General features: G+C 68.8%; 52 protein-coding genes and 1 tRNA gene (2 of these 53 running past the window's edge). 30 read left to right on the top strand and 23 right to left on the bottom strand.

The features are described from left to right. A protein-coding gene (locus ACFVH2_RS01990) for a CaiB/BaiF CoA transferase family protein (protein ID WP_378475683.1) crosses the window boundary here: on the top strand, positions 1-765 show its 3' portion. The gene continues 333 nt to the left of window position 1, outside the view; the window shows 765 of its 1,098 coding nt (coding positions 334-1,098); its start codon lies off the left edge, out of view; the stop codon is at positions 763-765. A 64-nt stretch (positions 766-829) separates the two neighbouring features. Here ACFVH2_RS01990 and ACFVH2_RS01985 read toward each other — a convergent pair whose 3' ends face one another. Together ACFVH2_RS01985 and ACFVH2_RS01980 are read right to left on the bottom strand one after the other, a co-directional pair. After that, positions 830-1,900: an aldo/keto reductase gene (locus tag ACFVH2_RS01985; protein ID WP_378421037.1), complete on the bottom strand. Its 1,071-nt coding sequence runs from the start codon at positions 1,898-1,900 to the stop codon at positions 830-832. Then, positions 1,846-2,067, bottom strand: coding sequence for a hypothetical protein (locus ACFVH2_RS01980; protein WP_378421034.1), 222 nt, complete (start codon positions 2,065-2,067; stop codon positions 1,846-1,848). Before ACFVH2_RS01980 ends, ACFVH2_RS01985 begins: the two co-directional genes overlap by 55 nt. 138 nt (positions 2,068-2,205) lie before the next feature. On the opposite strand from ACFVH2_RS01980, the gene ACFVH2_RS01975 reads away from it, so the two are divergent. Together ACFVH2_RS01975 and ACFVH2_RS01970 are read left to right on the top strand one after the other, a co-directional pair. After that, entirely contained in the window at positions 2,206-2,997 is a 792-nt protein-coding gene (locus tag ACFVH2_RS01975; protein ID WP_378421032.1) for a helix-turn-helix transcriptional regulator, read from the top strand. An 898-nt stretch (positions 2,998-3,895) separates the two neighbouring features. Then, entirely contained in the window at positions 3,896-4,543 is a 648-nt protein-coding gene (locus tag ACFVH2_RS01970; RefSeq protein ID WP_378421030.1) for a flavin reductase family protein, read from the top strand. Positions 4,544-5,526: 983 nt separating this feature from the next. On the opposite strand, the gene ACFVH2_RS01965 is transcribed toward ACFVH2_RS01970, so the two are convergent. The 3 genes from ACFVH2_RS01965 to ACFVH2_RS01955 form a co-directional block, all read right to left on the bottom strand. Next, a tRNA-Ser gene (locus tag ACFVH2_RS01965) sits at positions 5,527-5,611 on the bottom strand. Between the two features lie 51 nt (positions 5,612-5,662). Next, a complete protein-coding gene (locus ACFVH2_RS01960) occupies positions 5,663-6,097 on the bottom strand; it encodes a MarR family winged helix-turn-helix transcriptional regulator (RefSeq protein ID WP_378421391.1) in 435 nt (144 codons plus the stop codon). Between the two features lie 158 nt (positions 6,098-6,255). Beyond that, a complete protein-coding gene (locus tag ACFVH2_RS01955; protein WP_378421028.1) occupies positions 6,256-7,437 on the bottom strand; it encodes an alpha-hydroxy-acid oxidizing protein in 1,182 nt (393 codons plus the stop codon). 64 nt (positions 7,438-7,501) lie between these two features. On the opposite strand from ACFVH2_RS01955, the gene ACFVH2_RS01950 reads away from it, so the two are divergent. Then, positions 7,502-8,488: an NAD(P)H-quinone oxidoreductase gene (locus ACFVH2_RS01950; RefSeq protein WP_378421026.1), complete on the top strand. Its 987-nt coding sequence runs from the start codon at positions 7,502-7,504 to the stop codon at positions 8,486-8,488. A gap of 93 nt (positions 8,489-8,581) precedes the next feature. Here the strand turns inward: ACFVH2_RS01950 and ACFVH2_RS01945 are convergent, their stop codons facing one another. Further along, positions 8,582-9,781, bottom strand: coding sequence for a cysteine desulfurase-like protein (locus ACFVH2_RS01945; protein ID WP_378421024.1), 1,200 nt, complete (start codon positions 9,779-9,781; stop codon positions 8,582-8,584). 247 nt (positions 9,782-10,028) lie between these two features. Here ACFVH2_RS01945 and ACFVH2_RS01940 point away from each other — a divergent pair, with 247 nt between their 5' ends. The 5 genes from ACFVH2_RS01940 to ACFVH2_RS01920 all read left to right on the top strand — a co-directional run bounded on the left by ACFVH2_RS01940 (position 10,029) and on the right by ACFVH2_RS01920 (position 14,457). Then, positions 10,029-10,613 carry a bacterial proteasome activator family protein gene (locus ACFVH2_RS01940; RefSeq protein WP_378421022.1) on the top strand — a complete coding sequence of 195 codons (585 nt, stop codon included), beginning with the start codon at positions 10,029-10,031 and terminating at the stop codon, positions 10,611-10,613. Positions 10,614-10,661: 48 nt separating this feature from the next. Further along, positions 10,662-11,537 carry an ABC transporter permease gene (locus tag ACFVH2_RS01935; protein WP_378421019.1) on the top strand — a complete coding sequence of 292 codons (876 nt, stop codon included), beginning with the start codon at positions 10,662-10,664 and terminating at the stop codon, positions 11,535-11,537. A 9-nt stretch (positions 11,538-11,546) separates the two neighbouring features. Continuing rightward, complete coding sequence (locus ACFVH2_RS01930; RefSeq protein WP_378421017.1) at positions 11,547-12,353, top strand: ABC transporter ATP-binding protein; 807 nt, start codon at positions 11,547-11,549, stop codon at positions 12,351-12,353. After that, positions 12,350-13,237 carry a glycosyltransferase gene (locus ACFVH2_RS01925; RefSeq protein WP_378421015.1) on the top strand — a complete coding sequence of 296 codons (888 nt, stop codon included), beginning with the start codon at positions 12,350-12,352 and terminating at the stop codon, positions 13,235-13,237. The genes ACFVH2_RS01930 and ACFVH2_RS01925 overlap by 4 nt, the downstream gene beginning before the upstream one ends. Positions 13,238-13,596: 359 nt before the next feature. Further along, positions 13,597-14,457, top strand: coding sequence for a class I SAM-dependent methyltransferase (locus ACFVH2_RS01920; protein ID WP_378421013.1), 861 nt, complete (start codon positions 13,597-13,599; stop codon positions 14,455-14,457). A gap of 7 nt (positions 14,458-14,464) precedes the next feature. On the opposite strand, the gene ACFVH2_RS01915 is transcribed toward ACFVH2_RS01920, so the two are convergent. The 7 genes from ACFVH2_RS01915 to rfbB form a co-directional block, all read right to left on the bottom strand. Further along, entirely contained in the window at positions 14,465-15,988 is a 1,524-nt protein-coding gene (locus ACFVH2_RS01915; RefSeq protein WP_378421011.1) for a mannosyltransferase, read from the bottom strand. Positions 15,989-15,991: 3 nt separating this feature from the next. Further along, entirely contained in the window at positions 15,992-17,881 is a 1,890-nt protein-coding gene (locus ACFVH2_RS01910; protein ID WP_378421009.1) for a glycosyltransferase, read from the bottom strand. Positions 17,882-17,950: 69 nt separating this feature from the next. Next, on the bottom strand, positions 17,951-20,203 hold the full coding sequence (locus tag ACFVH2_RS01905) for a hypothetical protein (RefSeq protein ID WP_378421007.1): 2,253 nt from the start codon (positions 20,201-20,203) through the stop codon (positions 17,951-17,953). A 74-nt stretch (positions 20,204-20,277) separates the two neighbouring features. Beyond that, positions 20,278-20,682 (bottom strand): GtrA family protein, encoded by a 405-nt coding sequence (locus ACFVH2_RS01900; protein WP_378421005.1) that lies wholly within the window; start codon positions 20,680-20,682, stop codon positions 20,278-20,280. Continuing rightward, positions 20,679-21,623 carry a glycosyltransferase family 2 protein gene (locus ACFVH2_RS01895; RefSeq protein WP_378421002.1) on the bottom strand — a complete coding sequence of 315 codons (945 nt, stop codon included), beginning with the start codon at positions 21,621-21,623 and terminating at the stop codon, positions 20,679-20,681. Before ACFVH2_RS01895 ends, ACFVH2_RS01900 begins: the two co-directional genes overlap by 4 nt. A 142-nt stretch (positions 21,624-21,765) precedes the next feature. Continuing rightward, the gene (locus ACFVH2_RS01890; RefSeq protein WP_378421000.1) at positions 21,766-22,446 is read right to left on the bottom strand and encodes a hypothetical protein; all 681 of its coding nucleotides are present in this window, start codon (positions 22,444-22,446) and stop codon (positions 21,766-21,768) included. 211 nt (positions 22,447-22,657) lie between these two features. After that, positions 22,658-23,665 (bottom strand): dTDP-glucose 4,6-dehydratase, encoded by a 1,008-nt coding sequence (gene rfbB / locus ACFVH2_RS01885; protein ID WP_378420998.1) that lies wholly within the window; start codon positions 23,663-23,665, stop codon positions 22,658-22,660. 51 nt (positions 23,666-23,716) lie between these two features. Here rfbB and rfbA point away from each other — a divergent pair, with 51 nt between their 5' ends. Both rfbA and ACFVH2_RS01875 read left to right on the top strand, forming a co-directional pair. Continuing rightward, positions 23,717-24,592: a glucose-1-phosphate thymidylyltransferase RfbA gene (gene rfbA / locus ACFVH2_RS01880; RefSeq protein ID WP_378420996.1), complete on the top strand. Its 876-nt coding sequence runs from the start codon at positions 23,717-23,719 to the stop codon at positions 24,590-24,592. Position 24,593: 1 nt separating this feature from the next. After that, a complete protein-coding gene (locus tag ACFVH2_RS01875; protein ID WP_378420994.1) occupies positions 24,594-25,175 on the top strand; it encodes a dTDP-4-dehydrorhamnose 3,5-epimerase family protein in 582 nt (193 codons plus the stop codon). A 1-nt stretch (position 25,176) separates the two neighbouring features. Here the strand turns inward: ACFVH2_RS01875 and ACFVH2_RS01870 are convergent, their stop codons facing one another. Both ACFVH2_RS01870 and ACFVH2_RS01865 read right to left on the bottom strand, forming a co-directional pair. Then, a complete protein-coding gene (locus ACFVH2_RS01870; protein ID WP_378420992.1) occupies positions 25,177-25,782 on the bottom strand; it encodes a DUF4203 domain-containing protein in 606 nt (201 codons plus the stop codon). A gap of 39 nt (positions 25,783-25,821) precedes the next feature. Then, on the bottom strand, positions 25,822-27,717 hold the full coding sequence (locus tag ACFVH2_RS01865; protein WP_378420990.1) for an alkyl/aryl-sulfatase: 1,896 nt from the start codon (positions 27,715-27,717) through the stop codon (positions 25,822-25,824). Between the two features lie 460 nt (positions 27,718-28,177). On the opposite strand from ACFVH2_RS01865, the gene ACFVH2_RS01860 reads away from it, so the two are divergent. Continuing rightward, positions 28,178-29,308 carry a S1C family serine protease gene (locus ACFVH2_RS01860; RefSeq protein WP_378420988.1) on the top strand — a complete coding sequence of 377 codons (1,131 nt, stop codon included), beginning with the start codon at positions 28,178-28,180 and terminating at the stop codon, positions 29,306-29,308. Positions 29,309-29,317: 9 nt separating this feature from the next. Here ACFVH2_RS01860 and ACFVH2_RS01855 read toward each other — a convergent pair whose 3' ends face one another. Further along, positions 29,318-29,785, bottom strand: coding sequence for a GtrA family protein (locus ACFVH2_RS01855; protein WP_378420986.1), 468 nt, complete (start codon positions 29,783-29,785; stop codon positions 29,318-29,320). 58 nt (positions 29,786-29,843) lie between these two features. On the opposite strand from ACFVH2_RS01855, the gene ACFVH2_RS01850 reads away from it, so the two are divergent. The 3 genes from ACFVH2_RS01850 (at position 29,844) to ACFVH2_RS01840 (ending at position 34,002) form a co-directional block, all read left to right on the top strand. Next, a complete protein-coding gene (locus tag ACFVH2_RS01850) occupies positions 29,844-31,295 on the top strand; it encodes an FAD-binding protein (RefSeq protein WP_378420983.1) in 1,452 nt (483 codons plus the stop codon). After that, on the top strand, positions 31,295-32,056 hold the full coding sequence (locus ACFVH2_RS01845; protein WP_378420981.1) for a decaprenylphospho-beta-D-erythro-pentofuranosid-2-ulose 2-reductase: 762 nt from the start codon (positions 31,295-31,297) through the stop codon (positions 32,054-32,056). The genes ACFVH2_RS01850 and ACFVH2_RS01845 overlap by 1 nt, the downstream gene beginning before the upstream one ends. Before the next feature lie 107 nt (positions 32,057-32,163). After that, a complete protein-coding gene (locus tag ACFVH2_RS01840) occupies positions 32,164-34,002 on the top strand; it encodes a galactan 5-O-arabinofuranosyltransferase (RefSeq protein WP_378421389.1) in 1,839 nt (612 codons plus the stop codon). Between the two features lie 51 nt (positions 34,003-34,053). Here ACFVH2_RS01840 and ACFVH2_RS01835 read toward each other — a convergent pair whose 3' ends face one another. Next, on the bottom strand, positions 34,054-34,488 hold the full coding sequence (locus ACFVH2_RS01835) for a DoxX family protein (protein ID WP_378420979.1): 435 nt from the start codon (positions 34,486-34,488) through the stop codon (positions 34,054-34,056). 95 nt (positions 34,489-34,583) lie between these two features. Further along, complete coding sequence (locus ACFVH2_RS01830; protein WP_378420977.1) at positions 34,584-35,054, bottom strand: MarR family winged helix-turn-helix transcriptional regulator; 471 nt, start codon at positions 35,052-35,054, stop codon at positions 34,584-34,586. Positions 35,055-35,135: 81 nt separating this feature from the next. Here ACFVH2_RS01830 and ACFVH2_RS01825 point away from each other — a divergent pair, with 81 nt between their 5' ends. Further along, positions 35,136-35,687: a carboxymuconolactone decarboxylase family protein gene (locus ACFVH2_RS01825; protein ID WP_378420975.1), complete on the top strand. Its 552-nt coding sequence runs from the start codon at positions 35,136-35,138 to the stop codon at positions 35,685-35,687. Between the two features lie 131 nt (positions 35,688-35,818). After that, complete coding sequence (locus tag ACFVH2_RS01820) at positions 35,819-37,048, top strand: serine hydrolase domain-containing protein (RefSeq protein WP_378420973.1); 1,230 nt, start codon at positions 35,819-35,821, stop codon at positions 37,046-37,048. A 61-nt stretch (positions 37,049-37,109) separates the two neighbouring features. On the opposite strand, the gene ACFVH2_RS01815 is transcribed toward ACFVH2_RS01820, so the two are convergent. Beyond that, positions 37,110-38,363 carry a KasA/KasB family beta-ketoacyl-ACP synthase gene (locus ACFVH2_RS01815; RefSeq protein ID WP_378420971.1) on the bottom strand — a complete coding sequence of 418 codons (1,254 nt, stop codon included), beginning with the start codon at positions 38,361-38,363 and terminating at the stop codon, positions 37,110-37,112. A 40-nt stretch (positions 38,364-38,403) separates the two neighbouring features. Here ACFVH2_RS01815 and ACFVH2_RS01810 point away from each other — a divergent pair, with 40 nt between their 5' ends. The 10 genes from ACFVH2_RS01810 to ACFVH2_RS01765 all read left to right on the top strand — a co-directional run bounded on the left by ACFVH2_RS01810 (position 38,404) and on the right by ACFVH2_RS01765 (position 50,098). Next, the gene (locus ACFVH2_RS01810; RefSeq protein ID WP_378420969.1) at positions 38,404-38,964 is read left to right on the top strand and encodes a TetR family transcriptional regulator; all 561 of its coding nucleotides are present in this window, start codon (positions 38,404-38,406) and stop codon (positions 38,962-38,964) included. 501 nt (positions 38,965-39,465) lie between these two features. Beyond that, on the top strand, positions 39,466-41,007 hold the full coding sequence (locus ACFVH2_RS01805) for a trypsin-like peptidase domain-containing protein (protein WP_378420967.1): 1,542 nt from the start codon (positions 39,466-39,468) through the stop codon (positions 41,005-41,007). Positions 41,008-41,061: 54 nt separating this feature from the next. Further along, on the top strand, positions 41,062-41,694 hold the full coding sequence (locus ACFVH2_RS01800) for a TetR family transcriptional regulator (protein ID WP_378420965.1): 633 nt from the start codon (positions 41,062-41,064) through the stop codon (positions 41,692-41,694). After that, a complete protein-coding gene (locus ACFVH2_RS01795) occupies positions 41,691-42,653 on the top strand; it encodes a TauD/TfdA dioxygenase family protein (protein WP_378420963.1) in 963 nt (320 codons plus the stop codon). Before ACFVH2_RS01800 ends, ACFVH2_RS01795 begins: the two co-directional genes overlap by 4 nt. Positions 42,654-42,678: 25 nt before the next feature. Continuing rightward, positions 42,679-44,154, top strand: coding sequence for an MFS transporter (locus ACFVH2_RS01790; RefSeq protein WP_378420961.1), 1,476 nt, complete (start codon positions 42,679-42,681; stop codon positions 44,152-44,154). Between the two features lie 109 nt (positions 44,155-44,263). After that, complete coding sequence (locus ACFVH2_RS01785; RefSeq protein WP_378420959.1) at positions 44,264-45,877, top strand: acyl-CoA synthetase; 1,614 nt, start codon at positions 44,264-44,266, stop codon at positions 45,875-45,877. Positions 45,878-45,927: 50 nt separating this feature from the next. Further along, positions 45,928-48,114 (top strand): acyl-CoA dehydrogenase, encoded by a 2,187-nt coding sequence (locus ACFVH2_RS01780; protein ID WP_378420957.1) that lies wholly within the window; start codon positions 45,928-45,930, stop codon positions 48,112-48,114. A gap of 114 nt (positions 48,115-48,228) precedes the next feature. After that, the gene (locus ACFVH2_RS01775; RefSeq protein ID WP_378420954.1) at positions 48,229-49,377 is read left to right on the top strand and encodes a steroid 3-ketoacyl-CoA thiolase; all 1,149 of its coding nucleotides are present in this window, start codon (positions 48,229-48,231) and stop codon (positions 49,375-49,377) included. Between the two features lie 50 nt (positions 49,378-49,427). Continuing rightward, positions 49,428-49,781 carry a YidH family protein gene (locus tag ACFVH2_RS01770; RefSeq protein ID WP_378420952.1) on the top strand — a complete coding sequence of 118 codons (354 nt, stop codon included), beginning with the start codon at positions 49,428-49,430 and terminating at the stop codon, positions 49,779-49,781. After that, the gene (locus tag ACFVH2_RS01765) at positions 49,778-50,098 is read left to right on the top strand and encodes a DUF202 domain-containing protein (protein ID WP_378420950.1); all 321 of its coding nucleotides are present in this window, start codon (positions 49,778-49,780) and stop codon (positions 50,096-50,098) included. Before ACFVH2_RS01770 ends, ACFVH2_RS01765 begins: the two co-directional genes overlap by 4 nt. Before the next feature lie 15 nt (positions 50,099-50,113). Here the strand turns inward: ACFVH2_RS01765 and ACFVH2_RS01760 are convergent, their stop codons facing one another. Further along, positions 50,114-50,710, bottom strand: a complete 597-nt coding sequence (locus ACFVH2_RS01760; protein ID WP_378420948.1) for a TIGR03086 family metal-binding protein — start codon at positions 50,708-50,710, stop codon at positions 50,114-50,116. Further along, positions 50,707-51,708, bottom strand: a complete 1,002-nt coding sequence (locus ACFVH2_RS01755; protein ID WP_378420946.1) for a sigma-70 family RNA polymerase sigma factor — start codon at positions 51,706-51,708, stop codon at positions 50,707-50,709. Before ACFVH2_RS01755 ends, ACFVH2_RS01760 begins: the two co-directional genes overlap by 4 nt. 234 nt (positions 51,709-51,942) lie before the next feature. Between ACFVH2_RS01755 and ACFVH2_RS01750 the strand changes: the two genes are divergently transcribed. After that, positions 51,943-52,533 carry a hypothetical protein gene (locus ACFVH2_RS01750; protein ID WP_378420944.1) on the top strand — a complete coding sequence of 197 codons (591 nt, stop codon included), beginning with the start codon at positions 51,943-51,945 and terminating at the stop codon, positions 52,531-52,533. A 61-nt stretch (positions 52,534-52,594) separates the two neighbouring features. On the opposite strand, the gene ACFVH2_RS01745 is transcribed toward ACFVH2_RS01750, so the two are convergent. Both ACFVH2_RS01745 and map read right to left on the bottom strand, forming a co-directional pair. Beyond that, positions 52,595-54,025, bottom strand: coding sequence for a hypothetical protein (locus ACFVH2_RS01745; RefSeq protein ID WP_378420942.1), 1,431 nt, complete (start codon positions 54,023-54,025; stop codon positions 52,595-52,597). A 267-nt stretch (positions 54,026-54,292) separates the two neighbouring features. After that, positions 54,293-55,060, bottom strand: coding sequence for a type I methionyl aminopeptidase (map, locus tag ACFVH2_RS01740; RefSeq protein ID WP_378420940.1), 768 nt, complete (start codon positions 55,058-55,060; stop codon positions 54,293-54,295). Positions 55,061-55,111: 51 nt separating this feature from the next. On the opposite strand from map, the gene ACFVH2_RS01735 reads away from it, so the two are divergent. Continuing rightward, the gene (locus tag ACFVH2_RS01735; RefSeq protein ID WP_378420938.1) at positions 55,112-55,381 is read left to right on the top strand and encodes a helix-turn-helix domain-containing protein; all 270 of its coding nucleotides are present in this window, start codon (positions 55,112-55,114) and stop codon (positions 55,379-55,381) included. Positions 55,382-55,646: 265 nt separating this feature from the next. Further along, a protein-coding gene (locus tag ACFVH2_RS01730) for a glycosyl transferase (RefSeq protein ID WP_378420936.1) crosses the window boundary here: on the top strand, positions 55,647-56,926 show its 5' portion. Its footprint extends 517 nt past the window's final position; only the first 1,280 of its 1,797 coding nucleotides appear in the window; the start codon lies at positions 55,647-55,649; the stop codon falls past the right edge of the window.

The raw sequence follows: 56,926 nt of genomic DNA, 5'->3' as shown, positions 1-56,926 counted from the left end.
GTCTACGGCCGGATCACCGGGTGGGGCCAGGACGGGCCGCTCGCGCACGAACCCGGCCACGACATCAACTACATCGCCCTGACCGGCGCGCTCGGCGCGATGGGAATCCCCGGCGAGGTGCCGCCGGTCCCGCTGAACCTGGTCGCAGACATGGGCGGAGGCGGCATGCTCCTCGCTCTGGGCATCACCACCGCGCTGCTGCACGCGCAGCGCACGGGGCTCGGTCAGGTGGTCGACGCCGCGATGATCGACGGCACCGCGGCGCAACTCGCGATGGTCCACGGCCTGATGGCCAACGGCAACTGGTCCGACCGGCGCGGGGTGAACCCGTTCGACGGCGCGGCGCCGTTCTACCGCACCTATCGCTGCGCGGACGGCGGGTTCGTCGCGGTCGGCTGCGCGGAGCCTCAGTTCTATGCAGCCACCCTGCGCGTGCTGGGCCTGACCGAGGACCCGCTCTTCGCCGCCCAGATGGATCGGGAGGCGTGGCCGGCGATGTCCGATCGACTGGAAGCCATCTTCGTCACGCGCACCCGCGACGACTGGGTAGCCGCATTCGACGGCCAGGGAGCCTGCGTGTCACCGGTTCTGAGTCTGACGGAGGCCGCCGCACATCCCCACAACGACGCCCGCGGCACGTTCAGCACCGCGGACGGAATCGTGCAGTCCGCCCCCACCCCTCGCCTCCTGGGAACCCCCGCCGGAGCGCCGCGACCGGCGCCGCTGATCGGCGCGCACACCCGCGAGGTGCTCGCCGAGCTCTAACCATCCATCCATCTCCGGCAAGTCTCCCCCTACCTCCCTCACCACTTCACAACGGTCCCCAAACCTATTGGTAACCCTCGGGGCTCCGCGGCGTGTAGGAGGCCTCGAGGCGATCGATATCGTCGGGCTCGAGCGTCAGGTCGAGCGACGCCAACGCGTCGTCGAGATGCTCGAGCTTGGTAACCCCGACGATCGGCGCCGTGACCGGGCCCCGCTGGCGAACCCAGGCCAAGCCGACCTGCGCCCGCGACACCCCGTGACGTTCGGCGACGACGCCGACGGCATCGACGATCGCTCGGTTGGAGTCGATGGTCTGGCGGTAGTAGGACCTCAGCACGGTGTCAGTGCCGGCGCGGACACTGGTTGCGCCCGGCGGCCTCGTCAGTTGTCCCCGCGCGAGGGGACTCCACGCGAGTACACCCACCCCCATGTCCTGGCACATCGGGTGCATTTCGCGTTCTTCCTCGCGCTGGAGCAGGTTGTACTGGTCCTGCATCGACACGAAGCGGGTCCACCCGCCGAGATCTGCAGTATGTTGCGCCTTCGCGAAGTGCCAGGCGTGCATCGAGGAAGCCCCGATGTAGCGCGCCTTGCCGGCGCGGACGACGTCATGGAGGGCCTCCATCGTCTCCTCGATCGGTGTGTCGGGATCCCACCGATGGACCTGGTAGAGATCGACGTAGTCGGTGCCCAGGCGGCGCAGGCTCTCGTCGATCTGCCACAGGATGTGCTTGCGCGAGAGTCCCGCTCCGTGCGGGCCGGGCCGCATCGGGAAGAACACCTTGGTCGCGAGCACGAGTTCATCGCGGCGGGCCATCCCGCCGAGAACCCGACCGGTAATCTCCTCGCTCGTGCCGTCGGAGTACATGTTCGCGGTGTCAAAGGTGTTCACGCCAGCTTCGACGGCCCTGCGGTAGAACGCCTTCGCCTCCGTGAGCGGCAGCGTCCACGCATGATTGCCCCGCCCGGGATCCCCGAAACTCATGCAACCCAATATCAGCTCCGAGACCTGCAGCCCACTGTTGCCAAGCCGGCGATACCCCATCGGCCTGCCCCTCACGACCGTCGTAGCCGCGGAGGTCACCGGCTCAACCATCCATGGAAACGCCGAGTGAGGAACGGCATGACGACCCACACCATGGAGGCCACCGCCACCGGCACGATCACTGCCAGCCGCGCCGGCAGCGGGCCACCACCCATCAGCGGGGTCAGCACGGTCACCATCACGGTCAGCACCGGATAGATCCCGCACACGGTCAGCAACCACACCTTCCATCGGCGGGGCACGAATGTCGTTGTCACTGAATCCTCCACGTTCGTCTGTTGTCCACTCGGTTCACACGAGTCTTGGACCGAGCCGGACAGAAGTGAAGGGCCGAACCGTTCCTGGCAGTGACACACCCAGGAACGGACGCACCCGGTGTTGGCAGAATCCGGCGTGTGAGCACATCCGGCCCGCTGGGCGAATTTCTGCGATCACGGCGGTCGACAGTCCGACCGTCCGATGTCGGCCTCCCCATCCGTCCCGGACTGCGCCGAATCCCCGGGCTACGCCGGGAGGAACTCGCGACGATCGCCGGAGTCAGTTTCGACTACTACACCCGGCTCGAACAGGGACGCGAACGCAGGCCGAGCCGCGCAGTCATCGAGAGCCTGGCCCGTGCCCTGCAGCTGAGTCCCGACGACAGGCACCACCTCGACCACCTCGCGGCCTTGACCGCGGACCCTCCCACGACCGCGACCCGGGCTCCCGCCGAGACGGTGCGAGCAAGTATCGAGCGCCTCCTGGCGCGGTTGAGCCCGTCGCCCGCATACGTGCTCAACCGGGTCAGCGACATGATCGCCGCCAACCCCGAGGGTCTCGAACTTTTCCACGGCATCGGGACCTGGCCACGTCGGCAGCGCAACACGATTCGATACATCTTCACGCACCCGGCCGCGCGCAGCCTCTTCGTCGACTGGGAGGCGACGGCACGGGCCAGCGTCGCCCAGTTGCGGACGATGAATGCGCACTGCCCCACAGATCGGTACCTGCTCGACTTGGTCGCCGAACTCGAGTCGGCCGACCCGGCCTTCCGCCACCTCTGGACGAGTCACGCTGTCGGGCCACGCCGTCACACCACGAAGGAGTTCGACCACCCCGATCTCGGCACCGTCGCCTACGACTTCGAGTCCCTGTACCTACCGGACGACGAATTGCGTATCTCCGTCTACACGAGCACCGCCACCTGAGACCGTTCCATCAGCGCGCAGGCTCGATCGTGATCCATTGGGTGAACACCCTGCGTCCACGCTCAGGTCCCATCCATCCACATCCATCAGCCGGGGCGGTTCGTCCTGCGATGCGCCTCATCTTTGGCCAAGCGTCTTTGAAACCCGTTGCCCGTGCCCCCTGTGATGTCGCCGGCCCGCCACTGCGGTTTCTCGATCGGCTGGTCGTGGCGAAGCCTCGCCCCTCGAACGCGACTACCGTGCATCGGAAGTCGCACTTGGCCTGAGTCCAATTGCGAGCTCCAGTTCGCTTCAATAACAGTATCTATTTCTCGGTGCGGGCGCTTGTCGATCTGAGTGACCGTCAGCGACTCCAAGTGGCCGCTCGAGACCCGCCTACCCACCGACGACCTGGTTGCGCGAGGCTCCGCCGCGCACACGCACCGAACGAGCTGCGATTGGCCGACCTCACTGGAAACCGCGCCGCGAAACGCGGGCTCTACCGCTGCGCCGTCGTCGACGCCAACCGGATCGTGTACTACTTCTGGCGACTCAATGATGCAGCCCCACTAGTTGTTTGAAGGGCTAGACTCCCCGCCGAAACGGCGGTGACGAACCCGGCAGATTCATCGCGCCGGGCCAGTGAGTTCATTCATCCATCCCGTCGGTCTTCTCATCAACACCTCAGCCATCGGGCGTTGGGACGACCGACTGCATTCATTCAGTTACGGTCGAGAACGTTCGTTCAGGCTCGGCCGTCGCCCTGTGATCGGATCCGATGGGTCGTGTGGGCGCCTGTGCCGAAGAGTCAGCTGTGCGCGCTTTGTCCAACATTGAACGATAAATGCCGCTACTCTGCTACAGGTAATGAAGTGATCTGGCGGGCACGCGTGCTGCCGGTTTCGGACAGGAGATGCAGATGTTCTACAGGCCGGAAGTCGAATCGAGCGGACTGCCGTACAACCCGTTCAAGGCGTCCTGTGTGCCGCGACCTATCGGCTGGATGTCGACGGTGGATGCGAACGGAGTTCCGAACCTAGCCCCTTACAGTCAATTTCAGAACGTGACGTGGGACCCGCCGACGATCTCGGTGGCGGTGAACTGCCAACCGGACGGTCGCCCGAAGGACACCGCCGCCAATGCGATGGCAACCGGCGAACTGGGTTGGAGCATGGCCACCGAGCGTCATTTCGACGAGATCGTCATGACCAATCATGACCTCCCTCCTTCGGTCAGTGAGTTCACCTACGCAGGGCTGGAGTCCGTCCCGTCGAAGCTAATCGAGGCTCCGCTCGTGGCCGGAGCCCCGGTGCAGTTCGAATGCAGGCTTCAGCAATCGATCTTCCTGCCTGGTGCGACACCTGAGTCGTCCACCTATCTGCTGATCGCGCAGGTAATCGGAATCCACATCGATGAGAACTTCCTCACCGACGGTATGCTCGACGTCGAGAAGATGCGTCCGCTTGCACGCCTCGGATACCTTGACTTCACGGTTGTCGAGAAGACAGTTCAACCCCCCACGGCGAGCATGAGAACGCCGGAGTCCATCGCCTTCATGTCCGAGTAGATGATCTGTGGGCCAGAGTGATGCTACTCATGGTCATCCATCACTCTGGCCCAGTCTTGCCGTTATCGCACCCATTCCCGTGAACCTGCAGCTCCAGCGGTTTCCGGCGCGCCACAAGGGAGCGACACAGCAGCACTGATGGACGATCCTGGAGGAAACGGCTGCGCATCGGCGTGGCCGACCGGAGGCGTCTACCCCCAGGCAGGGTGACACTCCGGTGGAATCCCCGCCGAAGCCGATCGAACCGAAATGCCTGCATAGGAGCGAATTTGGGGCTTCCCACACTTTAGTTGACTCGCGGGGGCGGGCCCTTTGCAACTCCCGACTCCTGCGAGGACTCCACCTTCCACTTCGGAGGCTCACGGCGTGGTCGGACGCTGGTCCCCCGAAAGGCATAGTCATCCTGCTGGGCTAGCTCCGTTCGAAGTCGACTGTCGCCGGCGGCGGCGCCTCGAAACCCGCCGCGCACCACCTGAGACTGACCCGGACTCAGCTCAGGCGAACAAATAATTGGAGCTGAGACGCGCCGATGACATGCGGCGACCTCGTCGCCGAGCACTCTTCGTCTCGCACACTTGCCACAAACCTGGAACTTATCCAGATATGTGTGATCTGGTGCGTCCCCTACGAGCTCTTCAGGAATCTGAAGTAAAAGGCCGTGAATACCAGGACGATTCCGACATTCGCTGCCAGCCGCGCCCCGAATCTGTCCCTGAAGAACAGGACGTCCACCGCAACCACCGTGGTTACCAGTGCGAGCACATAGAGCACTACGACCGCCTGCCGTCCCATCACACATTTCTACACGTCGACCCTTGAAGCTGGCGGCACCTCGAGGCAATTCGGTCGACGCGCGCTCTGCGCCACGGCCGGCATGGGACGCCACCTCTGGGCAAAGTAGTTGGCAACGGCAACCTGACGCGCCCCGCCAGACCGCACGAAGAAGGCCCCCCACCTGCCGGAACAAGTGGGGGGCCATGCTGCGGAAGCGGAGGGATTTGAACCCCCGTTGGTGTTACCCAAGCTCGCTTTCAAGGCGAGTGCATTCGGCCGCTCTGCCACGCTTCCGTGGCGAATCCTATCGTCACGACTCGCGGAGAGGTGAACGGCCCGCTGGGCTCAGGCGTCCGGTCTCGTGTCGAGGGCGGCGTCGACCTTGTCGAAGACCGTCGCGACCCCGACCAGTTCGTCGTCGTCGAGCAGGTCGATCAGGTACCGGCGCACCCCTCCCACGTGCGTGGGCGCCGCCTCCGCGAGTCGCCGCCTGCCGCCGTCGGTGATCACGGCCAGCACACCGCGGCCGTCCTCGACGCAGGTACTGCGCACCACCAGTCCGTCCGCCTCCATGCGCCGCACCTGGTGGGTCAGCTTGCTGCGGGAGGACAGCACCCCGTCGGCAAGATCGCTCATCCGGACGGCACCCTCCTTCGACTCGGAGAGCATCACCAGAATCCGGTAGTCGTCCAGTGAGATTCGATGTCGAGACTGGAGTTCCCGATTGAGAACCTCCATCAACCGCTGGCTGCCCTCGATGAAACCACGCCACGCACGCATTTCCGCGCTGTCGAGCCACTTGGGCGTCTCGCCCGGCTCGTCCCCCCTCGCTGCATTCACATATACGATTATGCCAGTCCTCGCCGGTAACATACCGATCGGTACTGAGCTCCCGGGCGGGCCCGACGGCCCCGCCGGAACCGTCCGAGCACCGCCGATCAACCCCCCACGGACCGCAGCGCCGAGGCGTCCACCTCCGCCACGCTCGCGAAGCCGGCGAGTCCGAGCGTGATGTCGAGATCGGCCAGCAGCATCCGCAACGCGTGCCGCACCCCGTCCTCGCCCGCGACCCCCAGCCCGTACACCCACGGCCTGCCGTACAGCACCGCATCGGCACCCAACGCCAGCGCCTTTATCACGTCGGCGCCACACCGGATCCCGGAGTCCAACAGCACGCTCGCCCGGTCCCCGACCGCGGCGGCAACCGCCGGCAGCGCGTCGAGGGCGGCGATCGCGCCGTCCACCTGCCGACCACCGTGGTTGCTCACCACCACACCCGACGCACCCGCGTCGACCACCGCGCGCGCGTCGTCGGGATGGACCACGCCCTTCACCGCGATCGGCAGGTCCGTCCACTCCCGCAGGCGGGCAACGTCGGCCGCGCGCACCGAGTGGTTACCGAACATGCCGACCCAGGTCAGCACGGCCATCTGCATGGCCTCGGGGCTCTCCTCCGGCGGCGCGGACAACCGCGACCGGAACACCGGATCGGACAGATAGTTCGCAATGCCCTTGCCCTGCAGGAACGGCAGGTGGCCGAGTTCGAGATCCCTCGGACGCCAACCCATTCCGGGCGTGTCCGCGGTCAACACGATCGCCTTGGCGCCGGCGGCCGTCGCCCGCCGTACCAGCGACTCCGCGACCTCGTCGTCGGCCGGCCAGTACAGCTGGTACCACCAGTTCTCCCCCGACACCGGCGCCACCTCCTCGATCGGCGTGGACGCCGCGGTGGAGAGCACCGAGCCGATGCCCAGCTCCGCGGCCACCGCGCCGACCGCCGGTTCCGCGGCGGGGTGCACCAGTTCGAGCACCCCCACCGGGGCGGTCAGCACCGGCGCCGCCAGCGCGGTCCCCATCACCTCCACGGACAGATCCCTGGCGTCCGCGGCCGCCGTGCCCCGCAGCATCCGCGGCACGATGGCGTGGCCGTCGAAGGCGGCCAGATTCGCCGCGGCCGTCCGCTCGCTCGACGCGCTGCCCGCGATGTAGCCGAACGCGGCCGGGGACAGTGTCGCGCGGGCGAGCTCCTCGAGACCGGCCGCGGTCATCGGGAGCTGCGGCACCGCGCCGCCCAGTCCGGAGAAATAGATCTCGTTCTGCAGGTTGCCGAAGTTGGTCACCGGCGTGACGGTAGCCGCTCCGCCCCTCCGGGGGAACGACATCGCCAGGGGCTAGCGTCGATACATGCACGCGATCACCGTCACCACGCCCGGCGGACCCGAGGTCCTCGAGTGGGCACAGGTCCCCGACCCGCGGCCCGGTCCGGGCGAGGTGCTCCTCGACGTCGCGGCCACCGCCGTGAACCGCGCCGACGTGCTGCAGCGCCGCGGCTTCTACCCGCCACCGCCCGGCGCGAGCGACATCCTCGGGCTCGAGTGTTCCGGCACCGTCGCCGAACTCGGCGAGGGGGTGCGCGACTGGCAGGTCGGTGACCGCGTCTGCGCACTGCTGGCCGGCGGCGGCTACGCCGAGAAGGTCGCGGTGCCGGCGAGCCAGTTGCTGCCCGTGCCCGCGGGTCTCGACCTGGCCACGGCCGCCGCGTTGCCGGAGGTCGCGTGCACGGTGTGGTCGAACCTGGTGATGATCGGCGGTATGCACGGCGGCCAGCTCGTCCTCATCCACGGCGGCGCGGGCGGCATCGGCACCCACGCCATCCAGGTGGCCGTCGCGCTCGGTGCCACCGTCGCCGTCACCGCCGGGTCCGAGCACAAGCTCGCCGCGTGCCGGGAACTCGGCGCGAGCATCGCCGTCAACTACCGCGAGGACGACTTCGTCGCCGCGGTGCGGGACACCCCGCAGGGCGGCGCCGACCTGATCCTCGACAACATGGGCGCGCAGTACCTCGACCGCAACATCGACGCCCTCGCCGCCGACGGGCAGCTGTGCGTGATCGGCATGCAGGGCGGCGCGACCGGCGAACTGAACCTCGGCAAGCTGCTCGCCAAGCGCGGCCGGGTGTTCGCGACCGGGCTGCGCGGGCGCCCCGAGACCGGTCGGTCGAGCAAGGCGGAGATCGTCGCCGAGGTGACCCGGCGACTGTGGCCGCTGATCGCGGACGGGACGGTGCGCCCGGTGGTGCACGCGGAACTGCCGATCGCCGAGGCCGGCGCCGCTCAGACGCTGCTCGACTCCCCCGAGACGGTCGGCAAGGTGGTCCTCACCATGCGTTGACCCCGGTTGCGCTCACCCCCCCGCCGCCTTCCCGAATGTCCCACCGGTTCACATCGACCGAACGAATGGGCCATTCGGGAGGACCGGGGAAGATCAGCCGAGGGCGGCGACGGCGCGCACGAGCTGGTCGATCTCGTAGCGCGTGGTGTACGGAGCCAGCCCGATCGTGACGGCGCCACCCTCCTCGTTGACCCCGAGCGAGTCCAGCAGCCGGCTACCGCGACCACCGACGACGGTGCCGATCCGGCGTTCGGCGAAATGCTCCGACACCTTCTCCGCCGGCACCCCGGTGACGGTGAAGCTGATCGTCGGGACCCGGCTGTGCGAGGTTCCGATCAGCGTCACCTGCGGCAGCCGACGCAGGTGCGCCATCAGGTAGTCGAAGATGCGGTCGTGGTAGTCCTGCAGCGAACTGATCGAGGTCTCCAGCCGTTCCCGGCGGGACCCGCGGGCGCTCTCGTCCAGGCCTGCCAGGTAGTCGATGGATGCGGTCAGCCCGGCCAGCAGCGAGTACTGGTGCCCGCCGATCTCGAGCCGTTCCGCGCCGCGAGCGTGCGGGTTCAGCGAGATCGCCGGAATCCGGTCGAGCAGCGCGGGGTCGCGGAAGACCAGCGCGCCCACCTGCGGGCCGCCCCAGCTCGGCGCGTTCACCGCGACCACGTCCGCACCCAACTCGTTGATGTCGACGTGCGCATAGGGCGCGGCCGCGACCGCGTCGGCGACCAGCAGGCCCCCCATTTCGTGGGTGCGGTCGGCCGCGACCCGGACGTCCGGGGCCGAGCCGACGATCGGCGAGGCCGCCGTCAGCGCGACCAGCCGGGTGGTGGGCCCGATCAGCTCGGCGAACTGCCAGCTCGGCAGGTCGCAGGTGTCGATCTCGACCTCGGCCCACCGCACCTGCGAGCCGTACCGGTTCGCCACCCGCAGCCACGGCGCGACGTTCGCCTCCTCGTCGAGCCGCGACAGCACCACACCGGTACCCAGACCGAGCCGCGAGCTCAACGCCTCGGCGAGCCACGCCAGCAGGGCCGCCCGATCGGGACCGAGGACCACACCCGCCGGGTCGCCGCCCACGAGATCGGCGACCGCCTCACGGGCCGCATCGAGGATCGCGGCGCTGCGTCGCGCACTCGCATGCCGGCCGGAATGCGATGCGGCAGTACCGCGGAACGCGGTCGACACCGCGGTCGACACCGAGTCGGGGTGCTGCATGCCGGCTTGCGGGTCGAGATGGATCCAACCGTCTCCGAGCGACGGGATCAGTCCCCGTACCCGGGCGACGTCGTATGCCATGACCGACAGCCTAGGTGCTGATTTCGGGACCGCGCGATGGGGTTGCACCGATTGTGAGATGTAACAACCAACGTGAGCTGGCACAACATACCGATCCAGTCGGGCCGGCCCCGAGTTTCGTCGCGTTCGGTCGACCGCGTCGTTCCGCAGGCTCCACTCCTGAAACGCCCCTGGTCGTTCCGCAGGCTCCACTCCTGAAACGCCCCGGGTCGTTCCGCAGGCTCCACTCCTGCGACATCATGGAGCCATGACTCAACCGGAGAATGAACACGTCCTCGTGATCGGACCCGACGGTCGGCCCGTGCTGGGCAACTCCTCCGGTACCCCGGCCGACCCGACGAGTGCCCCCGGCGGGGGCACCGGAAACGGCAACGGCAACGGCGAGCCGGACGAATCGCTCGCCGACATGGTCGAGCAGCCGGCGAAGGTGATGCGGATCGGCACCATGATCAAGCAGCTCCTCGAGGAGGTGCGCGCGGCACCGCTCGACGACGCTAGCCGGGCCCGGCTCAAGGAGATCCACAAGTCGTCGATCCGGGAACTCGAGCAGGGCCTCGCGCCCGAGCTGCGCGAGGAGCTCGAACGCCTCACCCTGCCCTTCACCGACGACTCGGTGCCCTCGGACGCCGAGCTGCGGATCGCGCAGGCCCAGCTGGTCGGCTGGCTGGAAGGCCTCTTCCACGGCATCCAGACCGCGCTGTTCGCCCAGCAGATGGCCGCTCGCGCGCAGCTCGAACAGATGCGTCAGGGTGCGCTGCCCCCCGGGCTCGGCGGGCAGGGTCACGGGCACCCGGGTCAGCAGTCCGCCCCGGGTACCGGTCAGTACCTGTAGGCCGCGGGCCGGTCGGGCCCGACGGCCCGACCGGTAGGCTCGGGCACCGTGTCAGCATCCGCCCTCGAATCCGAGGCCGCCGAGAGCGCTCCTCCGCCGGCCTCCGACTCGCAAACCTTCCGTCGCGCGTTCAAGGACCTCCGTGACGGCTTCGGCCAGCGCGAGCTGTGGTTGCACCTGGGCTGGCAGGACATCAAGCAGCGCTACCGCCGCTCGGTGATCGGCCCGTTCTGGATCACCATCGCCACCGGCGTCCAGGCCGCCGCCATGGGCCTGCTGTACTCGGCGCTGCTCGACATCCCGCTCGACGAGTTCCTCCCGTACGTGACGGTCGGCCTGATCGTGTGGAACCTCATCAGCGCCTCGATCCTCGAGGGCTCGGACGTCTTCGTGGCCAACGAGGGTCTGATCAAGCAGCTGCCGTCGGCCCTGAGCGTCCACGTGTACCGCCTGGTGTGGCGACAACTGCTGTTCTTCGCGCACAACCTGCTGATCTACGTGATCATGGTGTTCGCGTTCGGGGTGTGGCGGCACCTGACCTGGCCGGACCTCTCGGCGATCCCCGCGCTCGGGCTGATCGTGCTCAACGCGCTGTGGGTGTCGATCATGTTCGGCATCTTCTCCACCCGCTACCGCGACATCTCGCCGATCCTCGGCAGCCTGACCCTGCTGCTGTTCGTGCTGACGCCGATCATGTGGACCACCGAGAGCCTGAAGGACCAGGGCGGCCAGGCCGCAGAGCGCGTCAAGCTGGCCGAGCTGAACCCGCTCTACCACTACCTCGAGATCATCCGCGCACCCATGATCGGGAAGCCGCAGGAGGCGTACCACTGGTACATCGTGCTGGCGATCACCGTCGCCGGCTGGGCCTTCGCCCTGTTCGCGCTGCGCAAGTACCGGGCCCGAGTGCCCTACTGGGTTTAGGGGACACAGATGACCAGCAAAGTCAGCATCGACACCCACGACGCCTGCGTCGACTTCCCGATCTTCGACGCCAAGTCCCGGTCCCTGAAGAAGGCGTTCCTCGGCAAGGCCGGCGGCTCGATCGGTCGCAACGACTCCGACGTGGTCGTGGTCGAGGCCCTGCGCGACATCACCATGTCGCTCAAGGAGGGCGACCGGGTCGGACTGGTCGGGCACAACGGCGCCGGCAAGTCCACCCTGCTGCGGCTGCTGTCGGGCATCTACGAGCCCACCCGCGGCAGCTCCCGGATCCGCGGCCGGGTCGCGCCCGTCTTCGACCTCGGCGTCGGCATGGACCCGGAGATCTCCGGGTACGAGAACATCATCATCCGCGGCCTGTTCCTCGGGCAGACCCGCAAGCAGATGCTCGCGAAGATGGACGAGATCGCCGAGTTCACCGAGCTCGGCGAGTACCTGAACATGCCGCTGCGCACGTACTCGACGGGCATGCGGGTCCGGGTCGCGATGGGCGTCGTCACCTCGATCGACCCGGAGATCCTGCTGCTCGACGAGGGCATCGGCGCGGTTGACGCGGAGTTCATGAAGAAGGCCCGCGTCCGGCTGCAGGCCCTGGTGGAACGCTCCGGCATCCTGGTCTTCGCCAGCCACTCGAACGAGTTCCTCGCGCAGCTGTGCAACAGCGCCATGTGGATCGACCACGGGCAGATCCGCATGCAGGGCGACATCGAGGACGTCGTGCGCGCTTACGAGGGCGACGACGCGGCCGACCACGTCCGGCACGTCATCGCCGAGCTGGAACGCGAGCAGAGCGCGTGAGCGATTTCGTCGTCGGGGTCGTCGTCACCCACAAGCGGCGCGAGCTGCTGGCCGAGTCGCTGAAGGTGCTCGCCACCCAGTCCCGACCGCTCGACCACCTGGTGGTCGTGGACAACGCCGACGAGGACGCCGTCCGGGCGCTGGTCGAGGGCGCCGACGTCCCGACCACTTACCTGGGGTCCAAGCACAACCTCGGTGGTGCCGGCGGTTTCGCGCTCGGCATGCTCTACGCCCTCTCGCTGGGCGCGGACTGGCTCTGGCTCGCCGACGACGACGGCCGCCCCGACGGCCCCGAGGTGCTCGCCACCCTCCTCGACTGCGCCACCCGGCACGGCCTCGCCGAGGTCTCGCCGGTGGTGTGCGACATCGACGATCCGGACCGCCTGGCCTTCCCGCTGCGCCGCGGCCTCGAGTGGCGGCGGCACCGCAGTGAACTCGGCGACGACGACTTCCTGCCGGGCATCGCGTCGCTGTTCAACGGGTCGCTGTTCTCGGCGGCCGCCGTCGACGCGGTCGGCGTCCCGGACCTGCGACTGTTCGTGCGCGGCGACGAGGTCGAGGTCCATCGGCGGCTGGTGCGGTCGGGGCTGCCGTTCGGCACCTGCCTGCAGACCGCGTACGTGCACCCCAACGGCGCCGACGAGTTCAAGCCGATCCTCGGCGGCCGGATGCACACCCAGTTCCCGGACAACGAGACGAAGCGCTTCTTCACCTACCGCAACCGCGGCTACCTGATGTCGCAGCCCGGCATGCGCAAGCTGCTGCCACAGGAGTACGCCCGTTTCGGCTGGTTCTTCCTCGTCCAGCGCCGCGACGTCCGCGGCTTCCGCGAGTGGATGCGGTTGCGTGGGCTCGGGCGTCGGGAGAGGTTCGAACGCCCGTAGTTTCGAACGCCCGTGGTAACGCCTCGCCTCTCGGTGACTGCGCTGCTCGCCGTGACTGCGCTGCTCGCCCGGCCTTGTCTGCAGTAGTCGGCGCAGTCGTGGCTCGGCACCCCGACGGCAGGCACCTCCTGAAGGTCATGGGAGAACACTTCTCTCGGAACCTTTTTGGCGACCACGCACCCGCGTCCCGCGCCGCACTTGTCGTCGACTTGTCGCGGCCGGTCACCGTCACTTGCCGCCGGTCCCCGGGACGCACGGGTAGCGTTTGTCCCGGGGGCGTCCGGCGCGGCCCGGCGGACCCGCCCGACCCGACATCCGATCGACGGCAGTGGACGATCGACGAGGAGGCGGACAATCGGATGACCAGAAGCTTTCGCCACACGGCCCGGCTCAAGTTCAAACGTGCCGTCGCCGAGGTGGTTCACGACGCCAACGTCCAGACCCGGCTGGAACAAGAGGTCCGCCACGACCAGGTGCTGGCCGAACTGTCCGCCACCAACGGCGAACTGGCGCGGGTGCTCAGCGAACTCGCCCTGGCCCGGACTCAGATCGCGACCGTCGGAGAACGCCTCGCGGAGCTCGAGGAGCGGGAGCGCCGCGACATCACCCACGCCCTCGACGTGCGGGCCGCCGCCGACACTGCCGCGTTCGTGCTCGACCGGATGCCGACCGCCGAGGTGCGCTGGGATCCGCACGAGACGCTGCGCTACGCCCTCGACCTCGTGCGCGGCGACGGCCTCGCGCTCGAATTCGGCGTCGCGAGCGGCACCACCCTGACGATCGTCGCCGAGATGCTGCGACCGGCGGGCCACGACGTGTTCGGTTTCGACGTCTTCACCGGACTGCCGGAGGCCTGGCGCACCGGGTTCCCGGCCGGCGAGTTCGCCCGGGAGTCGGTGCCCGCGGTGCCCGGCGCCCAGATCGTCGAGGGCCTGTTCGAGGACACCCTGCCGGGCTTTCTCGCCTCGCATCCCGGGCCGATCGCGTTCGCACACCTGGACGCGGACCTGTATTCCTCCACCGCAACGGTGCTGGGGCTGATCGGCAACCGGCTCCGGCCGGGGACCGTGCTGGTGTTCGACGAGTTCTTCAACTACCCGGGCTGGCAGCAGCACGAGTACCGAGCATGGACGGAGTTCGTGGACCGCACCGGCGTGCGTTTCGAGTACCTGGCCTACACCGGCAACCACGAGCAGGTCGTCGTCCGGGTCACCGGCTGACGCGAATTCACCTTCGCAACAGCACGACCTGCGTCGTGTTGAACTCCCAGCGCTGCTCGAGCCGCAGCCCCGCACGGGTGAACTCGGCGAACTGGTCGGTGTCCTCGAGGTGGTACGGCGGCAGGGTCCACAGCTCGTTGGAGGTGTGCCGGACCGTGCGGGCCGCGGCGCGCTCCTGATCGGTGAAGTACCAGAGGGTGTCGCAGGACGTCAACGGTTCGATCGGGTCGGTCACCGCACGTTCCTCGTCCCACAGCCAGCCGGTGCCGGCCGCGGTGCGGCCGAGGCCGATGTCGCGGGTGCCCTCGAACGCGGCGGGGCGCACGTCCTCGACCAACCTCTGCGGCGCCGGGTTCCACGCCGCCGCACCGAACAGCACACAGTCCCCCGCCCGCAGGTGCTCGCCGGCGAACCGGTTGACCTCGGAGAAGTCCATGCCACTCGGCTTGGCGTACGGTCCGCGCTGGGCGAGGTAGCCCGGCACGGCGAGCGCAGTCAGCACCGCCAGGGTCAGCGTCGTCGTCCACCATCGCCGGGTGATCCTGGTCAGGGCCAGACCCCCGAGCAGTGCGACCGCGGGGGTGGTGAAGGTGAGATACCGGTCCAGGTAGACCGGAGACCGGGCCACCGAGTAGACCAGCAGCGCCGCGGTGGGCACCACCGTCCAGGGGACCGCCACCGCCAGGACCCGGCGCCACGTCCCGTCCCCGCCACGGAGCGCGGTGGCGACGCCCGCGACCACGAGCAGGACGGCGAAGGCGACGGCGAGCCAGGGCGCGCCGACGAACCACTGGTACTCGGCGAGGGCCCGGGGCAGGTGCGAATCCAGCGGCGGGATCCAGCCCACCTGCCCGGACTGCGCCCGCACCACGGCGAGAAACGGCGCCGCACCGGCGGTCCCCGCGGCGGCGGCGACGGTCCAGCCGCGCCAGGATCTCCGTAAGTCGTTGCGCGTCAACATCGTCAGCAAGTGCGCCGCGACGAGGGTCGCGAGGTAGGCGAACAGCACGATCGACGCCGCCAGGGCCACCGCGTACCCGGACCAGGCCGCGGCCCGCCGCCACCGGCCCCGAACAGCGGGCACCGCAACGAGAATCACCGTCAGCCACACGGCGGCCGCGGCGGTCAACGCGTAGCCGCGGGCCTCCACCGCCGCCCACCCCACCCGGGGCAGCGCCGCGAACACCACGCCGGCGACCACCCCCAGCCGGCGGGTGCCCAACCGGGCGCCGAGGACCACCACCCCAGCCGCCGAGGCACCGACCGCGAGCGCACTCGGAAGTCGGGCCGAGAACTCGGACGGTCCGAAGGCGTCCAGCCAGTAGTGCATTCCGGCGTAGTAGAGGCCGTGCACCGCGTCGATGTTGCCGAGCAGGCGCCACAGGTCGTCCGGCGAACGTCCGCTCGAGTGGATCGTCGCGACCTCGTCGTACCAGAACGAGGGCACCCAGCTCCCGGCCGCGCCGACCACGACGGCCAGGACGCCCACCACCAGGGCGTCCCACCGTCGGGTCCGGACGGACTCGGGCAAGGGCTACTTGCCGTACAGGCGCGCCCAGTTCTCCCGGCTGGTCAGCTGCGGAAGCGCCGCACGGAACTGCGCCTGCGTCGCCGGACCCTGCTCCCGGAAGCGCTTCATGAGCTTCGCGGTGCGGGCGGTCAGCTCGCGGGCGGTCTCCTTGTCGCGGCGGCGAACTCGGACCCCGGACTGCGAGGCATCGGTGACGACCGCGGTGTCGAACAGCGAGACGTGCCACCAGTGGGCCTCCCCCGCCGGGATGTTGGCCACCCCGTGCTGGGTCCGGCCCAGCCACTGGTAGGCCGCCCGCTTCGCGAGCACAGCGTCAAGCCGGGTCTTCTCGGGCTCGAAGCCGGCGCGACGGACCACCATGTCCGCCTGCCGCACGCCCGGGATGTCGTTGGCGGGGTGCTTGACGGTCTCCGGGAAGCGGCCGCGTTCCTTGCGGATCGAGGCGAGCACCGCCTGGCCGCCGTCCTCGAGCACCGACGGTCCGGTGAGGAAGTCCTCGATGCCGCGAATCATGGTGTACGCCAAGCCGTACTGCATCGAGACCAGGTACTGGCTGATCTCGCGGGTCATCAGCTTGCTGAGGTTTTTCACGTCGAAGTCGCTGTGCAGGGCGGCCGCGATCAGCGAGTTGCGGATGGAGAAGTACTTCGCCCAGTCGTCGCGGTCCTTCCAGTGGAAGTCCGCGTGCCACACGCCCGCGTTCGGCAGGGTGACGGTGACGAAGCCGGCACCGCGGGCCCGCAGGCCGTACTCGATGTCGTCCCACTGGAAGAACATCGGGATCGGCAGGCCGATCCGGGCGACCACCTCCGCCGGGATCAGGCACGACCACCACGCGTTGTAGCCCGCGTCGACCCGCTTGTTCTGCTTCTTCTTGAGCAGATTCGCATCGTGCAGCGAATTCGCCGCCCAGCGACCGGCTTTCAGCTTGGACAGGTCCGCTTCCTCGGCGCTGACGTGCAGGTTCTGCGGGTTCATCAGGTAGAGCATCTGGGCACCGACCAGCGTGGGCTCGGCGGTGACGTTGGCGAAGGCGTTCATCCGCAGCACCGACTCGGGCTCGCAGAGGATGTCGTCGTCCATCAGGATCACGTTGGCGTGCTCGTTGATCTCGGAGACCTCGTACATGCCGCGGGTGAACCCGCCCGCGCCACCGAGATTCGGCTGGCGCAGGTAGACGAGCTTGTCCCCGAGGGTGTCCGCGACCTCCGCGAACAGGGCCCGGTCGGACACGTGGTCGGAGCCCTGGTCGACGACGTAGACCGCGTCGATCCCCGCGGACATCTCGGCGTCACCGGCGATGGCCGCGACGGTCTGTGCGCAGTCGTCGGCGCGGTTGAAGGTGCAGATCGCGATCGCGGCCGGGCGGATCACCTCGGGGGCGGGCACGGTCCACGCGAGCGAGTGCACCGTGAGGCCGCCGTCGACCGCGGTGAACTCGAGCCACAGCGAACCGCCGTCGAGATAGGCGTCGAGAGTCGCGGTCAGGCTGACGGTGCCGGGGCCGCTGACCTCGCGGGTGCTCAGCGTCCGCGCATTGCCCGCCGAGTCGGACGCCCTCAGCAGCACCCGCGCGGAACCCTCGGTCTCGTGGGCGAAGGAGACCGTCACCTCGGTGACGGTGGTCCAGCGCTGGAAGTAGCTGGCCGGGAAGTCACCGAAGTAGGTGTCGGTGGAGACCGTCGCACCCTTCTCCAGGTGCATCGAGAACCGCTCGCGGTGCGCCTTGCCCGCCACGATCTTCGCGTAGAGCGCGTCCTTGACACGGGCCGTGGGGCCGGTGAACACGCCGCGGGCGAGCACGAGCCTGCCCTGGCCACGATGGTCGTGCAGAGCGCTGCGAACAGCGGCAGTGCTCCCGTCCACAGGCGCGACCGACGCAGACTCGTTCATAGTGCTCCTACCGCTTTCCACAACCGCATGTACGGATCGAACTCGGGGTTCTCCCTGGGTGGCAGGGTATCAATCGCCGCCGGGGGTGTTCAGCCGCGGCGAACGCTGCGGACGCCGCCAGCACCACACCGCCGTCTGCACCACCACGATCAGCACCGCCGCGAGCAGCGCCGCGAACCCCAACCGGAGCCCGGGCGTGGCGAACTCGACGGTCAGTGTGTGCTCGCCGGCCGGGACGTCGACCGCGAGCAGGCCGGCCGGGCCCTCCGCCGCCTCGACCGGGCGGCCGTCCACCGCGGCGGTGTATCCCGGCCAGGCGAGTCGGGCGAACGCGACCCGCCCCGGCTCGGCCGCGGCGTAGTGGACCTCCTCCCGCTGCGGGGCGTAGTCCACGGTGTGCGCGTCGACGCCCGGCGAGGCCCAGGTGAGCCGGCTGTCCGACGGCAGCACCTCGTCGCGGATCCACACCGCGCGCACCGGGGTGTCGTAGGCGCGGTGCCAGCCCGGCGGCGGGTCCGCGGCCGCGGCCTCGGGCAGCTGCGAGCGCTGCAGCACCAGCGTGGAGACGCCCATCACGTCGATCAGCGGCGCCGGTGTCGACGCGTCCGCCGGCCGCCAGACACGGTCGAACGCGTCACGGCAGGTGGCCCCGCGGTAGTCCATGCACAGCTGTTCGGCGAAGTCGACGAATCCCATGCCGGTGTAGCTGGCCACCGACTGGATCCCCGCGGCGCGGGGCAGGTTGCCGAACATGATCTCGCCGTCGCGCATCTGCTCGGTGGTGACCCCGTCGAGCGAGGCCAGCTGCAGCACGGTGCCGCGGTACTTCTCGGTGCCCGCGGCGATCCGGTTCAGGTCGTACGCCGGGTACACCCGGCCGGCGACGACGGGCTTGTTCTTGTCCTGCCAGGCGGCCGGGAACGACGAGCTCTGCAGGAACAACACGGCCGCGGTGCCCAGCACCGCCACCGCGCCGAGGCCGCGCAGTCCGACCCGGCGGTAGGCGACCAGCAGCGCCGCGACCAGGGCCGCCACGATCGCCAGGCCGAGCAGGTGCACGAGGATCTCGTCGGGGCGCACCGCCCACGCGAGATAGAAGCCGACCGCGACCAGCGCGGCGGTCGCGCCGGCCCGCCTGCGCACGTTGTCGGTGGCCAGCCCGGCCGAGAGCACCACCGCGAACAGCACGCCCCCGGCCAGGTAGAGGTACTCCACCAGCCGCACCGGCCAGCGGAACAGCCACAGGTTGGACGGCGCGAGGGTGGCGAGCAGGTAGAAACCACCGACCGCGAACAGGCTGGTCAGCGTCCCGGCGCGGGCGCGGGCGGTGCGCCAGCGCAGCCACGGCAGCAGCGGCGCCAGGAACCAGGCGAAGTAGGTGCTCGGGATCGACTCGAGCCGTCCCCCGGCCCAGGTCGACATCGACGGCAGATAGGTGGGCACGCTGCCCGCGACCAGGTCCCCGATGTCGGGCACCAGGAAGGTGTCGTTGGACAGCGCCGCCAGCGACTCCCGCGTGGTGACCTCGCTGGTGCCAAGCAACGGCAGGAAGACCAACAACGCGACCGCGCCGACGCAGGCACCCATCACGACCAGGTGGGCGAGCCGGACGTAGCGCCGTCGGACCAGCAACTCGACCGCGATCGCCGCCAGCACGACCACCAGGCCGAGGGGCGCGTACGGGTTGCCCGTCGTCATCGCGAGCGCACCGAACAGGAACGGGACGAAGGGGTTCGTCGCGCCGCGGGAGTGCCGGCGCGCGGACCACCAGAAGTGGGTGACCCAGGTGAAGGCCATCAGACCGGCCGGCCAGCCCGAGGCCTCGTACCAGAGCGTGAAGCCCGACACCGGCAGCGCGGTCGCGACGATCACCGCGGCGACGCGACGCGCCCCGTACTCGCGGGCGAGCAGGTACGCCCCGGCCGAGAGGATGGCGAGCATCTCCACCATCACCGTGAATGCGCCCAGCGAGAGGTTGTCGAAGTGGGAGATCAGCACGAAGTTCGCCAGGTTGACCGGGTTCCAGATGCCGGTCAGTGCCTCGGCGGCGTAGTTGCCGCCCATCCAGCCCGCCGGATCCATCGTCGGCCACTGCCCGGCCCGCAGGCTGTCGCCGAACACGTGCCAGAGCGGGGCGAACTGTTCGTGCTGGTCACCGACGTAGTAGAAGAAGTGCCCTCGCCACTGGGCGATCGTCGCGATCGCCGCGGTCACGAGCGCGACACCGAGTGCGACGAGCCAGTCCGGGAGGCCGCGTCCCCGCTTCCGGGGTGTCGCCGTCCGTTCGGACGTGTCCGTCTCCGTGCCCGCCTGTGCCGTCACCGCGTCGATCCCTCCCAAGGTCCCGGGTGAGCATAGGGCAGCCGACGGGTGCGACCGGAATCGCTAACGGCGGGCTACCGGGCCCCGGCAACCGGCTCGGGGACCTCGACCGCACGGTGTGGCCTGGTCAGGATCCGCCGGGACAGCAGGAAGGTGACGGGGATCGCGGCGACCGCCGCGATCAGCGGGGCGATCCGGTCGTCCACGTGGAAGGCGCTCACGAGCAGGATCATCCCGACCGTGGTGACGATGTAGTTGGTGGCGTTGGTCAACGGGAACAACGCGAACTTGCGCCACGTCGGCGGGGTCCGGAAGGTCCAGTAGCAGTTGAGGAAGAACGAGCCGACCATCGAGATCGCGATCGCGAGCAGGTGCGCGGCGAGGTAGGGCATCACGGTGTTGAACGCGAGGTACAGCCCGTAGTACACGCCGGTGTTGATCACGCCGACGACCGCGAAACGCAGGATGTGCCGCATCATCGGTTCACTCCCTCGCGCCCGCCCGGTTCGGTCTCGGCCACCAGGTAGTGCGGGCGCCGCTTCGCCTCGTAGTAGATCCGCCCGACGTACTCCCCGATCACCCCCAGGAACAGCAGCTGCAGGCCGCCCATCCCGGTGATCGCGGCGATCAGGGTGACGTAGCCGGGCGCGGTGACGCCGTGCATCAGGGCCGCGACGATCAGCCCGATGACGTAGACGAACGACAGCGCGGTCACCGTCGCGCCGAGGTAGATCGCCAGGCGCAGCGGCGCGTTGTTGAACGACATGATGCCGTCGATGCCGTAGTTCAGCAGCCGGCGGAATGTCCACTTGCTCTCGCCGCCGCCCTGCCGGGCGACGTTGCGGTAGTCCACCGTCACGGTGGGGAATCCGATCCAGGAGAACAGTCCCTTGGAGAAGCGGTTGTACTCGCGCATCCGCAGCAGCGCGTCCACGGCGCGTCGGCTGAGCAGCCGGAAGTCGCCCGCGCCGTCCTCCATGTTGACGTCGACCATCGCGTTGACCAGGCGGTAGTACATCCGCGAGAGCAGGGTGCGCGCGAAGGCGTCGCCGTCCCGGGTCCGCCGCGCGATGACCTGGTCGTAGCCGTCGGCGTGCAGGCGCAGCATCTCGATCAGCAGGTGCGGCGGGTGCTGCAGGTCCGCATCCATGATCACCACGGCGTCGCCCTGCGCGTAGCCGAGGCCGGCGAGCATCGCGGCCTCCTTGCCGAAGTTGCGGCTGAAGGAGACGAATCGGCACCGGGAGTCCTGCTCGTGGAGCTCGCGCATCACCCGGACGGTGTCGTCGCGGCTGCCGTCGTCGACCAGCACGAGCTCGACGTCGACGTCGGCCTGCTCGAGAGTGGCCAGCACCTCACGCACCAGGTCGGCGAGGACGTCCTCCTCGTTGTGGCAAGGCACCACGACGGACAACATCATGTGAACAATCCCCTCGATCAACCGGCTCGGAGTGTGTTCAGACGACTGCCGGCTTCTTCGCCACGGGGCGTCAGTTTAGGCGGTCCGGTGTTGGCGCCTCCGGTCGCGCACCCGCCACCTCGGCAAACGGGGATCCGCGAGCTCAGTTCCAGCCGATGCCCAGCGGCCCGATCCCGACCGACCCGATCCCGGTCGTCATGGACCCCTCGACCAGCGAGCCGGTGTTTCCGGACCCGGTGTTGGAGGAGCCGGTGTTGACCGACCCGACGTTGGTCGATCCGGTGTTCGCCGAGCCGAGGTTCAGGTTTCCGGTGTTGGCGGACCCGACGTTCCCGGTGCCGGTGTTCGCCGACCCGATGTTGCCGGACCCGGTGTTCGCCGACCCGACGTTGCCGGACCCGGTGTTCGAGGAACCGCCGTTGGCGGACCCGGTGTTGGTCGAGCCGACGTTGGTCGAGCCGGTGTTCTCGGAGCCCACGTTGTAGGAGCCGGTGTTGTCCGGGCCGAGGTTGAGGGACCCGAAGCTGCTGCCGCCGCCGGCGGAACCGGCGCTGCCCGAGCCGAGGCTGCCGACCACGTCGCGGCAGGGCAGCAGGCCCGCGACATCGGCCGGTGCCAGGGACCGGACCAGCACCGCGACGTCGGCCAGTCCGGCGTCCGCGCAGGACGGTCGGGCGGCGGCCACGGCGCTGTGCGCACCCACGAGATCGCTCAGGGTGTCGGCGTTGGCGGGGCCCGCGCCCGCGTATCCCGTCGACAGCGCGGCGAGCGCGGCTGCGACCGCGAGGGTCCTGGCCGTCGTGACCCGGCGAACAGCGTTCATGGAGCGCTCCTTCTCAACCCGTAAGGCGCGAGCGAACTCTCAGTGAATGGGTGTTGCGCAGGTGACGGTACCGCCGCGCGGGCGAGCGTGCGTGCCAATCGGCAATTGTCGGCGAGTCCCGGGGAAGCGGCCGACGGTGGCCGAGCCGATGCCCGTCTCGAGCGACCCGGCTGCCCCGGACCCGGTCACGACCTGGCGAGCAAAATCATGCTCAACCTTGCGAATCCTGCTCAGTGTTTGCGTAGAAGGCCTCCGTCGCGGCCTTCTGCGGCCGCCACCACGCCTCGTTGTCCCGGTACCAGGCGACCGTCGCCGCCAGCCCGGCACGGAAGTCCCGAAACCTGGGCGCCCAGCCGAGCTCGGTGCGCAGGCGCGTCGAATCGATCGCGTACCGCAGGTCGTGCCCCGGCCGGTCCGGCACGAAGTCGAAGTCGGCCCGGTCCCGGCCGAGGAGCTCGAGGATCGTCTCGACGACGGTCCTGTTGTCGGCCTCGCCGTCGGCGCCGATCAGATACGTCTCGCCGATCACCCCGCGGTCCAGGATCTCCCACACCGCGCGGTTGTGGTCGTCCACGTGGATCCAGTCCCGCACGTTCGCGCCCGCCCCGTAGAGCTTGGGCCGGCCCCCGTCCAGGACGTTGGTGATCTGGCGCGGGATGAACTTCTCCACGTGCTGGTACGGCCCGTAGTTGTTGGAGCAGTTCGACAGGGTCGCCCGGATGCCGAACGAGCGGGTCCAGGCACGCACGAGCATGTCGCTCGACGCCTTGGTGGACGAGTACGGACTCGACGGGTTGTAGGCGGTGGCCTCGGTGAACCGAGCCGGGTCGTCGAGGGCGAGGTCCCCGTACACCTCGTCGGTCGAAATGTGGTGGTAGCGCACGTCGTACCGGCGGACCCCCTCGAGCAGTGCGTAGGTGCCGACCACGTTCGTCTGCACGAACGGCCACGGGTCGGCGAGCGAGTTGTCGTTGTGCGACTCGGCCGCGAAGTGCACCACCGCATCCGAGTCCGCGACCAGCCGGTCCACCAGCGCGAGGTCGGTGATGTCGCCGTGCACGAACTCGATCCGGTTCGCCACCGGATCCAGCGAGGCGCGGTTGCCCGCGTAGGTGAGGGCGTCGAGGACGGTGACGCGGACGTCGGGTCGCTCCGTCACGGTCTGGTGCACGAAGTTGGCGCCGATGAACCCGGCGCCCCCGGTGACGAGAAGCCTCATGTCTAGCCAGCGTACCGACGGGTGGCGCGTGCCCAGTGCGACACTGGGCCCATGCGCGGAATCATTCTGGCCGGCGGGACGGGCTCGCGACTGCACCCGATCACCCTCGGGGTGAGCAAGCAGTTGGTCCCCGTCTACGACAAGCCGATGATCTACTACCCGCTGTCCACTCTGATGCTGGCCGGGATCCGCGACATCCTCGTCATCACCACGCCCGAGGACGCCGAGCACTTCCACCGGCTGCTCGGCGACGGCTCCCAGTTCGGCGTCGACATCGACTACCGGGTGCAACCGTCGCCGAACGGGCTGGCGCAGGCCTTCGTGATCGGCGCCGACCACATCGGCTCCGATTCGGCGGCACTGGTGTTGGGCGACAACATCTTTTACGGTCCCGGCCTGGGCACCCGGCTGACCCGCTTCCAGGGGCTGACCGGCGGCGCGGTGTTCGCGTATCAGGTGTCCGACCCCAGCGCGTACGGCGTCATCGAGTTCGACCGCGACGGCCGGGCGGTCTCGCTGGAGGAGAAGCCGAAGAAACCGCGCTCGCAGTTCGCGGTGCCCGGGCTGTACTTCTACGACAACGACGTGGTGTCCATCGCCCGTGGCCTGACCCCGTCCGCACGCGGCGAATACGAGATCACCGACATCAACCGCACCTACCTGGAGGCGGGCACGCTGCACGTCGAGGTGCTGCCGCGCGGCACCGCCTGGCTCGACACCGGCACCTTCGACTCGCTGCTCGACGCGTCCAACTACGTGCGCACCATCGAGCAGCGGCAGGGGCTCAAGATCGGCGTGCCCGAGGAGATCGCGTGGCGGCACGGCTTCATCACCGATGACGAACTGCGCGAGCGCGCCGAGCACCTGGTGAAGTCGGGATACGGCAACTATCTGCTCGGCCTGCTCGAGCACGGCAAGGACTGGTGACGTGGAGTTTCGGGAACTGACCATCGCCGGGGCGTGGGAGATCACCCCCCGGCAGTTCGGCGACGACCGCGGCACGTTCCTGGAGTGGTTCAAGGGCTCGGCGTTCGAGGCGGCGGTCGGTCGGCCGCTGGACCTACGCCAGGCGAACTGCTCGGTGTCCGCCGCGGGGGTGCTGCGCGGGGTCCACTTCACCGATTGCCCACCCGGACAGGCGAAGTACGTCACCTGTGTCAAGGGCGCGTTCCTGGACGTGATCGTCGACCTGCGGGTCGGTTCCCCGACGTTCGGGCAGTGGGACAGCGTGCTCATCGACGACGTGGACCGTCGGGCGGTGTACCTGTCCGAGGGCCTCGGGCACGCGATCCTCTCCCTCGAGGACGGCTCGACCGTGATGTACCTGTGCTCGATCGAGTACACCCCGACCCTGGACCGGGACCTGCACCCGCTCGACCCGGAACTCGCGATCGCGTGGCCGACGGTCGGGCGCGACGGGTCGCCGCTGCACTACCAGCTGTCCGAGAAGGATTCGGCCGCCCCGTCGCTGGCGCAGCTGGTGGCGGAGGGCGTGCTGCCGCGGTACTAGGTCAGGAGTCGCCGGTCACCAGTCCCGGCTGCCACGGGCGTTTCCTGGTCTCGATCCCGAGCTTGTCCGCGAAGAGGCGTCGTTGGACGATCCACCCCGCGACGCTGATCGCGATCCACGCCAGGGTCGAGAAGACCTGCTGCCAGCCCGGATTCGGATCCCGGAGGAACTCGAGCGGGGAGGCGGTGCGACCCAGCCCGTTCAGGATCATGCTCGCGCCCCCGATCGAGGTGAGCCACAGGAGGGCACGGGCCCGGTACTTGTCGGCGAGGAATGCCGCCGCGACCGCAACGGCGAGAACGACGATGGCGCTCAGGGCCCAGTTGTTGTCGCCGGGCTGAAGGACGTCGGCGGTTCGTGCTCCCGCCATCGCCCCGGCGAGCCCGCCGATGAAATAGGCGGAGAACCTGAACACCAACGACGTGACGACCCACGCCGTGACGGCTCCGACGAGCGCGAACAGGAACAGCGCGGCCAGCGAGGCATCGAACAGGTCCGCAATCAACCAGCCGAGCCCGAAGCCGATGGCCAGCACGGCCAGGTGCAGCGAACGGATGCCGTAGAAGCACAGCAGTGCACCGACCAGAATGATGACGATGCCGTTCATGGGCACTCCTCGATCGACATGCCGACTCGCCTCCAGGACTCAGGGCGTGACGATGGCGAAGTCCGGGTCGGGCGCGTCGAGGTAGCCGACCAGCTCGACCAGCCTGGCGACGTCACCCTCGGCCGTGACACTGCCGTCCGCGATCAGCTGGCTCAGGTCCGCTCCCCCGAGCAGGACGCGGTGCAGATCCCGATTCGACAGCGTGAACGCGGTGTCGGGCTCGGAGGTCTCGCCGTCGAGGTCGAAATGCACCAGCAACCCGTTGCGGAGGTGGGTGCGATGGACCAGGTCCGCGTCCTTGACCCGCCAGTCGATCGTGATGTCGGCCGACCAGGCCCGCGGCCCGTCGATGCGCAGCGCGATCGCGTCGAAGAGCTGCTCGACGCTGAGCGCACCCGCGATGTCCGGCGCGGCCGTCACCGTCGGCGTCCCGACGGGGCCGTGTCGCAGTTCGTAGGCACCCATCAGGAAGAAGTTGCGCCAGGTCCCGTTCTCGGAGCCGAAGCCGAGCTGCTCGAGCGTGTCCGCCTGCAGCGCCTTGGCCTCGGCGTTGTCGGGGTCGGCGAAGATCACGTAGTTCAGCACCTGAGCGACCCAACGGAAGTCGCCCTCGTCGAAGGACTTCCGCGCCTTCTCCAGGACGGCCTCGGCGCCGCCCATGAACTCGACGTGCCGCTTGGCGGACTCGGCGGGGGTGTGCTGCCACAGCGTCGCCGGGTTGCCGTCGAACCAGCCCATGTAGCGCTGGTAGATCGCCTTGACGTTGTGGCTGACCGACCCGTAGTAGCCGTGCGTGTGCCACGACTTCTCGACGGCAGGCGGCAGCTGGATGTCTTCGGCGATCTCGATCCCCGTGGCGCCCTGGTTGATCGCCCGCAGGGTCTGGTCGTGCAGGTAGCCGTAGAGGTCACGCTGGACGGACAGGAACTCGGTGAGCCGCTCGGTCCCCCACGTCGGCCAGTGGTGGGAGGCGAACAGCACGTCCGAGCGGCCCGCGTACCGGTTGATCGACTCGGTCAGGTACTTCGACCACACGTGCGGGTCGCGGACCAGCGCGCCGCGCAGCGTCAGCAGGTTGTGCAGGGTGTGCGTGGCGTTCTCGGCCATGCACAGCGCCCGCCGGTCCGGGAAGTAGAAGTTCATCTCCGACGGCGCCTCGGTACCCGGGGTGAGCTGGAACTCGATGCGGACGCCGTCGACCACCTCGGCCTGTCCGGTGTGATCGATGTCGACCGTCGGGTTGATCAGCGTGGGCGTTCCGGTGGAGGTCGTCGGGCCGAGCCCGGCGCCGACCGCGCCCAGCGGCCCGCGCGGCAGGGCCGCCCCGTACATGTAGGCCGCGCGCCGGCCCATCGCGGTGCCCGCGTACACGTTCTCGGCCACGGCGTGTTCGACGAACCCGGCCGGTGCCAGGATCGGGCAGCGACCCGCGTCGACGTCCTCCTGGGTGGTGACGCCCTTGACGCCGCCGAAATGATCGATGTGGCAGTGCGAGAAGATCACCCCGGTGACCGCACGATCCCCGCGGTGCTCGCGATACAACGCCAAGCCCGCCGCCGCCGTCTCCGCGGAGATGAGCGGGTCGATCACGATCACCCCGGTGTCGCCTTCGACCAGCGTCATGTTCGACAGGTCGAGCCCGCGGATCTGGTAGATACCGTCGGTGACCTCGTACAGACCCTGCATCGCGCACAGCTTCGACTGCCGCCACAGGCTCGGATGCACCGTCTCCGGGCACTCGTCGTCGAGGAACGCGTAGCCGTCGCTGTCCCACACCACGGCTCCGGACGCGTTCTTCACCACCCCGGGCTCGAGCGCGGCGACGAGTCCCCGTTCCGCGTCCTCGAAATCCTGCGCATCCCCGAACGGGAGCGCCTGTGCCGCATCGCTGTTCCGAGTCTTCACGGACGCGGCGGCAACATTCTGGTCAGACATGGAACCCCTCTCGCAAGACCACGCAGACCGGACGCATCGGTGCGCACTGAAGGTCCACGACACTGTCGACGGTTGTCACCTGACGAACCTGTCACCGTCCCCACGCCGCGGCGTCATCCGGCACGGGTGATATGCCCGCATCCGTGCCGCGGGGTCGATGCGGAATAACCGCGCGACGGAGTAGGTTGGACCGTGCGACACCGTCCGGACATACCCCGGGTACCACATTTGATTCGTCGCTTCGAGCGACCACTTGCCGAGAGGCGATATGGCGGGCGGTGTCGCCCCGAAACCGTCGGCGCGTCCCGTGCCGGCGGTTTCTCCGCACTTCCCTCCGACCGAAAACGCGCGTGCGCGACACGGCCCCAGTAGCGTCTGGGACACGACTGCGCAGGATTCGACCGGGGCGGCCGTGCCGTCGGACAGTCATGGCGGCGATGCCGCCGGATGCAGGGTGTGAATGGAGAGCACGGAGCGCGACCGACGGCCGCGGCGTCACCGTGGACTGAGCGTGCTGGTGATCGTTGCCGCGGTCGCGGGCTGCCTGCTCGTCGGCGGCCGACTCGGCCCCGGCTCCCCCACCCCGCCCACCCTGCCCGTGCCCGCCGCCGCGCCCGCGGTCGCGCCGACCCCGCTCAGCCCTGCTGAGATCCAGGCCCGGGTGGTGCCGACGCTCGTCACGATCAGCTCGGTCGCGGGCCCGCTCACCACCGCGGGCACCGGCATCGTGCTCACCCCGGACGGCGTGGTGCTGACCAACCACCACGTCATCGACGGCGCCACGGACATCAGCGCGACCACCCTGGTCGACGGCGCGCGCTATCCCGCCCAGGTGCTCGGCTACGACAAGTTCCGGGACGTGGCGGTGCTGCGACTCGACAACGCGGCGGGCCTGCCGACCGCCGGCCTCGGGCGGTCCGCGGACCTGCACCTGCACGACCCCGTCGTCGCGATCGGCAACGCGGAGGGCGGCGGGGTGCCGATGTCCGCACCGGGCGCGGTGGTCGGGGTCAACCAGTCGGTCACCGCGCGCAACGCCTCCGACGGCAGTCGCAACCGGCTCACCGGCATGATCGAGGTCGACGCCGACGTCCGTCCCGGCGACTCCGGCGGCCCGATCGTCGATGCGTTCGGCAAGGTCGTCGGCGTCAGCACCGCGGGCAACACCGGCATGCGTCCGACGCCCGCGCCCGGCGCCCCGCCGACGACGGGCGTGCCCGTGCCGGTCGAGTCCTACGCCATCCCGATCGACGACGCCGTCGCCCTGGCCGACCAGATCCGCGCGGGCCGGGCCTCCGAGACCGTGCACATCGGGCCCACCCCGCTGCTCGGCGTCGCGGTGACGGACGCGAGCGAGGCGCAGACCGGCGCCAAGGTGATCGCGGTGGGGGCCGGCAGCCCCGCCGAGCAGGCCGGGGTTCGGCGCGGGGACGTCATCGTCGGGTGGGGCGGCAACCCGATCCGCTCGTCGAGCGACCTGACCGTCGAGATGAATGCCCGGCACCCCGGCGACCGCATCGACCTCGCCTGGATCGACGAAACGGGGCAGCAGCGGACCGCATCGCTGGTGCTCGGCACCGGCGCCCCGTGACGCCGACCTCTAGTGAATCTTGAAGATCACCGCACGCTGGACCACGAAGTTGATCACCGTCGCGGTGCCCTGGGCGATCACGAAGGCGAGCGGCACCTTCCACCACTGGTCGGGGAAGACGTGGTACATCACCTGGTTGAGGCCGACCTGTACCGCGAAGGTCAGTGCGTAGAGCACCACCACCGCGACGAAGCGGGCGCGGCTGGGCTCTGCCTTGAAGGTCCATCGCCGATTGATGACGTACGCGGTGCTCGTGCCGGCTACGAAGCTGATCGACTTCGCGACCGCGACGGGCAGGCCGATTGCCAGACCCAGGACGTACAGTCCGAAATCCACCACCGCGGACAGCGCGCCGGTGGCGACGAACCGGACCAGCTGGGTCTTGAGGTCGACATCGGTGCCGCCCGGCTCGTCGACGATCGGCAGTTCGACGGGCAGCGGCAGATGGGGCTCGGGCGCGTGGGGGGTACCGGACACGGGTCGAGGGTAGGCGACCCCGGTGCGCAGTCGCGACCGACGGGTAACCTCTACACCGATGTCCACGACAGCTGAAGAGTCCCCGGCGGCCCTGCCGCAGCCGGCGCCTCTGACAACCCAGACCCGCACCCTCACCGGCTGGGGGCGCACCGCCCCGACCACCGCGGAGGTGCTGTCCACGCCCGACGTCGAGGTGATCGCCAGCGCTGTCGCGCAGGTCGCCGAGAAGAACGAGGGCAAGCCGTCCCACCTGCGCCGCGGCGTCATCGCCCGTGGCCTGGGCCGTTCCTACGGCGATCCCGCGCAGAACGCGGGCGGCCTGGTCATCGACATGAATGCCCTCAACCGCATTCATCGCATCGACCGGGACACCGGCCTCGTCGAGGTCGACGCCGGTGTGAACCTGGACCAGCTGATGAAGGCGGCGCTGCCGTTCGGCCTGTGGGTTCCGGTGCTGCCGGGCACCCGCCAGGTCACCATCGGCGGCGCCATCGGCTCCGACATCCACGGCAAGAACCACCACAGCGCGGGCAGCTTCGGCAACCACGTCGTGTCGCTGGACCTGCTCACCGCGGACGGCCAGGTGCGCAAGCTGACCCCGAAGGGCGGTCGCACCGACCCCAAGGGCGCGCTGTTCTGGGCGACGGTCGGCGGCATGGGCCTGACCGGCATCATCCTGCGCGCCACCATCAAGATGACGCCGACGGAGACCGCCTACTTCATCGCCGACGGCGACGTCACCAACTCGCTCGACGAGACCATCGCACTGCACAGCGACGGCTCCGAGGCGAACTACGAGTACTCGAGCGCGTGGTTCGACGCCATCGCCGCTCCGCCGAAGCTCGGTCGCGCCGCGGTCTCGCGCGGCTCCCTGGCCAAGCTGGACCAGTTGCCGGCCAAGCTGCAGAAGAACCCACTGGCCTTCGACGCGCCGACGCTGATGACCTTCCCGGACATCTTCCCGAACGGTCTCGCGAACAAGTTCAACTTCTCGGCGATCGGCGAACTGTGGTTCCGGAAGGCGGGCACGTACCGCGGCAAGGTCCAGAATCTGACGCAGTTCTACCACCCGCTCGACATGTTCGGTGAGTGGAACCGGGCCTACGGCTCCAACGGTTTCCTGCAGTACCAGTTCGTGGTGCCGCCGGAGGCCGTCGAGGAGTTCAAGAAGATCATCGTCGACATCCAGCGCAGCGGGCACTACTCGTTCCTCAACGTGTTCAAGCTGTTCGGCGAGGGCAACCAGGCCCCGCTGAGCTTCCCGATGTCCGGTTGGAACATCTGCGTCGACTTCCGGATCAAGCCGGGCCTGAACGAGTTCGTCACCGAACTCGACAAGCGGGTACTCGAGTTCGGCGGCCGGCTGTACACGGCGAAGGACTCGCGGACCACCGCCGAGACCTTCCACGCCATGTACCCGCGCATCGACGAGTGGATCGCCACTCGCCGAAAGTACGACCCCACAGGCGTTTTCGCCTCCGACATGTCCAGAAGGTTGGAACTGCACTGATGATCAACGCCGTGGGTAACCCCCAGACCCTGCTGCTGCTCGGTGGCACCTCGGAGATCGGCCTGGCCATCTGCGAGGAGTACCTGAAGAAGGCGCCGATGCGGGTGATCCTCGCCGCGCTGCCGGGCGACCCGGGCCGCGAGGGCGCCGTCGCGCAGCTGAAGGCCAAGGGCGCCACCGAGGTCGACGTCGTCGACTTCGACGCCCTGGACACCGAGTCGCATCCGAAGGTGATCGACGCGGCGTGGCAGAAGGGCGACGTGGACGTCGCCGTCGTCGCGTTCGCGCTGGACGGCGATGCCGAGGAGCTGTGGCAGAACCAGCGCAAGGCCGTGCTGGTCGCGAACGTGAACTACACCGCCGCCGTGTCCGTCGGCGTGCTGGTCGGCGAGAAGATGAAGGCGCAGGGCTTCGGCCGGATCATCGCGATGTCGTCGGTGGCCGGCGAGCGGGTCAAGCGCGCCAACTTCGTCTACGGCTCCACCAAGGCCGGCCTCGACGGCTTCTACCTCGGCCTGGGCGAGGCCCTGGCCCAGTACGGCCCGCGCGTGACGGTGGTCCGGCCCGGCATGGTCCGCACCCAGTTCAGCGCGCACGTCAAGGAAGCGCCGCTGACGGTGAACAAGGAAGATGTCGCCGCCCTCGCCGTGGCCGCGTCCGACAAGGGCAAGGAGATCGTCTGGACCCCGGGGCCGTGGCGCTTCGTGATGATGGGTCTGCGGCACGTCCCCCGCGCGATCTTCCGCAAGCTCCCGATCTAGGCAGCTCCGCTGCGCCTAAGCTTCCCGACGTGACGACCACCGCCGCCAGCACCGTCCCCGCCAACCCCGTCCAACCCGCACGCCGGGCGGTCGGAACCGCCGGAGAGATGGTGCTGGCGGCGGTCGTTGCGGCCGTGGTCGCCGCGGTCGGGCTGGTCGCCTTCTCGGTCGTGCACTGGCCCGCGTTCAACTCCTCCAACGTCACCCGCGCGCTGACCACCGTCGGTCAGGTCGTCACGATGGCCCTGCTGGCCGTCTCGGTGTGGCTGCTGCGCACCGGTCGCGCCCCCGTCCTCGCGAAGGCGCTGTCCTGGGTGGGCGTGTCCGGATTCGTCACCGTCACCCTCGGGATGCCGCTGGCCGCGACCAAGCTGTACCTGCACGGCGTCTCGGTGGACCAGGAGTTCCGCACCGAGTTCCTCACCCGGATGACGGACACCGCCCGCCTGCACGACATGACCTACGCGGACCTGCCGTCGTTCTACCCGGCTGGCTGGTTCTGGGTCGGCGGGCGGGTGGCGAACCTGCTGGGCTTGGCCGGTTGGGAGGCGTTCAAGCCCTATGCGATCGCCTCGCTGGCCGTCGCCTCGGTGATCGCATACGTGTTGTGGTCCAGGCTGATCCGCGCCGACCTCGCGGTCGTCGTGTCGCTCGCCGTCACCGCGATCGCGCTCGCCTACGCCTCCCCCGAGCCGTACAGCGCGGTGCTCGTGGTGCTGTTGCCGCCGGTACTGCTGCTGGCCTGGGGCGGGCTGCATCGCTCCCCGGGGTCCGGCGGCTGGGGCGCGATCGTCGGGACCGGTGTCTTCCTCGGCCTGGCCGCCACCTTCTACACGCTCTACCTCGGCTGGGCCGCCTTCGCCGTCACGCTGATGGCGCTGGTGGCGGCCGGGTTGGCATGGCGGGCACACGGATTCGCCGCGGTGCGAGATCCGCTGCTGCGGCTCGTCGCGGCCGGGGCGATCGCCGGACTGATCGCACTCGTGGTGTGGACCCCGTTCCTGCTCGAGCTGCGCCACGGGTCGCCCGCCGGTTCGGGCACCGCCACCCACTACCTGCCCGAGCCCGGGTCCACCCTGCCGCTGCCCATGTTCGACGCGTCGCTGATAGGCGCCCTGTGCCTGCTCGGCACGATATGGCTGGTCGGCCGCGCCACCTCCTCGCGGCGCGCCCAGTCCCTCGGCATCGGCGTCGTCGCCGTGTACCTGTGGTCACTGCTGTCGATGGCGTTCACGGCCGCGGGCAACACGCTGCTCTCGTTCCGGCTCGAGCCGGTGCTGCTGGTTCTGCTTGGCGCCGCAGGCGTTTTCGGCTTCGTGGACTTCTCCCGGTGGATCATCCTGGCGACCAGCGACAACCCGAGGATCAAGGCCGCGCTGGTGGCGGTCGGCGCGCTGGGCGCGGTGTCGTTCGCGCAGTCGATCCCGCACCTGCTGGCGCCGGAGATCAACATCGCGTACACCGACACCGACGGCGACGGGGTGCGCGCCGACAAGCGGCCACCGGGCGCCGCGTCGTACTACGCGGACGTCGACGAGGAGATTGCGGCGCATCGGCCCGGACCCCGGCACGACACCGTCGTGCTCACCGCGGACACCAGCTTCCTGAGCTTCTACCCGTACTTCGGCTTCCAGGGCCTGACCTCGCACTACGCGAACCCGCTCGCCCAGTTCGACCAGCGCGCCGCGGCGATCGGACGGTGGGCGGAGACGTCCGGTCCCGACGAGCTGATCCAGCAGATGGACGAAAGCCCTTGGCGGGCACCGGATGTCTTCGTCTTCCGCAAGAGCGACAAGGGCTACACGCTGCGGCTCGCCCAGGACGTGTACCCGAACGACCCGAACGTCAAGCGCTACACCGTGACCTTCCCCGAGAAGCTGTTCGACGACCCCCGGTTCGTGAAGACCGAGGTCGGGCCGTTCGTCGTGGTCACGCGCATCCGGTAGACACACGGGTGAGGAGAACCGAATGACGGTTCCCCTCAGCCTGACTTGTGGTCAGCCGCGGACGAGCGGCATGATCGCCCGCACCCGCGCGTCGCGCAGGTACAGCCCGCCCCACACCAGGACGCCGAAGTAGATCGGCGCCAGCGTCGTGCTGAGGATGGGCTGCTCGGTGAGCAGATTGGTCGCGACGGCACCGCCGAGGTACCCGGTCAGCAGGACCGCACCGAGGATGGAGGTCGCCGGGATCACGTAGAGGATCAGGCAGGCGGCCAGCACCACGCCGAAGACCCGGTTCAGGCTCGGGTCGAACCCGAGGTCGGCCATCGCGGTACGCACCTGCTCGACGTTCGCGATGTGGGTGAGCGAGTCGAACAGGAAGAAGAGCACGGCGAGACCGCTGACGATCCGGCCGGCGAGCCGCGCGCGCGGTGAGATCGAACCGGTTGCCGCCGCGGTGACGGTGGCGGTGGGGTGCGTGGTGGTCATGGCTGGCTCCTCGGGCCTGATGCTCCGCGCACGGTGCGTGAAGCTGTTGCCATGTAGACCCCCGACGTTCGCGAAACTCATCGCGGTACCGGTTTTCACCCGCCGAACCATGCCTGCGCGTCCAGCCGGAACACCTGGCCCGCGGTGACGGTGCGCAGGTCGTCCTCGAGGGCCCGCAGGCGACCCTGTCCGATTGTCGACGCCCAGTCGGCCTGAAGTTCATCGAAGATGATCGCCGAACGCCGCAGGCTGTCGATCCCCCGATCGGTGAGTTCCACCCGCTTGGCCCGCGCGTCCGACGGATCGGGCTGCCGCGCGACGTATCCCAGCGACTCCAGGCGGTCGATCGTCTTACCCGCTGCCTGCTTCGAGATACCGAGACGCCTGCCCACCTCGCTGGCGCTGGCGCCACCGAGCCCGACCGCCTGCATCGCGAAACCGTGGGCCGGCCGCATGTCCGGATGCCCCTGCTCGGCGAGCCTTCGATGGACCTCGTCGATCAACGACCGGAATCCGGCGAACAGCAGCAGGGGCAGTTCGAATCCCGGGCTCTCGTGCTCACTCATGCCGCACCCCTTGCGCAATATCGACAACCAGGTTTACGGTTTAGACAACCGCATTGTCTACTTTAGCCGAGGGAGCCCCCCATGTCGTTCACCGCGCACACCACCGCGACCGCACCCACCGCCGCCCGGCCGATCATGGCCGCGATCGAGCAGCAGTTCGGCTTCCTGCCGGCCGCGACGGCCCTGATGGCGGAGTCGCCGGAACTGGTGCAGGCCTTCGCCCGGGCGAACTCGCTGTTCGAGCGCGGCACCCTCACCCACCTCGAACGCGAGGTGGTGGTGTTCGCCATCGTGACCCGAAACGAGTGCCACCTCTGCGTCGCCCTGCACTCGGCCGGCCTCACCCGCGACGGGGCCTCGCCCGAAATGATCGCCGCGCTGCGCGAGCGCCGACCGCTCGACGATCCCCGGCTCGAGGCGCTACGCCGCTTCACCCTGGCCGTGCTTGACGGCGCGGGCGCGGTGGACGAAGACGGGATGCGCGGGTTCCTCGGCGCCGGCTTCACCACCAGGCAGGCGCTCGAGGTCGTGCTCGGCATCGGCACCTACACGCTGTCGACCTTCGCCAACCGGATGACGGCGGCGCCGCTGGACGAGGCGTTCGTGCCGTTCGCCTGGGAGGCCGTCGGGTAGCCGCAGCACCGATTCGGCCTCCTCGGCGTGTCACTCCCCTCATCATTGACGGCGACACTGGCGACACTCTCGGGATCCGGACGATCGACGGTCCCGTCCCGCGCCGTCGACCGCACCGAAGATCGAGGACGATGACCGAGCCGAGCACCCTCACCGACGACGCCACCGCATCCGGGCAGTCGCAGTCCGAAAAGCCTTCCCGCCGTGGGCGAATCCTGACCCGAACGGCGATCGCCGTACCGCTGACGGTCGCCGTGCTGGTCGCCGGTTCCTACGCCGCGACCGCCGCGCTCGACATCCCCGCACCGCCGACGCTGGCCCGGCTGCTCGTCGACGCGCCGTCGACACAGGGCGCGCTCTACCCAGCTCGGACCGTGCCCGCGACCCACCCGCGTCCGCTGCCCGCGTACCCGATCGCGTTGCCGGAGACCGTGCCGTGGAAGGGCGGGCAGATCCCGGTCGCCGAGTTCCTCGACACCACCAAGACGAACGCCTTCCTGGTGCTGCGCGACGGAGCCCTCACCCACGAGTGGTACCGCGACGGGGTCGGGCCCACGACCCGGCTGGCGTCCTGGTCCATGGCGAAGTCGGTGGTCTCGCTGCTGGTCGGACGGGCGATCGACGCGGGCAAGCTGAGCGAGGACGACCGGCTCGTCGACGTGCTCCCGGAGCTGGCCACCGGCGGCGAGTACGACGCCATCACCGTGCGGAACCTGCTCGACATGACCTCGGGTGCCGACGTGTCCGAGAACTACAACCCCTACTTTCCCCTGACCGGCACGGCCCGGATGTACCTCACCCGAGACCTCGACGCGTTCGTCCGCGACCACCGGAGCGTGCAGTTCCCGCCCGGCAGCAGGGGCGACTACCGCAGCGTCGACACCCAACTCCTCGGCCAGGTGCTCGCCCGGGTAGAGGGCAGGCCGCTGACCGACCTGCTCGCCGCCGACCTGTGGGGTCCCGTCGGCGCGGAGGACGACGCCACCTGGAATCTCGACCGGGACGGCGGGCAGGAGAAGGCGTTCTGCTGCATCAACGCCACCGCCCACGACTTCGCGAAGATCGGACAGCTGGTCCTCGACGGCGGCCGGGTCGGCGGCACGCAAGTCGTTCCGCCGGCGTGGATCTCGCGGATCAGCACCCCGGCGCCGCATCCGGTGGACAAGTGGGGCTACTCGGCGCAGTGGTGGCATCCCACCGGCGGCGACGGGTCCGACCTCTCCGCAATCGGGGTGTACGGCCAATACACCTACGTCGACCCGAGCACGCGCACTGTGATCGTCAAGCTCAGCGACTACGGGACCGAGCAGGACGAGCAGGAGACGTTCGGGGTGTTGCGGGCGATCGCGGCCGGCCGCTAGCGCGGGCGATCGACGGTTTCGGGGAGGAACGGTCGCAGCCATCCGGTGCCGACGGGGTAATCTATGGCCGCCCGAACGCGAGAGTCACGTTGTGTCCGCCGAAGCCGAACGAGTTACTCAGCGCGTAGTCGATCCGCTGGGCCCGGGCGGTCCCCGAGACGATATCCAGATCAACAGCGGGATCGCGGTTTTCGAGGTTCAGCGTGGGCGGGACCGTCTGGTCCCGAATCGTCGCCATCGTGAGGATCGCCTCCAGCGCGCCGACGGCTCCGATCGAGTGCCCCAGTGCCGACTTGGGCGCGTACACGGACGCGTTCGCGGTCACCGCCATGATCGCGTTCGCTTCCGAGGCGTCGCCCACCGGAGTCGACGTCGCGTGCGCGTTGACGTGATCGATGTCCGAGGGACTCAGTCCGGCAACCTGGATCGCCTTGCGCATCGCTCGAGCGGCGCCGAGGCCTGCCGGATCCGAGGCCACAATGTGAAAGGCATCGGAGGTTATCCCAGCCCCGAGCAGCCGGCCGAGCACCTGCGCCCCACGGGCTTTCGCATGTGTCTCGGATTCGAGCACCACCAGCGCGCCCGCCTCCCCCAGCACGAACCCGTCTCGGTCGCGGTCGAACGGACGCGATGCGCGATCCGGCTCGCTGTTGCGAGTACTCATGGCACGCATCATGGCGAAGCTCGCGATCGGGACCGCACCGATCTGCCCCTCGACGCCGCCGGCGACGACGACGTCGGCCTCACCGGTCGCGATCAACCTCCATGCGTGCGCCAAGGCCTCCGACCCCGACGAACAGGCGGAGGACGGCGCGAATACACCTCCCTTCGCACCGACTTCGAGCCCCACGGTCGCGGCCGGCCCGTTGGGCATCACCATCGGGACCGACATCGGCGACACCCGGCGACACCCGCCGGCACGGAGGGCGTCGACGGCGTCGATCAGCGCGTCACCCCCACCGAGCCCGGTGCCGACGACCACTGCGAGCCGTTCACCGTCGACGTCTGGGCAACCCGCCTCGGCCCAGACCTGACGTCCCAGCACGAGCGCCATCTGCTCGACGAACGAATGTCGTCGTAGCTCCACCCTGGTCAACTTTGCCGACGGGACCGCCCGCAGGGTGCCACCGATGCGCACCGGAAGGTCGTACCGGCGGACGAAATCGTCCTCGAGTTCGGCAATTCCACTGTGGCCATTCACCAACCCGTTCCACGTTCCGTCGATGTCGTCCGCGATGGGCGTTGTCGCCGCGACCGCGGTGACAACCACGGACCGCATGCGCGAGGCAGTTTCTGTAGCGATCGGTACAGTCATGGTGACTAGAGATACCTGTAGCGATCGGTACAGTCAACCCATGGCTCGTCCACTCGATCACGCGAAACGCGCGGAAATCCTCGCCCAAGTCATCGACTACATCGGCGAACGCGGCCTCACGGACCTGTCCCTTCGCCCACTCGCCGCCGCGCTTGGCACCAGTTCGCGGATGTTGATCTACTACTTCGGCAGCAAGGAGGAACTGCTTGCGCAAGCGCTGGCCACCCAGCGACCCGACATCGACGGCCTCTTCGCCGACGTGTCGAGCCGAGTGATGCTCGCACCCCGAATGCACGCGCTGTGGACCTCACTGACGAGCGGCGAACATTCGACGCACACGCGGGTTCTGCTGCAGGTGATGGGGACGGCCTGTGTACAACCGGGTCCCTTCGTCGAGCACTCGATCGCCGCCATCGAGTCGCTTGTCACCGCACTCACCGGAGTGCTTGTCCGCCTCGACATCGCCCCGGAGGACGCGGCCGGCCTCGCCACCGTGCTGGTCTCCGGCCTACGCGGCATCCTGCTCGATCGACTGATCACGGGCGACGTCGAACGAACCGACGCGGCGGCAGCCCGGCTGATCGACGTTTCGATCGGCTAGATCGCTTCGCCGGCGCATCGAGTGCGTTCGACGAACCACTCGCGTCGACCGGAGAATGCTTCGGAATCAACGCAATTCACGGCCCGTACCGCGCCGATCGCGAGCCGGTCGGCAGGTGCTTCGGACAGCGAAGGATCGGTGCGCTCCTCGCCTCGGCGAAGTAGACTCAGCACGACAGACCAACGGGTCACCGGTGTGGAGTGCGCATTTCCAGCCGATGACGAGTTCGCATGTTGCAACCCTCTGTGCACCGTAACACACTGCGCTGCAACATGTTACGCCAACAGTTGGGATCGACCGCACCCACTGGCACTGTCGAGATGTCGGGGTGATCGCTCTGGGTACAGAATCGAAGAGAGAGGTCGCTGGAGGCCGCTCGGGCCCAGCCGATTCGATGGACCAGCCGAACGCCGATGCCTCGCAGCAGGCCGCAATCACCTCTCGGACCACACCACCCGAGTTCGGCTGATCGACCACCTCCCCCGCTGGACGGAGTCCGTCATGTCCAATCGTCGATGGCGCACGAGATGCGCCGCGCTCGCCGTCCTACCCACGGCATTGTTCATCGCCTTGCCTGGCGCGGCCCTCGGCGACACCACACCTTCTCAGCAGCCCCAGGTGAACCCGGAGGAGAAGGCCGCCGCCCTCATCCGTCCGGCGGTCGTCTACCTCGACGCGTCCGCCAAGGGCTGGATCCGCGCTCCCAACGGGAGTGTCTTCGGCCCGTACCTGACCGGCTGGCGTTGCACCGGCTTCGTCGTCAATCCCGCTGGCTGGGTAGGCACGGCCGGTCACTGCGCCGGCGGTTCACGCGAGGCGATCATCCAGGAGGCCGTCAACGAGGAGGCCAAGAAGGATCCGACGGTGAACCCGGACCAGCTGTACAAGACCGTGCTCGCCAACGACCGAGTCGAGGGCGAGACCGGCGGTTCCGACCCGGAGATGACGATCACCGTCACCTACGGCACCGGCAAGGGCACCACCCTCCCCGCCGAAGTCTCCGACGTGCGGGCACCCGGCAAGGGCGACGTGGCCCTGCTCAAGGTGCAGAAGTCCAACCTGCCGTCCTCCGAACTGGGCACGGACGCCGACGTCTCCATCGGCACGCCGATTCTGGCGGTCGGCTACCCCGGCAGCACGGACAGGGTCACCGACGTGACCCTGGACCCGACCAACAAGAGCGGCAAGATCAGCAAGAAGTCGACCCAGGACACCATGCCCGTCTACGAGATCGATGCGGCACTCTCCCCGGGGATGAGCGGTGGCCCGACCATTGCACTCGACGGCAAGGTGCTCGGGGTGAACAGCTTCGGCCCGAAGGGGGAACAGCAGGCGTTCAACTTCATCGCACCCTCGAGCGGTCTCGCCGAACTGATGTCCGGCAAGAACGTCACTTCGGAACTGGGCCCGGCCGATCACGCATACCGGAGCGGACTCGACAACTTCTACGCCGGTAACTACTCCGACGCGATCGCAGACTTCGACGAAGCCATGTCGCTGTCGCCCGACTATCCGGGTGCCGCCGACTACAAGACGAACGCGGTGAACAACCGGGAGAAGTACGGCGACACGTCGACGTCGTCCAGCTCGAACGTCAAGTGGTACGCCCTCGCCGGCCTCGCGGCGGTACTCGTCGCCGGCGCCGCCGTCATGGTGGTCCGCAGTCGTCGCGCCGCCACGGCAACCGCTGGGGGTCCGGGTCCCGGCCCGCAGCCCACTCCCGGCGTACCGCCCACTCCCGGCCCGCCGCCCGCTCCCGATGCGCCACCACCGACCGGCCCCGCGGCTGCGACCACCGCACCGTTCACCGACGGCACGTCCGCCCAGGCACCCGCCGAGGGCGGTGCACAGCCGTCCGCGGAGGCCGGACCCGAAAGTCCCGAAGCGGGTGCCGCCGCCTCGACGACCGCCCCCACGCCTCCGAACGAAGCGGGGGCAACCCCCGAAGCGGCAAGGCAGGAGCCGCACTTCTGCGCCTCGTGCGGAGCCGAACATCATCCGAACGAGAAGTTCTGCCCCAACTGCGGGACGGCGATCACCTGAGCGTCTCGAGTTGGGCATTGACACAAGTAAGGCTGCAGCCTTAATCTGGCTCTTGTGACCAGGACCACATCGCGCGAGGCCATGATCGATGCAGCCGAACAGATCGTCGCCGAAAAAGGAATGCCCGCACTGACTCTCAAGGACGTCCAGATCGCGGCGGGACAAGCCAACAAGTCGGCGGCCAAGTACCACTTCGGGTCCCGGGAGGGACTGATCGAGGCCGTGGTCGAGGCGCGCGGGTCGGCCGTGAATGCCCGGCGGCAGGCGCTACTCGACGAGATGGAAGGCCACGGAACCCCGCTGACCGCGCGGCAGGCCGTGGAGGCGATGGTGTGGCCGCTGGCCTCCGAGACGCTCAGCCGTCCCGGAAGCCGGTATGCCCGGTTCCTGGTCCAGGCGCTGTTCGACCCCGCGCTGGCAGATCTGATCAAGCAACACCTGAGTTCGGAAAGCTACCGGCGCGTGCATCAATTGATGGTCGACGCCTGCCTGGCACCGCACGAGATCGCGGAGTGGCGCGCCGTGAACGTTGTCGTGTTCAGCATTTCCGTTCTCGCCGCGTACGAGAGCAGCGACCGCAGTTCAGACCAGAGAACGGCGACTGTCACCGATCTCATCGACAGCTGCGTCGCCATCCTCGAGACCTCACCCTCCACAGACACCGAAGCCCAAGGAGTCAGCCCATGACCCATGCAATTGCCGTCACCGCAGTACCCACTCCCACCGATCCGCTCGCGGCCTACGGCCCACTCGTTGCCACGAGAATGCCGGCATCCCTGGAAGAGCGTCCGTACGAACTGTTTACGCTGACGCCGCAGACACCGACCATCGGTGCGGAGATCTCGGGGATCAGGCTCAGCGGCGACCTCTCCGACGAGATGCTCGCCGAGCTGCGCCGCGCACTGCTGGAATGGAAGGTCCTGTTCTTCCGCGACCAGGACATCGATCGCAGCGAGCACCGAGACTTCGCGGCACGGTGGGGCGAGCTCGAGCAGCACCCGTTCTTCAAGTACACCCAGCCCGGCCAGAGCGATGCCGATGTGGCCACCCTGGCCAAGGACGCGATGTCGGTCGGAGTGGAGAACGTCTGGCACAACGACGTCACCTGGCACGAGTTCCCTTCGTATGCAGCGGTTCTGCGGGCCGTCGAGATTCCGTCGGTGGGTGGCGACACGCTGTGGGCGGACACCGGCGCCGCCTACGACCTGCTCCCGGAGGACATCCGGTCCCGGATCGACGGCCTCGAGGCCGAACACGACTGGATGCAATCGTTCGGGACCAGGATGCCGGAGGAGGCGGTGGCGCAGCTCCGCCCGCACTTCCCGCCGGTCACCCACCCCGTGGTGCGGGTGATCCCCGAGTCGGGCCGACGCGTGCTGTTCGTCAATTCCGCCTTCACACAAAGGATTCTGGGCGTCTCGGAGGACGAGTCGAACGAGCTACTCCGGCTGTTGTACCGACACGTCCAGCGTCCCGAGTTCCAGGTGCGCCTGCGGTGGCAGAAGGACACGATCGCGTTCTGGGACAACCGATCCTGTCAGCACTACGCCGCAAGCGACTACTTCCCGGCGCGCCGGGTCATGGAGCGCATCTCGATCGTCGGCGACACCCCCATGGGCGTGTCCGGTCCGAGCGATCGGATGTGAACGGGTGGAGTCACAAGTCGCATCCATGAGCCGGGGCCGCATCGTCACGGTGCTCGGCGTCATCATTCTGCTGTCGGAGATCGCCACATTCGAGATCCTCATGGTTCTCCCGGCATTGCCACACATGGCACCCGCACTCCAGACCCTGAACATCGCGTGGGTCGTCTCGATCGTGACACTCGCGGGCGGCACCATGATGCCGCTCGTCGGCAAGGCCGCGGACAAATGGGGCAAGAAGCGAGTGATTCTCTTGCTGGCCGTGTTCTTCATCGCGGGAAGTGTGTTGTGCGCGTTGGCGACGTCGTTCGCGGTGTTGATGGTCGGACGCGTCCTGCAGGGCTCGTTGATGGGAATCGTCACGATCTCCTATGGCTTGATTCGCGACATCATTCCGCGTGACGTCGTACCGATCGCCCTCGGTGCCGCGGTCACGGGGATCGGGATGTCGGCGATCGCGAGTCCGTTCATCGCCGGCTGGCTCATCGACCACACCGGGTATCAGGGAATCTTCTGGTTCATGGCGGCCTATGTGGCTGTACTGATCCCCTTCTACGCACTGATCGTTCCGGAGAGCCCGGTCCGCGTGGACCGGCCGCTGGACTACCTCGGGGTCGTCCTGCTCGGTCCGGGGATCGGCATCCTGCTCGTCGGCATCACCAGGGGTGCGCGAGTCGGATGGACCGATGCGCTGACCCTCGCCGCCGTCATTGGCGGAGCTGCGATGCTGGTGGTATTCGTTGTGTGGCAACGCTTTGCACCCAGCCCGCTGATCGACCTCGACGTCTTGCTGGGCAGAAGGTTCGGGCCGACCGTGCTCGCAGTGGCCTGCATCTCCTACATGATGAGCGCCCACTCCTTGCTGATCCCGACGATGCTGCAGACCCCCGCCGGGGTGCCCGGGATCAGCTACGGTTCGGGCCTGTCCGCAATGCAGTTCGCGATCTGGACGTGCCCGCTCGGCATCGTGTCGATGTTCGCGGGTCCGCTCGGCGGAATCGTCTCCAAGCGGATCGGCGCACGATATGTGCTGTTGACCGCGGCGCTGCTGTTCCTGGTGGTGATGTTCCTGGGTTCGCGTCTGTTCACGATCCAGTGGCAGGTCGCGATCATGAGCTCCATCATGGGTCTCGCCGTCGGATTCCTGCACTCGTCGAATGCGAACCTGATTCAGGACGCGCTGCCGGCCTCGCAGGGCGGTATCGGCAACGCGATCAGTGGCATGGGTTCTCTGTTGGCCGGCGGGATCGCGACCACCCTCACCGGGGTGGTGATGTCGGGCCACGTGCTCGCGGTGAACCCGCAGACCCACGCCGTGCTGTATGCCGACACCGCGATCACCCGTGGCTACCTGTACGCCGCCCTCGTCGGCGTCGTGGGCCTGGGCGTCGCGCTGATCATGCGGCACGGGCGCACTCCGGCGCAGGGCGGTCTGCAGCCGGACACCCCACCGGATTCGACCGGTGTCGTCGAACCCGTCAGCCTTGCTCCGACCACTCCGTGACGACCGGTCACGCAACGCTCTCCGGCCGAGCCCTGCCCGTCACCCACGCTTCGCCGTGTCACACCACCGCACACACCCACATTGTGCGAATACTCTTGAAGGAACTGCCATGTCACTCAACCTCGCGGATCTCACCGAAGCGCTCGTCGATGGGGTTCCAGACAAGATCGCGCTCGTGTGCGGCGATGACACTCGCACGTTCAGCGAGTTCGATGCCGGCGCGAACCGGATCGCACACCACCTTGCCGCTCAGGGAATCCAGCCCGGCGAACACGTCGGACTCCACGCCCGCAACAGCATCGAGTACGTCGAGTCGCTGCTCGGGTGCCTGAAGGTGCGCGCGGTCCCGGTCAACGTCAACTACCGCTACATCGATGCCGAGCTGACGTACCTCTACAACAACGCACAACTGGCCGCTGTGGTCGCGGACGGCGAGTTCAGCGACGTCATCGCCGAGGTGCTGCCCAAGTGCCCCACGCTGCGACACATCGTGCTCATCGGCGAGCCTGCCGGACCCGACCTCTCGGCCGCCGCTGCGGCGGCGGGTATTTCGGTGGCCGACTTCCACACGGCCGTCGCCGAACAGTCACCCGGCCGAGACTTCCCCGAGCGCAGCAGCGACGACCGATACATCATCTACACCGGCGGCACCACCGGCATGCCCAAGGGCGTCATGTGGCGTCACGAGGACTTCTACTTCGCCGCTCTGAGCGGGGGCAATCTCATGGGGGCGCCGATCCTGTCCGGTGCCGAACTGGCGGCCGCCGCGGCCGCCAACGCGGACCCGCTGTCCTACCTGCTCACCGCGCCGCTCATGCACGGCGCGGCGTCCTACTCGCTGTTCACCTGCATGTTCATGGGCTCCAAGCATGTGCTCATGCCCAAGTTCGAGCCCGTCGAGGCGCTCAGGCTCATCGAGAAGCACAAGCTCCGCTGCGTTCAGCTCGTCGGCGACGCGATCGCCAGGCCGCTCGCCGACGCCATTGCCGAGAACCGTGACCGCTTCGACCTCAGCTCGCTGTGGGCCATCGGCTCAGGCGGAGCGCTCTGGTCGGCCAGCGTGCGCGAGCAACTGCAGGAGCTTCTTCCGAATGTGGTATTGCGCAACGGCTTCGGGTCATCCGAGTCCGGAAACGACGGCGAGCTCGAGGCGAGCGAGGACGGACTGCTGCGGATGTCGCCGTCGCCGAAGGTACGCGTCGTCGACGCCGACTTCGCGACGATCATTCCCGGCTCGGACGAGATCGGTTACCTCGCACGCGTCGGGCACGTCCCGATCGGGTACTTCGGCGATCCGGAGAAGAGCACTGCGACGTTTCCCGTGGTCGACGGTGTCCGCCTGTCCGTGCTCGGTGACCTCGCCCGCGTCGAGGAGGACGGCTCGATCGTGGTCCTCGGCCGGGGCTCCTCGTGCATCAACACCGGTGGCGAGAAGGTGTACGCCGAGGAGGTCGAGGAGGCGATCAAGGCTCATCCCGACGTGCTCGATGCGGTCGTCGCCGGGGTCCCCGATCCGACCTACGGCCAGCGGGTCGCGGCCGTGATCCAGGCCCGCGACGGCGTCGACGCACCCGGCCGCGACGATCTCATCGCGCACTGCCGCGCACACATCGCCGGCTACAAGGTGCCGCGCACCGTGGTGGTGGTCCCCGAAATCGTCCGCTCGCCGAGCGGAAAGGCGGACTACCGCTGGGCGAAGGCAACTCTCGAAGCTGCTGGTTGACCACTCGGAGCGCATCCGACATCGATTCCCCCTATTTCTGAGGAATGTTCATGACCATTGGAATGAGTGACGAAGACCGCGAACTCCGCGATTCCGTGCGCGGATGGGCGGCCCGGCACGCCACCCCGACCGTGATCCGTGAGGCCGTCGAGGCCAAGAGCGAGACCCGCCCCGCCTTCTGGGGTTCGCTCGCCGAGCTCGGCCTGCTCGGCCTGCACCTGCCCGAGGAGGTCGGCGGCGCCGGGTACGGTCTGCTCGAAACCGCTATCGTCGCAGAGGAACTCGGCCGGGCGATGGTACCGGGACCGTTCCTGCCGACGGTGATCGTCTCGGCGGTCCTGCACGAGGCCGGCCGCACCACCGAACTCGCCGGTCTGGCCGACGGTTCCGTGTTCGGCGCGGTGTCCCTTCAGCCGGGCGGGCTGAAGCTGGTGCGCGCCGGCGGCGCGGTCACCCTGTCCGGCACGTCCAGCCACGTTCTCGGCGGCCAGGTCGGCGATCGGTTCCTGCTCGCCGCCACCGACAACACCGGCGACCTCGCGTTCGTTCTCGTCGACCGCGACCGCCTGGAGGTGACCGAGCTGCCGAGCCACGATGTGGTGCGCCGCAATGCCGAGATCACCGTGGACGGCCTCGCCCTCGCCGATGGCGAGGTGCTCGCACTGGATTCGCGGCGGGTCCTCGACATCGCCGCGACGCTGTTCGCGGCCGAAGCGTCCGGTCTCGCCGACTGGGCCACTGCCACGGCCGCGGACTACGCGCGGGTGCGGCAGCAGTTCGGCAGAGTGATCGGCCAGTTCCAGGGTGTCAAGCACAAGGCCGCCCGCATGCTCGCCCAGACCGAGCAGGCCCGGGTCACGGCCTGGGATGCCGCCCGTGCCCTCGGCGACGACACCGGGGACCGACAGGCGTCCCTGGCCGCCGCGGTCGCCGCCGCGGTGGCGCCCGAGGCCGCGTTCCAGGTCACCAAAGATTGCATCCAGATCCTCGGTGGCATCGGCTACACCTGGGAACACGACGCCCACCTCTACCTGCGGCGGGCACAGTCCCTGCGGATCCTGCTCGGCTCCACCGCATCCTGGAAACGTCGCGTCGCAACCCTGACCCTGGACGGGGTGCGCCGGGTGCTGAGCATCGAGCTGCCAGCCGAAGCCGAGCAGATCCGCGCCGAGGTCCGCACCGAACTGACATCCGCCCTCGACCTGGAGGGCGCCGAGCGCAAGACGTACCTGGCCGAGCGCGGTTACACCGCGCCGCACCTGCCCACCCCGTGGGGGAAGGGCGCCGACGCGGTTACCCAACTGGTCATCGCGCAGGAACTACGGGCAGCAGAGCTGACCCCGCACGACATGATCATCGGCAACTGGGTGATCCCGACCCTGATCGCGCACGGCAACGACGAGCAGTTGCAGCGGTTCGTGCCGCCGTCGCTGCGGGGCGAGATCGTGTGGTGTCAGTTGTTCTCCGAGCCCGGCGCCGGCTCTGACCTGGCGGGCCTGTCCACCAAGGCGACCAAGGTCGACGGCGGGTGGAAGCTCAACGGTCAGAAGGTGTGGACGTCGATGGCCCGCACCGCGGACTGGGGCATCTGCCTGGCCCGCACCGACGCCGACGTCCCCAAGCACAAGGGCCTGTCGTACTTCCTCGTCGACATCGAGAACAGCGGCCTCGACATTCGGCCGTTGCGCGAGATCACCGGCGAGGCCCTGTTCAACGAGGTGTTCTTCGACGACGTGTTCGTTCCCGACGAATGCCTGGTCGGGGCGCCGGGTGATGGTTGGAAGCTGGCCCGCACCACCCTCGCCAACGAACGGGTCTCACTGTCGAACGACTCCTCGCTCGGTTCCGGTGGTGAGGCGCTGCTGGACCTGGCAGCCGAGCTCCCGAGCTGCCTGGACCACGAGCAGCTGACCGTGGTGGGGAAGGTGTTGTGCGACGCGCAGTCCGGTGGCCTGCTCGGGCTGCGCACCACCCTGCGCTCCCTTGCCGGCGGACAGCCCGGCGCCGAATCCTCGATCGCGAAACTGCTGGGCGTCGAGCACATCCAGCAGGTGTGGGAGGTCGCGATGGACTGGGCAGGCCCCCGCGCCCTGCTCGGCGACCAGGGCCGGTCCGCGACGCGGATGTTCCTGAGCTCGCAGAATCTCTCGATTGCCGGCGGCACCACCAATGTGCAGCTGAACATCATCGGCGAGCGGCTCCTGGGTCTCCCCCGAGACCCCGAGCCCGGAAAGTGACACCGAGACTGGTCCACCGCCGACGAGGCGGACATCGTCCACCGATCACCGGACGGGCGAACACGACACACGGCGTCCACAGAACTGGGCGTCGCCAACGCGCGAGGAGAAACTGTGGGTAATCCGGTTATCGTGGATGCTGCCCGATCACCGAACGGTCGGCGGGGCGGCTGGCTGTCCGGACTGCACGCGGCTGAACTGCTGGCGGCCGTCCAGTCGGGGTTGCTCGAACGCCTCCAGCTGGACCCGAACATCATCGAGCAGGTCATCGGCGGATGTGTGACGCAGGCGGGCGAACAGGCATCGAACGTCAGCCGCAATGCCTGGCTGCACGCGGGCCTGCCCGAGCGCACCGGCGTGACGACGATCGACGCGCAATGCGGCTCCGGGCAGCAGTCGGTGAACCTGATCGCGGCCCAGATCGCGGCCGGCGTCATCGAGGCGGGCCTGGCGTGCGGCGTCGAGGCGATGTCGCGGGTTCCGTTGTTGTCCAACATCTCCGGGGATGTCGGACATCCCCGACCGCAGGGATGGACAGTCGACGTTCCTGCCCAGTTCCTCGGCGCCGATCGTATTGCGCGGCGCCGCGGCTTCACCCGGCAGGAGCTGGATGCATTCGGTCTCCGGTCGCAGCAGCGGGCCGCGCTCGCGTGGGAGGAGGGTCGGTTCGACCGGCAGATCATCCCGGTCAAGGCACCCGAGGCCGACGGAGGCTCAGCCGGCGTCATCGCGCGCGACCAGGGGTTGCGCGAGACCTCGATGGAAGCCCTCGCACGCCTGAAGCCCGTGCTCGACGACGGTCTGCACACCGCGGGCACCTCGTCCCAGATCTCGGACGGTGCCGCCGCCGCGGTGCTGATGGACGAGACCGTGGCGCGAGGACTCGGCCTTCGTCCGCGGGCGCGAATCGTCAAGCAGTGCTTGATCGGTGCCGAGACCCACTTCCTTCTGGACGGGCCGGTCCAGGCGGTGGAGCTCCTGCTCGAGCGGTCACGGATGTCGGTGAAGGACATCGACCTGTTCGAGGTCAACGAGGCGTTCGCGGCGGTGCCGATGTCGATGGCGCGGGTCCATGGCGTCGACGAGGACCGACTCAACGTCAACGGTGGAGCGATCGCGCTGGGACACCCGGTCGGATCCTCCGGAGTGCGACTCATCGCGGCAGCGATCGACGAGCTCGAGCGTCGCGACGGCGAGCGGGCGCTCGTCGCCGTGTGCGCGGGTGGCGCGATGGCGAGCGGGGCAATCATCGAGCGGATATGACGTCCGGCGACGCTGAGCACGGGCGGGTGAACGGGAGAGGACCTCTCGCCATGAAACGGGTGAAGGACGTCGTGGCCGAGAGCGAGCCGGACTATCGTTTCACGCTCGCCAACGAGCGGACGTTCCTGGCGTGGATTCGCACCGCGCTCTGCCTTCTTGCGGGGGCGGTCGCCGTTCACCAGTTGATGGCGCCGTTCCCGACGGCGGGCACGCGATCGGCCGTTGTACTTGCGTGCGTGAGCCTTTCGGTCGTCCTCGCGTGCGGCGCGTACTTCCAGTGGCGTGCCGTGCAGCGCGCGATGCGGCGGGACGAACCGCTGCCGAGCTCCGTGCTGGTTCCGGTCCTGGCTGTGGGTGCGGGCACCATCGCCCTGCTCACCATCGCCGCGCTGATCCTCTCGTGACGCCGGCACAAGCGACACGAGACCCCGGGCTGCAGGTCGAACGGACGTCGCTCGCCTGGCGTCGAACCGCGCTGTCCGCGATGGTGACTGCTGTGCTCTTGGTCAACCAGGTCGTGCAGCGAGGTTCGACCGCGGCGACCATCCCCGGGTTGCTGGCGGCGAGCATGATGCTGGGGTTGGCGGGGATCGGTCACCTTCGGGCGCGCCGGCTGCGCGCGGGAAGAACGACCTCGAACAGTCGCCCGGTGTCGGCGGGTGCGGGTGCGGTCGTGCTGGGAGCCTTGGCGGCGGGCCTGGCCGGTTTCCTGTCTCGGTGACTCCCTGCGGAGCACTCACCCGTCGCCGGGATGCCGCCCCAGGAACGTCAGCAACCGCTCCCCCGGCCCCGCGTCTCGCGCCACCTCGAGCGGTCGGGCGAAGCGAGCGGGCCGGTCCGCCTCGGTGACGAACAGCGCTGCACAGGTCAGCAGTTCGTCCGCCAGTGCGGGCGGGATCGGACGGGGCCGCCCGCACGCAGCGGACACGTCCCAGCCGTGCACCGCGACCTCCAGCGCGCCTGCGGCGGGAACGACGTCGGCCAGCACCGGCACCTCGCCGATCCGAATGGGAGCTGCGTCGCCGGACCCTGTCCACGAGCCGAGCAGGTGGCAGGCCCGATCCCGAAGGACGGCAACGGGATCGGGCGATTCGTCGAGCGCGCTCGGGTCGGGAACGAGCGTCACGGCGCGGTCGTCGACGGCCTCCTGCAGGGTCGCGAGGGCGTCGTTCATGTGCGCCAGCAGCGCCCGCAGATCCCACTCGCGGCACGGCGTCGGCGCCGACATGTCCTGCGGCGTCACCAGTTGCAGGCTGCCGAGTGTGTAACCGATCGCCCGCTCGAGCAGTGCTACCGGATCGGCGACCGGCCACGCGATCGCGCTGCCGGTCATGACTCGAGCGTCCGGACCGGAGGGACCCAGATCTCGGGAAGGCCGAACTTCGCGAACAGCGAGTCGTCGAAGAACACCGTCACGTGGCCGATCCCGGACGGACCGAGCGAGACCACCTGCACCTGGAACGCCCGGTACACGCCGGCCGGGTCGCGCATGTACATCGCGAAGGCCGGCTGACCGTTGGACACGGTCGGAACAAGCTTCATATCGCCGGGCCCCTGTGCCGGGCAGTTGTTCTCGATCAGGGTGCGGATCGCGTCGGGGCCCTGGTACCAGCCGACGAACGGCGGCATCTCCCAGACCGCGTCCTCGGTGAACAGCTCCTTCAGCGCCGCCATGTCGTACGTCTCGAAGGCCGCCATGTACCGGTCGAGGAGCTCACGCTGATCCGGCCGGACCGGTTCCACGACGGCCTCCTCCGTCGGGGAGGCCTGGTCGATCTGCGCACGCGCTCGCTGCAGCGCACTGTTGACGGCCGCGGTGCTGGTGCCGAGCAGTTCGGCGACCTCCGCCGCCGGCCAGGCCAGCACCTCGCGCAGGATGAGCACCGCGCGCTGCTTGGGCGGCAGGAACTGCAACGCCGCGATCAGCGCCAGCCGAATGCTCTCTCGCGAGGTCGCGACCACCGCGGGATCGCTGGCTCCGGTACCGACCATGGTGTCCGGAATCGGCTCGAGCCAAGGCACCTCCCGCTGCTCGACGAGGTCGTCGGCGGGGTCGGAGCTGGGCGCGCCGAGTCCGGTGGGCAACGGGCGCTTGCCCTTGCTCTCGAGCGCGGTGAGGCAGGTGGTCGTCGCGATCCGGTACAGCCAGGTGCGCAGCGACGAGCGTCCCTCGAAGCGGTCGTACGCCCGCCACGCCTTGAGGTACACCTCCTGGACCAGGTCCTCGGCGTCGTGCACCGAGCCCGACATCCGGTAACAGTGGGCCAGCAACTCCCGCCGGTACGGCTCTGCCAGCGGGGCGAACTCTCCACGTACTGCGCTCTCTGTCATGCACCTCACCCTTCCGTGATCGGTCTCTCGAGTACAGACCCTCGGCACACCCGAAACTCATCGGTCGCGAGGAATCAGTTTCGATGGGTACCACCCGAGGCGCCGTCCACCCACCTGGTTTCGCGGCGGACGCCCGCCGACGGGTTTCGGCTTCGACGACAAATGCGACAAAATGCGGAACGTTGCTGAGGAGCAGCACCGGCGCAACGCGCCGACAGGGCAGTGGTCGAGGGGATGAATACTGTGGTGAAACGTGGTTCGTGGGTCCGTGGGGCGGTCCTGGCGGCGGGATTGACGACCCTCGCGCTGGGGGTGACGGCCTGCTCCCCGAAGCCGACGACCGTCACGGGGTCACCAGTCGCCGCGACCACGACCATCGCTGGCCAGCAGGCCGGCGACGGCGGTGGTTCCACCGATTTTCGCGCCGAGATCGGGGACTGCGTGACGCTGGGAGGAACCACGGCGGCGGCGGAGATCAGCAAGGCCGCCTGCGGCAGCGCGGAGTCGAACTACAAGGTCGTCGCGAAGGCCAAGGCGAACTCGAACTGCCCGTCGGATGCAGATCAGGTCTACTACGAAACGCTCGGCTCCCGGGAACAGGGGGCGTTGTGCCTGGACATCGACTGGATCGTGGGCGGATGCATGAGCGTCCCGGCCGGCGACGACGAACCGCTCCGCGTCGAATGCGGCGACCCGAGCGCGACGGCGGTGGAACGCGCCGTGCAGATCATCGAGGACACCACCGACATCGAGCAGTGCTCAGAGGGCGGATTCACCCATCCCGAAAGACGATTCACCGTGTGTACCGAATCCGTGACCGAGTGAACGACACCATCGGGGTCCGGACTCGGCCACGCGGAAACCGGAACGTCGAGGCACGGAGAGGTCAACTGGTGAACCCGATCTCGGCGAGGTCGGCGCGGTAGGACCCCTCGACCCCGGTCAGTCCCGAGATCCACACGAGCATGCCGGACAGGGGCCGCGCGTCCCGCAGGACGATGGTGGTGTCCCGCGGACCCAGCTCCCCGTCGCCGAGGACCGTCGTGTCCTCCAGCCGTCCCCCCGGTGGCGGGGGCGTGCGGATCTCCACTCGCGCACCGGGAGTGGACGAGACGATCCACACCGCGCGCGTCACCGTGTCGGGTGGCAGCGTGACGACCAAGCCGACGCCGTTCTTGAATGCCGGGAACTGCCGTCGGTAGGTGTCGGTGGACCACACCGTGCCGAAGGTCGCATCGATCGCCAGGCCCGCATCGGCGGAATTGTCGGGGAACTGCTGGGGCGAGAAAACCGACGCGCCGACCGGAATGACCGGAACTGCCGGTGGCGGTGCGGGTTCGACAACCGCGGTCACGGCGGACAGGGGCGCCGCCAGTCCGGGAGCCTCCGGGCCCGGAGGCGTGACGGCAGCGGTGCCGATCAACCATCCGATCGCACCCAGCACCAGCACGGTCGTCACGGCGGCCGCAGACAGGATCGCCAGCCGGCGTGGCGACATGGCGGCACCTTCGGGTGGTGTGACGGCCGCGGCCGCGGCTTCCACTGCTGCGCGCGCCCTCTCGGTGACGCCGGCGAGGGCCTCCGCGGTCGATGCGGCGGTCGTCGTCGTGCCCGGGGTGAGCAGTTCGACCATCGCCGCAGACAACTCCGGTGGTGTGTCCTCCGGGAGCGGCTCGGTGTCGAGGGATCCCGACGTCAGGGCGTAGAGCACGCGACCGAGTCCGTGCAGATCCACCGCGGGGCGCGCGTTCGCTCGGGTACCGGGGAACGCGAGATATGCGACACCGTCGATGCTCACCCGCACCCGACTCGCGCCGTCGAGAGACAGCACGGTGCCGAGCTCGTGGGCCTCGGCGACCGCCTCGGCCAAGGGACCGGTTGCCCTGGCCGCGCCCGACGGGGAGGTCTCACCGGCAACGGCCTCGCGCAGGGACACGCTCGGAATCCACTCGGCGACCACGACGGACAGCGAATCCACGTCCGTCATGTCGAGAATGCGCGCGACCGCGTCCGACCTGATCCGGCACAACCAGATCGTTCGCGCGAACATCTCCGCGAACCCACCGGGGTCGGCGCTCGGATCGGCGATGGTGAGGGCGACTTCGCGGTCGACGACCAGGTCCGTGGCGTGCCAGAACTCCAGGCCGTCGACGCCGCCGCAGGACGCGAGGAGCCGATATCGTCCACCGGCGAGAACGACGCCCGGGCAACGCTCGCGTGACGCCGCCGCGCCGGCGGGAACCGGCGACGTCGTCGGCTTCGGGTCAGGCTTCGGGTCCGGGGCTACCGTCCTGCGCTGTTTCTCCGTAGAACTCATCGCACCACCACACATCGTGGCATTCGCCCTCGCCCGCCACGTGCTGCGCTCTGTACCCGACTCCTGTCGCCAAAAACCCCAGCCATGCTTCATGGTCCCACGCTGAGTCGAAGACACCGGCAGACACGCGGCGCCGATCCGGCGCTACTACGAAAAGCCTGCTCGTGTACGAGAATTCGCATGACAAGCGCCATACGTGTCGACACCTGGGCACATTTCGTCGAAACGTGTGCACATATCGCGCAATCCGCAGTGGCGTCCGTGGTTTCACGCGGCTGTCAGGATCTCGGGCCCCTTCTCCGTGATCGCGACGGTGTGCTCGCTGTGCGCGGCCCGGGAGCCGTCCAATGTGCGCAGGGTCCAGCCGTCCGGGTCGTGCCGGTAGTCGTCGGTGCCGCCTCGGATGAGCATCGGCTCGATCGCGAGGACCAGGCCGGGGCGAAGCTTCAATCCCCGGTTGGGCCGGCCCTCGTTCGGCACGTCGGGGTCCTCGTGCATGGCGCGGCCGATCCCGTGGCCGCCGTGGTCGGCCAGCAGGCCCCAGCCCCGCGATCGCGCGAAAGTGCCGATGGCATCCGCGATGTCGCCGATCCTGTTGCCCACCGTGGCGGCCTCGATGCCCCGCGCCAGCGCGGCCTCGGTGTCGGCGATCAACCGGAGATCCTCCGGGTCTGCGTCGCCGACGACGAAGCTGACCGCGGCGTCGCCGCACCAACCGTCCAGGAAGGCGCCGCAGTCGAGGCTGACGAGGTCGCCGTCCCCGAGCCGGTATTCGGTCGGAATTCCGTGTACCACAGCATCATTGATGCTTGAACACACCACGCCCGAAAACGGGCTCGGCGCCCAGTTCGGGTGGTAGCCGAGGAACGCGGGGGTCGCACCCGCGGACCGGATCACCGAGGCCGCGGCCTCGTCGAGCTCACGCAGGCTCACCCCGATCGCCGCGACCGAGCGGGCGGCGTCGAGAGCTGCCGCAACGACTGCTCCGGCGGCGCGCATCGCCCGCACTTCTCCGTCGGTCTTGATCTCGACCATTGGTTCACCGTTCCTCGACTCGAATAACTATACCGGTATTACTATAGGCACATGGTGCGCGTGCCGCTCACGGCGGAGGAACTCGAACGAGGCCAACGGCTGGGTGAACTTCTCCGTGCCGCGCGCGGGTCGGCGAGCATGGTCGACGTCGCGACCAGCGCCGGAATCTCGGCGGAGACGTTGCGCAAGATCGAAACCGGTCGGATCGCGACGCCGGCGTTCTTCACCGTCGCGGCGCTCGCGCGAGTGCTCGGGCTCTCGCTGGACCACGTCGCACACGCACTCGCGGACCCACCGGCCCATCACATAGCGGCCTCGTGATCCCGAGGCCGCGGTCGCGGGGCTGGTCGGCGCGTGAACTCGCGGTGCTCGCCGTCGCGGCCGGGCCTTCGGCCCACCCGGCCGCCACCTCGAGGACAAATCAGGTCGTTCTCGACGAGGCGCGGCGGGCGGTCAGCCGTCCCGACGTGCGCGTTCCGTCCCGGTGGACGGCCAGTATCCAGCCACCGTCCAGGGTGGATGAGTACCGTAGTCGACTAGCACCGCGGCCGACATCTCGTCGGACGCCGACGGACGGGAAGGGTGCATGACTGTATCTCCAGGTCGCACCACGGACCCGACGTCCCGTCTGTCCCCCGGCGCCGTCGCGACCGACTCCACAACGAGGCGTCTGCTCCCCCGCTGGACGCGACCGGACGTCGCCGCGGCCGTCGGTTTCACCGCGCTGGCCGTCTTCGTCCTCTCCCGGCAGTGGCGTTCACCCGCCTCCGGCTACCTGGTCGACAGCGGTCAGGACCAGCGGATGTGGGAGTGGTTCTTCGCCGTCGCCGCCCGCTCGATCACCCACCTGGACAACCCACTGGGCACCGTCCTGCAGAACTATCCGCAGGGCGTCAACCTCATGGCCAACACGGCCATGTTCGGGGTCAGCATTCCGCTCGCCCCGATCACCCTGGTGTTCGGCCCGACGGTCACGTGGACCCTGGTCCTGACGGCCGGTCTCGCAGGCACCGCCTTCGCCTGGTACTGGTTGCTCGCCCGCTACGCGGTGCAGTCCCGCGCGGCGGCCGCGATCGGCGGCCTGTTCTGCGGGTACGCCCCGGCGATGATCTCGCACGCCAACGGACACCCCAACTTCGTCGTCCTGGCGCTGCTCCCGCTTATCCTCGGCTGCGTCATCCGGCTGGGCCACGGCGCGGGTCCGCGCACCGCGGTCCTGCTCGGCCTGCTGGTCGCCGCGCAGATCGCGCTCGGCGAGGAACCACTGCTCATCACCGCGCTGACCTTCGCCGTGTTCACGGCGTGCTACTTCGCATTCCGGCCTCGGCTCGCGGCGCCCGCCGCCCGACACGCGCTGCGCCCGCTGCTGTTGGCCGCCGCCATCGCGCTGGTGCTCACCGCGGCCCCGCTGTGGTGGCAGTTCTTCGGTCCGCAGAGCTACCACGCGATCGATCACGGCCTGATGGGCAACGACCTCAAGGCGGTGCTGCAGTTCCCGACGCAGTCCCTCGGCGGGCACACCAATCCCGGCCAGGACGTCGCGATCAACCCCACCGAACAGAACGCCTACTTCGGCTGGCCGCTGCTCGCGCTGGTCGCGGCGGCGTCGGTCTGGTTGCGACGCTCGCCCGTCGCGCGGGCCGCGTCCGTCACAACCGCCGTCATGATCGTGCTCTCGCTCGGCTCCCGGCTGATGATCGGCCGCAGCGACACCGGCATCGAACTGCCCTGGAAGTGGATCGCGAACCTGCCGCTGCTCGAGTCGGTGCTCGAGACCCGTTTCGCGATGGGCGCGGTGCCCGCGATCGCGCTACTGCTGGCCCTGGCCACCGACCGCGCGTTGCGCGAGCGTGCCGCGCTGATCCC

This window comes from Rhodococcus sp. NPDC127527 (genome assembly GCF_042672245.1).
In the GTDB taxonomy this organism is placed as follows: Bacteria; Actinomycetota; Actinomycetes; order Mycobacteriales; family Mycobacteriaceae; genus Rhodococcus_G.
The sequence above is the reverse complement of the archived record's forward strand: the minus strand, read 5'-3'. Positions and strand labels throughout refer to the sequence as shown.

What these genes read in the sequence shown, in the direction of transcription:
- ACFVH2_RS01760 (WP_378420948.1), bottom strand. Translation starts at nt 50,710, where the DNA reads ATGACCGGCAGCGCGATCGCGTGGCCGGTCGCCGATCCGGTAGCACTG.
- ACFVH2_RS01920 (WP_378421013.1), top strand. Translation starts at nt 13,597, where the DNA reads ATGACCAGAAGCTTTCGCCACACGGCCCGGCTCAAGTTCAAACGTGCC.
- ACFVH2_RS01750 (WP_378420944.1), top strand. Translation starts at nt 51,943, where the DNA reads ATGAATACTGTGGTGAAACGTGGTTCGTGGGTCCGTGGGGCGGTCCTG.
- rfbB (WP_378420998.1), bottom strand. Translation starts at nt 23,665, where the DNA reads ATGAGGCTTCTCGTCACCGGGGGCGCCGGGTTCATCGGCGCCAACTTC.
- ACFVH2_RS01840 (WP_378421389.1), top strand. Translation starts at nt 32,164, where the DNA reads ATGGTGCTGGCGGCGGTCGTTGCGGCCGTGGTCGCCGCGGTCGGGCTG.
- ACFVH2_RS01745 (WP_378420942.1), bottom strand. Translation starts at nt 54,025, where the DNA reads ATGAGTTCTACGGAGAAACAGCGCAGGACGGTAGCCCCGGACCCGAAG.
- ACFVH2_RS01860 (WP_378420988.1), top strand. Translation starts at nt 28,178, where the DNA reads ATGGAGAGCACGGAGCGCGACCGACGGCCGCGGCGTCACCGTGGACTG.
- ACFVH2_RS01735 (WP_378420938.1), top strand. Translation starts at nt 55,112, where the DNA reads ATGGTGCGCGTGCCGCTCACGGCGGAGGAACTCGAACGAGGCCAACGG.
- ACFVH2_RS01795 (WP_378420963.1), top strand. Translation starts at nt 41,691, where the DNA reads ATGACCCATGCAATTGCCGTCACCGCAGTACCCACTCCCACCGATCCG.
- ACFVH2_RS01850 (WP_378420983.1), top strand. Translation starts at nt 29,844, where the DNA reads ATGTCCACGACAGCTGAAGAGTCCCCGGCGGCCCTGCCGCAGCCGGCG.
- ACFVH2_RS01910 (WP_378421009.1), bottom strand. Translation starts at nt 17,881, where the DNA reads ATGAACGAGTCTGCGTCGGTCGCGCCTGTGGACGGGAGCACTGCCGCT.
- ACFVH2_RS01785 (WP_378420959.1), top strand. Translation starts at nt 44,264, where the DNA reads ATGTCACTCAACCTCGCGGATCTCACCGAAGCGCTCGTCGATGGGGTT.
- ACFVH2_RS01890 (WP_378421000.1), bottom strand. Translation starts at nt 22,446, where the DNA reads ATGAACGCTGTTCGCCGGGTCACGACGGCCAGGACCCTCGCGGTCGCA.
- ACFVH2_RS01790 (WP_378420961.1), top strand. Translation starts at nt 42,679, where the DNA reads ATGAGCCGGGGCCGCATCGTCACGGTGCTCGGCGTCATCATTCTGCTG.
- ACFVH2_RS01815 (WP_378420971.1), bottom strand. Translation starts at nt 38,363, where the DNA reads ATGACTGTACCGATCGCTACAGAAACTGCCTCGCGCATGCGGTCCGTG.
- ACFVH2_RS01970 (WP_378421030.1), top strand. Translation starts at nt 3,896, where the DNA reads ATGTTCTACAGGCCGGAAGTCGAATCGAGCGGACTGCCGTACAACCCG.
- ACFVH2_RS01755 (WP_378420946.1), bottom strand. Translation starts at nt 51,708, where the DNA reads ATGACAGAGAGCGCAGTACGTGGAGAGTTCGCCCCGCTGGCAGAGCCG.
- ACFVH2_RS01940 (WP_378421022.1), top strand. Translation starts at nt 10,029, where the DNA reads ATGACTCAACCGGAGAATGAACACGTCCTCGTGATCGGACCCGACGGT.
- ACFVH2_RS01845 (WP_378420981.1), top strand. Translation starts at nt 31,295, where the DNA reads ATGATCAACGCCGTGGGTAACCCCCAGACCCTGCTGCTGCTCGGTGGC.
- rfbA (WP_378420996.1), top strand. Translation starts at nt 23,717, where the DNA reads ATGCGCGGAATCATTCTGGCCGGCGGGACGGGCTCGCGACTGCACCCG.
- ACFVH2_RS01945 (WP_378421024.1), bottom strand. Translation starts at nt 9,781, where the DNA reads ATGGCATACGACGTCGCCCGGGTACGGGGACTGATCCCGTCGCTCGGA.
- ACFVH2_RS01825 (WP_378420975.1), top strand. Translation starts at nt 35,136, where the DNA reads ATGTCGTTCACCGCGCACACCACCGCGACCGCACCCACCGCCGCCCGG.
- ACFVH2_RS01820 (WP_378420973.1), top strand. Translation starts at nt 35,819, where the DNA reads ATGACCGAGCCGAGCACCCTCACCGACGACGCCACCGCATCCGGGCAG.
- ACFVH2_RS01835 (WP_378420979.1), bottom strand. Translation starts at nt 34,488, where the DNA reads ATGACCACCACGCACCCCACCGCCACCGTCACCGCGGCGGCAACCGGT.
- ACFVH2_RS01960 (WP_378421391.1), bottom strand. Translation starts at nt 6,097, where the DNA reads ATGCGTGCGTGGCGTGGTTTCATCGAGGGCAGCCAGCGGTTGATGGAG.
- ACFVH2_RS01810 (WP_378420969.1), top strand. Translation starts at nt 38,404, where the DNA reads ATGGCTCGTCCACTCGATCACGCGAAACGCGCGGAAATCCTCGCCCAA.
- ACFVH2_RS01770 (WP_378420952.1), top strand. Translation starts at nt 49,428, where the DNA reads ATGAAACGGGTGAAGGACGTCGTGGCCGAGAGCGAGCCGGACTATCGT.
- ACFVH2_RS01950 (WP_378421026.1), top strand. Translation starts at nt 7,502, where the DNA reads ATGCACGCGATCACCGTCACCACGCCCGGCGGACCCGAGGTCCTCGAG.
- ACFVH2_RS01900 (WP_378421005.1), bottom strand. Translation starts at nt 20,682, where the DNA reads ATGATGCGGCACATCCTGCGTTTCGCGGTCGTCGGCGTGATCAACACC.
- ACFVH2_RS01895 (WP_378421002.1), bottom strand. Translation starts at nt 21,623, where the DNA reads ATGATGTTGTCCGTCGTGGTGCCTTGCCACAACGAGGAGGACGTCCTC.
- ACFVH2_RS01805 (WP_378420967.1), top strand. Translation starts at nt 39,466, where the DNA reads ATGTCCAATCGTCGATGGCGCACGAGATGCGCCGCGCTCGCCGTCCTA.
- ACFVH2_RS01870 (WP_378420992.1), bottom strand. Translation starts at nt 25,782, where the DNA reads ATGAACGGCATCGTCATCATTCTGGTCGGTGCACTGCTGTGCTTCTAC.
- ACFVH2_RS01865 (WP_378420990.1), bottom strand. Translation starts at nt 27,717, where the DNA reads ATGTCTGACCAGAATGTTGCCGCCGCGTCCGTGAAGACTCGGAACAGC.
- ACFVH2_RS01830 (WP_378420977.1), bottom strand. Translation starts at nt 35,054, where the DNA reads ATGAGTGAGCACGAGAGCCCGGGATTCGAACTGCCCCTGCTGCTGTTC.
- map (WP_378420940.1), bottom strand. Translation starts at nt 55,060, where the DNA reads ATGGTCGAGATCAAGACCGACGGAGAAGTGCGGGCGATGCGCGCCGCC.
- ACFVH2_RS01930 (WP_378421017.1), top strand. Translation starts at nt 11,547, where the DNA reads ATGACCAGCAAAGTCAGCATCGACACCCACGACGCCTGCGTCGACTTC.
- ACFVH2_RS01780 (WP_378420957.1), top strand. Translation starts at nt 45,928, where the DNA reads ATGACCATTGGAATGAGTGACGAAGACCGCGAACTCCGCGATTCCGTG.